The following is a 57,671-nucleotide window of genomic DNA, read 5'->3' as shown; positions in this document are numbered from 1 at the left end:
GGGACGGCCGGATCCTCGTGCCGAGGCTGGCCAGGACGGCACCGGAACCGGCGCTCGCCACCCCGGAGGACGGCTCCACCTGGCGCCTGGAGACCCCCGGCGGGTCGCCCGACGACCTGCACGCGGCCCCGTACCCGGCGGCCGGGGCCCCGCTCGGCGCCGGGGAGGTCCGGATCGCGGTCCGCGCGGCCGGGCTCAACTTCCGGGACGTGCTCACCTCGCTCGGCGTGGTCCCGGTCGGCGCACCGCTCGGCACCGAGGCCGCCGGGACGGTGCTGGCGGTCGGCCCCGGCGTCACCGGGCTGGCCGTCGGGGACCGGGTGTTCGGCCTGGTGCCGGGTGCGGTGGGACCGGTGGCCGTCGCCGACCGGCGGCTAGTCGCCCGGATGCCGGCCGACTGGTCCTTCGCCGCCGCCGCGGGCGTGCCCGCCGTCTTCACCACCGCCTACTACGGGCTCGTGGAACTGGCCCGGGTGCGGCCCGGCGAGCGGGTGCTGATCCACTCCGGAGCGGGCGGCGTCGGCCTGGCCGCCCTCCAGGTCGCCCGGCACCTCGGTGCCGAGGTGTTCGCCACGGCGAGCCCGGGCAAGTGGGGCGCACTGCGCGCCCTCGGCCTGGACGACGAGCACCTGGCGTCCTCCCGGAGCACCGCGTTCGAGCAGCGGGTGCTCACGACGACCGGCGGCCACGGTGTCGACGTCGTCCTCAACTCGCTGACCGGGGAGTTCATCGACGCCTCGCTGCGGCTGCTCGGCCCCGGCGGCCGGTTCGTCGAGATGGGCATCGCCGACCTGCGCGACCGGGCGGCCGTCACGGCGGCCCGGCCGGGGGTCGAGTACCAGCCCTTCGAACTGCTCGGCATGGACCCCGAGCGGGTCGGCGAGGTGCTGGCCCGCGTGCTCGACCTGTTCGAACAGGGGGCGCTGACGCCGCTGCCCGTCACCACGTGGGACGTTCGCCACGCACCTGCCGCGTTCCGCTACTTCGGGCAGGCCCGGCAGGTCGGGAAGGTCGTGCTCACACTGCCCGCGACCCCCGTCGGCGGGGGCACCGTCCTGGTCACCGGCGGCACCGGCACCCTGGGGGCGGCCCTGGCCCGTCACCTGGTGACCGAGCACGGTGTGCGGCACCTCCTGCTGACCGGCCGCCGCGGCCCCGACGCCCCCGGTGCCGACCGACTCGTCGCCGAACTCACCGCGCTGGGCGCACACGTGCGGATCGCCGCCTGCGACGCGGCCGACCGGGAGGCGCTCGCCCGGCTGCTCGACGGCATCGCCCCCGAACACCCGCTCACCGGTGTCGTCCACGCCGCCGGCATCCTGGACGACGGCGTCCTCGCGTCCCTGACCGACGAGAAGGTGGACGCGGTGCTGCGGCCCAAGGTGGACGCGGCCTGGAACCTGCACGAGCTGACCCGCCGTCTCGACCTGTCCTGGTTCGTGCTGTTCTCCTCCGCCTCCGGCCTGCTGGGCGGCGCCGGGCAGGCCAACTACGCGGCCGCGAACGTCTTCCTGGACGCCCTCGCCCGCGAGCGGCGCGCCGAGGGCCTGCCCGCGGTGTCCCTCGCCTGGGGCATGTGGGAGGACGCGAGCGGGATGACCGGGCACCTGGCCGCGGCGGACCTGGCCCGCATCGCCCGCGGCGGCCTGGTCCCGATGCCGCTGCCCGTCGGCCTGGCACTGTTCGACGCGGCGCTCGCGGACGGCCGGCCGTTCCTGGTCCCGGCGCCGCTGGACACCGCAGGGCTGCGCGCACGGGCCGGCAGCGGCGAACTCCCGGCGGTGCTGCGCTCGCTGGTGCGCGGCCAGGTCGTGCGACGGGCCGCCCAGGGCACCGCCGCGTCCGCCGCCACCCTCGCGGACCGACTGGCCGCGCTGCGCGGTCCCGAACGGGCGCAGGTGCTCCTGCGTCTCGTCCGCGAGCAGGTCGCGGCCGTGCTCGGCCACCTGAACCCGGACGACGTCGACGTCGACCGGGCCTTCAAGGAGGCCGGCTTCGACTCGCTGACCGCGGTCGAGCTGCGCAACCGGATCGGCACCGCCACCGGGCTGCGGCTGCCGACCACGCTGGTGTTCGACCACCCGACCCCGGCGGCGCTCGCCGGCCACCTGCTCGTGCTGCTCGCGCCGGACGACACCGCGGCCGAACTGGACCGGCTCCTGGCCTCGGTGAGCGTCGACAGCGGGGAGTTCCCGCGGCTGCGGGAGCGGCTGCGCGCCGCCCTGTGGCGGTGGGACGAACTGGCCGCCGGGCCCTCCGAGGAGCCGGAGGTCGACCTCGAAACGGCGACCGACGAGGAACTGTTCCGCGCGCTCGACGAGGAACTGGATGCGTCCTGACCCCGAGCGCGCCCCGACCAAGCCGACGCCAGGAGAAGAGAGAGCGACAGTGGTGAGCAACGAGGACCGGCTCCGCGACTACCTGAAGAGGGCCACGGCCGACCTGCGCCAGGCCAACAAGCGGATCCGGGAGCTGGAGGACCGGGAGCACGAGCCGATCGCCGTGGTGGGCATGGCCTGCCGCCTCCCCGGCGGCGCCGACTCCCCGGAGGCCCTGTGGCGGCTGGTCACGGAGGAGCGCGACGTCGTCTCCGGCTTCCCCGAGGACCGCGGCTGGGACCTGGCGTCGCTCTACGACCCGGACCCCGACCGGGCCGGCACGACGTACACCCGCGAGGGCGGGTTCCTCGACCGGGCCGGCGGGTTCGACGCCGCGTTCTTCGGCATGGGGCCGCGCGAGGCGGTGGCCGCGGACCCCCAGCACCGGCTGCTTCTGGAGGTGGCCTGGGAGACGTTCGAGCGGGCCGGCATCGCACCGGACTCGCTGCGCGGCAGCCGGACCGGCGTCTTCGCGGGTCTGGTCTCCCAGGCGTACGTCCCGCCGCCGGACCGGGTGCCCGCGGGGTACGAGGGCCACCTGATGACCGGCAACGCGACCAGCGTCGCCTCCGGCCGGGTCGCCTACCACCTGGGGCTCGAAGGACCCGCCGTCACCCTCGACACGGCCTGTTCGTCCTCGCTCGTCGCGATGCACCTCGCGGCGCAGTCGCTGCGGCGCGGCGAGAGCGACCTGGCGCTGGCCGGCGGCGTCACGGTGATGGCGACCCCGATGCTGCTGGTGGAGTTCAGCCGGCAGCGCGGCCTGTCCCCGGACGCCCGCTGCAAGGCGTTCGCCGCGGCGGCCGACGGCACCGGGTTCGCCGAGGGCGCCGGCCTGGTGCTGCTGGAGCGCCTCTCCGACGCCCGCCGCAACGGCCGCCGGATCCTGGCCCTGCTGCGCGGTTCCGCGGTCAACCAGGACGGCGCGAGCAACGGCCTGACCGCTCCCAACGGCCCCACCCAGGAGCGGGTGATCCACCAGGCGCTGGCCGACGCCCGACTGGCTCCCCAGCAGGTGGACGCCGTGGAGGCGCACGGCACCGGCACCCGCCTGGGGGACCCGATCGAGGCGCAGGCCCTGCTCGCCGCGTACGGGCAGGGCCGGCCGGAGGGCGAGCCGCTGCTGACGGGTTCACTCAAGTCGAACATCGGTCACACCCAGGCCGCCGCGGGCGTCGCGGGCGTCATCAAGATGGTGGAGGCCATGCGGCACGGTGTGCTGCCGCGCACCCTGCACGTCGACGAGCCGACCCCGCACGTCGACTGGTCGGCCGGCGCCGTCGAACTGCTCACCGAGGCCCTGCCGTGGCCCGACCGGGGCCGGCCGCGCCGCGCCGGGGTGTCCTCCTTCGGCATCAGCGGGACCAACGCGCACGTGATCCTCGAACAGGCTCCGGCAGACGCTGACCCGGACCAGGACCCGACGGCCGAGGACGCCCGCCCGGACGGCCCGGCCCCGCTCGCGCCCTGGACGCTGTCGGGGCGCACCGAATCGGCGCTGCGCGCCCAGGCCGCCCGGCTGCACGACCACCTGGCCGGGGCACCGGACACCGCCCCCGCTGAGGTGGGCCGCACCCTCGCGCTCGGCCGGACGGCGTTCAAGCACCGCGCGGTCGTCCTGCCCGGCTCCCCCGCGGAGCGGCTCGCCGCGCTGGCCGCGCTCGCGGCCGGCCGGCCGGCCCCCCACGCGGTGCGGGGAACGGCGGCCGAGCGCCTGCCCACCGCCTACGTGTTCACCGGCCAGGGAAGCCAACGGATCGGCATGGGCCGGGAACTGTACGAGAGCAGGCCGGTCTTCCGGGTGGCGCTCGACGAGGTGTGCGAGGCCTTTGGACCGCTGCTCGACCGTCCGGTGAAGTCGCTGCTCTTCGCGGCACCGGACAGTCCGGAGGCCGCGCTGCTCGACCGCACCGAGTACGCCCAGCCCGCCCTCTTCGCCCTGGAGACCGCCCTCTTCCGTCTCCTCGGCGACCTGCTGCCCGAGCCGGACCGGGTGGCCGGACACTCGCTCGGCGGTCTCACCGCGGTTCACGCGGCCGGGGCGCTGTCGACGGCCGACGCCGCCGCCCTGGTCGCCGCGCGCGGGCGGTTGATGCAGGAACTGCCGGCCGGTGGGCTGATGGCCGCCTGCGAGGCGTCCGAGGAGGAGGTGCTCGCCGTCCTCGCCGAGTACGACGGACGGGCCGACCTCGCGGCCGTCAACGGGCCAAGCTCGGCCGTGGTCTCCGGCGACGCGGACGCGGTGCGCGAGATCGTGGCCCGGTTCGGCGCCCAGGGCCGCAGGACCCGTCCGCTACGCGTCAGCCATGCCTTCCACTCGCACCACATGGACGGGGCGCTCGACCGGCTGCGCACGGTGGTGACGGGGCTCGACTTCCGCCCGCCCGCGATCCCGGTCGTCTCCGACCTGACGGGGCGGCCGGTCACCGTCGACGAACTGCGGCAGCCGGAGTACTGGGCCCGCCAGCTCCGCTCGCCGGTGCGTTTCGGCGCCGTGGTCGCCACGCTGCACGAGGCCGGGACCAGGGCGTTCGTGGAAGTCGGCCCGGACGCCGTGCTCACCCCCATGGTGGGGGCCTGCCTGCCGGACGCGGCTCCGGTGGTCACACCGGTCCTGCTGCCCGACCGGCCGGAGGAGGAGTCCCTGGTCTCCGCGGTGTCGCGGCTGCACGCCGCGGGCGGGTCGGTCCGCTGGGAGGCCTGGTACGGCGACCACCGCCCGGTGCCCGCCGAGTTGCCGACCTACCCGTTCGAGCACCGGAACTACTGGTGGACGGACGTCACCGTCCCGGCCGGTCCCACCGCGGCCTCCGGAGCGGTCTCGACGACGGCCGGGACGGCTATCTCCGGGGCAGCGGCCGAGCCGCGGCAGGAGGCCGGGGCAGCGGCCGACCGGTCCGACGGGACCGGCCAGACCGGCCAGACCGGCCAGACCGGCCAGACCGACGAGCTGTCGCTGCTGGACCTCGTCCGCGTCCACGCGGCCGAGGTGCTCGGCCACTCCGCCCCCGGAGAGATCGCGGCCGACGACAACTTCCTCGACATCGGCTTCTCGTCCTTCTCCGCCCTGGAGGTGCGCAACCGCCTCTGCGAGGCCACCGGACTGCTGCTGCCGGCGGTCCTGCTGTACGACCACCCGACACCCGCCGCCGTGGTCACCTTCCTGGAGGAGCAGCTCGCGTCGGCCTGACGCCAAGAGTGGTGGGGCCGGGCGCAGCGCCCGGCCCCACCACGGCCTTTCCGGTACCGCCCTCGACTACCAGGCGACGGGCAGCCGGTAGACCCCCTGCACGGAGCCGCCCGGCTTGACGGCCAGCGCCTCGACCGGCTCCGTCGGCCTCAGGCCCGGTATCCGGACCGCCAGTTCGTACAGCGCGATCTCCAGCTCGGCACGTGCCAGGTTCTGCCCGATGCACTGGTGGACGCCGTAGCCGAACGCCAGGTGGCGCCGGTCGGCCCGGCGGATGTCGAGGCGGTCGGGGTCAGGGAAGACCTCCGCGGACCGGTTGGCCGCCGCGTTCGGCAGGTAGACCCCCTCGCCCTCGCGGATGACGACGCCGCCGATCTCGATGTCCGCAGCCGCCACCCGCTGCAGCTCGTCCGCGACGGAGAGGAACCTGAGCAGTTCCTCGACCGCCCCCGCGGCGGCGCCCTCGTCGGCCCGGAGCAGGGCCAGCTGCTCCGGGTGCACCAGCAGCGTCAGGACACTGAGCGCGAGCATGTTCGCGGTCGTCTCGTGCCCGGCGACGAGCATGAACATCGCGATCGAGGTCAGTTCGGTCCGCCCCAGCTCACCGGTGGCGAGGCGGTCCGCGATCAGTTCGTCGAGCAGCCCCTCCCCCGGTCGCGCCTGCTTCACCGAGATCAGCTCGTCGAAGTAGGCCATCAGTGCGGCGCTCGCCGCGGCCGCCTCCTCCGCCGTGCTGCTGGCCAGCACCATGCGGCGGGTCTGCTCCTCGAAGAACTCGTGGTCGGCGTACGGGACACCGAGCAGCTCGCAGATGACGGTGGACGGCACCGGCAGCGCGAACTCCTGCACGAGGTCCGCCTGCGGCCGCTCCTTCGCCAGCATGGCGTCGATCCGCTCCCCGACGATCCGCCGGATCGCCGGGCGCAGGCCGTTCACCCGCTTCACGGTGAAACTGGGGATCAGCATGCGCCGCTGCACGTCGTGCTCCGGCGGGTCCATGCCCACCAGCGCCGTGAGCTTCGCCGCCGCCATCCTCGGTACGAGCACCGGGAAATCCGGGCGCGCCCGGTCGGAGGAGAGCCGCGGATCGATCAGCAGCCGCCGCGCCTCCTCGTACCCGGTGACCACCCAGGCCGTCCGCCCGTCGAACAGCCGGACCCGGGCCACCGGCCCGGCCTCCCTCAGCCGCCCGTAGCCGGCCGGCGGGTGGTACGGGCAGCCGCGCGTCATCGGGAAGTCCGGCAGCGTCTCCACGCCCGTCGCTGCGCCCGTCGTCTCACTGGTCATCTCGACCCCCAGAACCCTCGGGTCACGGCCGGCTCTCGGCCGAAGCCCCCGGATTCTCCGCCGCCGGGGTAAGGCGGTTCTGAAGCCGGAGGCCCGACGGTCTCAGCGGGTGCGGCGCCCGGCGGCCGCCGGCGGGGTGAGGCGGACGGGCCGGTCCGCCGGGGCGTTCTCCAGGTCGTCGAGCTGGGCGAGGACCGTGGTGCGCAGGTCGGCGTAGTCCTCGAAGTCGTGGTCGTGGAAGAGGGTGTGGCCCGTCCACATCAGGTTGGCGCACACCCGGGCGGGGACGCGGCCGGTCTGCGCGCCCATGCCGACCAGGGCCACGGAGCGGATGCTGCCCGGGGCCTTGCGGTTCTGCTGGTGGACCGCCTGGAACGCGGCGGCGCACGCGAGGGCGACGTTGAGCGTCTCGCTCACGTTCTGCGAGGACTCCTCCATCGTCGGGGCGGAGATCAGGAACTTCGGGTTGTCCGCCCCGGACGGCACGCACACCGCGGCGCCCACCGGGAGGTGACCGGCGAAGCCGGTGCGGATCGCGCGCTGGACGCGCAGTTGGATGCCGGCGCCGAGGTGGCGCTTGACGGCGGCGTCGGTGCCACCGTCCATCCGGCCGCGGGAGTTGGTGGGGCTGACCCAGGCGTCGACCCTCTCCTCCAGGATCGAGCCGGTGCGGATCTCGATCCCCGGGGTGTCGGCGAAGGCGGCCTGCCACGCGCGCACCACGGTCGTGTTGAGGTCGGTCAGTACCACCCTGAGCGGCGGCTGCGTGCGGTCCATGGGCGTGCTCCGATCGGGATCGCGTTCGTCATCGCGTTCTTGGTCGCGTTCTTCCAACGGTCACGAAGCTAGCGCGCCGCACCGACAACGCCGGCCGGCGCCGTTGTCGGTGGGTCCTCGTACTGTCGGCAGCGTCTTCCCGACGTCAGCACCGCGTGAGAACCAAGGAGTTGTGCCGCCATGAGCGAAGCCACCGCCCAGCCCGACCCGAACGACCCGCTCCTCCTCGCCGACCTGTTCAAGGGCGGCGGCGAGCCCTGGTTGCCACTGCTCAAGCCGGTCATCGAGGCGCAGCCGGACGCGGCCTCCTTCATCGGCCCGCACCGCGCCCCCGAGGTCGTGCCGGTCCGCGAGTTGACCTTCCAGGCGCTCAAGCCCAACGCGCCGCACAAGTGGAAGGTGGTGGTCTTCGGCCAGAACCCGTACCCGCGGCCGGAGAGCGCCACCGGCATCGCGATGTTCGACAACACCTTCCACGACTGGAAGGACAGCCAGTTCGGCCGGGTCGTCAGCATCCGCTGCATCATCAAGGCCGCGGCGATGTGGAAGTACGGCATTCCCAAGAAGACGCCGATCGCCGACGTGCGCGCCCTGCTGAAGGAGCGGGACACCGTCCAGCCGCCGGAGTGGTTCCAGGCGATGCTCACCCAGGGCGTGCTGCTGCTCAACGCGGCGCTGACCGCGAGCAGCGACGGCGTGACGGGCCCGGAGCGGCACACCGCTTTCTGGCGGCCGGTGGCGGAGCGGATCGTCGAGGAGATCCTCAGCGCGAAGCAGGACGCCGCCGAGGAGGACCGCGCCGTCGTCTTCGCGTGGTGGGGCGCGCACGCGCGCAGCCTGAAGCGGGTCGTGCAGCGGCTGGAGAAGAAGTACCCCGGTGTCGAGGTCCGGCACATCGACCACGCGAACCCGGCCGCGCAGGGCGACATCTTCTGCGACGGCGAGCACTTCGGCACGGTGAACGCCGCCCTCGCAGCGCTCGGCCTCGACGAGGTCGACTGGCTGCCGAGCAGGGGCTGGAACCAGCAGACGGCCGGCGGCGGCCAGGCGGACGACGGCGTCGCCGAGCGCATGGGCGCGTTCATCGCGTCGACGATGGAGCTGCACCAGCTGTACCTCGAACGCCTCGCGAGCGTGAAGGACGAGGGCCTCGAACTCCCGGCGATCACCGGGGTGTTCGACACCCCGCTGATGGACTTCCGGGACGCCGTCGGCCCGGTGGCCGAGCTGCTGCGCGGCCTGGGCGGGCACGTCGAGCGCTCGCACGAGTTCGGCAAGCGGCGGGCGGACGCCGACGCGGGCCGGGGGCTCTCCGCCGACGCGATCGCCGCGCTGTACCTCTACACGTGCGAGTCGGCGTTCTACCGCGAGATCAACGCCGTCCTGCGCTCCCCCGACCGGACGAGGATCGTGCCGTACCTCCCCTACCTGCGCCTGCTGTTCGCGGCGGTGTCCGGGCTGCCGGCGCGCACCGCGCCGCTGTGGCGCGGGGTGCCGCTGGACCTCCGCGCCCAGTACCCGCTCGGGCGGACGGTGACGTGGTGGGGCGTCTCCTCGTGCACGTCCGAACTGAGCGTGGCGCGGTCGTTCCTCGGCGGCCGCGGGAAGCGGACGCTCTTCGAGGTGGTTCCGGCCCGGGCGGTGGGCATCCGCGACTTCTCGTCCTTCACCGGTGAGGAGGAGTTCATCCTCCTGCCGGGCACGCAGCTCAAGGTGACGGAGGTGAAGGCCGAGCGCGGCGGCCTGTGCACGGTGCGGCTGACGGAGGTGGCGGAGGAGCCGCTGGTGTCCTGAGACGGAGCGAGCGCATCGCGGCCATGGGCGCGTCGCCGTGCGGCGGGGCGGTCGGCGCGGTTGTCTGTCCGGATGCGGATCACGAACCAGGGGCGACGGGTGGCCGGCCGGTGGGTGCTGCTGCTCGCCGTCGGCGGCGGGCTGGCGGCGTGCGGGCCCGCGACGGAAGCCACCGTGCGGGCCCCGGCGGCCGCGGACCGGACCGCCCCCGAGGGGCTCGGCCCGGCCGTGCCGACGCGGATCCGGATCCCCCGGATCGGCGTGGACGCGCCGGTCGCGGGGGTCGGGCTCGACGGCCGGGGGCGGCTTGAGCCGCCGTCCGGGACCGACCGGAACCTCGCCGGCTGGTACCACGGCGGCGTCTCCCCCGGTCAGATCGGCACGGCCGTCGTGCTCGGGCACGTCGACACCCGTCAGGGCCCCGCGGTGTTCCGGCGGCTGGGCGCGCTGCACCGGGGCGACCTGATCGACATCACCCGCGCGGACCGGCACACCGTCCGGTTCGCGGTCGACGCCGTCGAGGCCGACACGAAGGCCGGCTTCCCGGACGACCGCGCCCACGCCGCGGCGGCCGACGCGCGACTACGGCTGATCACGTGCGACGGCGACTCCGCCGATGCCCGCGGCGACGTCGGCGACGTCGGCAACGTCGTGGTCTACGCACACCTGGCGCAGACGGACTGACACCGCCGGGCGACGCCCCCCACCGGCCCGGCTCGCCCGGCTGGTCGACGAGGGCGCGCTCGTCCGCGAGCGCTACCGGGACACCCGCCGCGCGAGCACTGCCGCGCCACCGAGAAGAGCGCCGACCTGCACGCCGTCCTGCTCGCCCTGATGAACCCGGGCGACCGCTGGTACCCGGACGCGGCGGGACCGCCGGCCCACGTCCGCCGCGGGGACTGCGGCCACGCCGCCACCCCCGTCATGGCCTGCGGGAACTGCGGCGGACCGGTCACCGCCACCCGCACCACCGCACTCCCCGGCCCCGGCGGCCGGACCGGTCAGGGCGCCCGCGCCCTCGGTCCGCTGCTCGCCGCCCGCGGCCGGGACGACGAGGCTCACCCGATCGTCACCACCCGCGCCCAGGCCGGAGGCCCGGGCGGGGGCTCGTAGTCCGGGTTCTCCTCGGCCCACCTCGGGGTGCCCCGGGGGAACAGTCCGACGACCGTCCGGCACGGCGGCTTGGCCGACGGCCACGGCGTCTGGCCGTCCGTCAGCGCCACGATGACGTCGGGCCGCGTGCGGAGCGCCGCCGTGAAACCCTCCCGCATGTCCGTGCCGCCGCCGCCGATCAGCGGGATGCCCTCGGCCTTGCACAGCGGGTGCACCGTCCCCACGGCCGCGTCGCAGGAGAGCACCGTCACCAGGTCCCGCCGCCCGCCGACCGCGCGGGCGATCGCCGCGACCTCCAGCAGGGCGCTGCCCAGTTCGGCGTCGCTGACCGAGGCCGAGGTGTCCACCACCACCGCCACCCGGGGCGGGCGGCGGCGCAGGCTCGGCAGCACGGTCCCGGGCAGGCTCACCGAGCGCCGGGCCGGGCGGCCGTACGAGTAGTCCTGGCCCACACCGCCGCCCGAGGCCGCGGAGCGGACCGCCGCACCGAGCAGCTCCCGCCACGGCTGCGGCGGGTGGAACGCCTCCTTGGCCCAGCGCCGCCAGCCGTCCGGGGTGTTCCCCGGCCGGCCCGCGATGCCCTCGGCCACCCGGAAGCGCACCGCGTCCCGCTCCTGCCGGCTGAGCCCGTGGGCGCCGTCCGGGCCCAGGTCCCACGGGCGCGGACGGCCGTCGGCACCGCTGCCGCAGTCGAGCCAGGCCAGGTGCTCCGTGAGCTGCCCGAGCCGGAACCGGCCGAGGTAGTCCTCCATCAGCTCGCCCGCCGGCAGCTCCAGGTCGGCCGGGACGACGGCCCCCTCGGGGCACACGAGGCCGTCGCCGTAGACGTCGTCGTTGATCTCGCAGTCGGCGGCGATGTTCATCCGCAGCTGCTCCGCCGGGCCGGTCAGTCCGTGCCGCTTCGCATAGCGCTCGCTGCGCCCGTGGTGGTCGCGCAGCAGGTGCGACACCTCGTGCACCCACACCCCGGCGAGGTCCTCGACCGGCGTCCGGGCGACGAAGCCCGGGGAGACGTAGCAGCGCCAGTGGGCGTCGACGGCCATCGTCGGCACGGCCCGCGACTGCGCCACGTGCAGGGCGAACAGCGCCGTCGCCAGGTAGGGGCGGGCCCGGACGGCCAGCAGGCGGGCGGCGAAGAGCTTGTCGACGTCGAGGCCGAGGGCGGCCGCGGTCACCGGCCGCCCTTGCCCGCGAGCGCCGCCACCCGGTCCGCCACCCGGCCCGCCGCCGCGTCCGCGCGCCGGGACAGCGCCACCGCCCCGGCGAGCCGGTCGATCGCGGCCGGCACGTCCCAGTCGTCGCGGCGCAGCGAGGCGAGCGTGGTGGCGGGGACGACCACGACGTCCGGGGCACCGGTCTCCAGCGCGCGGACGAGCAACGCCCAGGCGGCGTCCCAGCGTTCGCGCGTCGGCCGGTTGCGGACGGCGGCCACGGCGCCGTCGAGGACGGCCTGGCGCAGGTCGCCGCGCTCGGGCAGGACGGCGGCGGCCGGGTCGGCGAGGAGGTCCTCCGGGTCCGGCAGGTCCATCCGGTCGATGCTCGCGAGGAGTTCGAGCCCGGGACCGTCCCCGACAGTGCCGCGCACGAGCAGCGACAGGACCTCCCGCGTGGAGCCGGCGGCCGTGGCGAAGGCGATCAGGCGCAGCGCCATGTCCCAGCTGCGCGGGGACGGCCAGGCGCCGCCGCGGCGGGCCTCGCTGCTCGGCAGCTGGTGGACGAGCTTGGGACGGGCGGCGAGCAGCCCGCAGACGGCGCGCCGGGCGAAGGCCACCGCCTCGGGAAGGGCGGCCGGGTCGAGGCTCGGCAGGGTGGCGCGCGGCCAGGTGCCGCCGAGGCCGCGGACGACGACCTCGTGGTCGTGGACCCACTGGAGGTGGACGAAGCGGTTGGCGAGCGGCGGGCTCAGCTCCCAGCCGTCGGCGGCCGAGGAGCGCGGGTTGGCGGCGGCCACGATCCGGACACCGGGCGGGAGCCGGAGCGCGCCGATGCGGCGTTCCAGGACCAGCCGGAGCAGCGCGGCCTGGACGGCGGGCGGCGCGGTGGACAGCTCGTCGAGGAACAGCAGCCCGCGCCCTGCCCGGACGAGGCGCACGGCCCAGTCCGGCGGGGCCAGCGGGACGCCCTGCTCGGCGGGGTCGTCGCCGACGATCGGCAGTCCGGAGAAGTCGGAGGGCTCGTGGACGCTGGCGATCACGGTGGTGAGCGGGAGGTCGAGGGAGGTGGCCAGCTGGGTGAGGGCGGCGGTCTTGCCGATGCCGGGCTCGCCCCAGAGGAGCACGGGGAGGTCGGCGGCCACGGCGAGGGTCAGGGCCTCCAGCTGGTCGTCCGGGCGGGGTTCGGTGGCGGTGTCGGAGAGGAGCGCCAACAGGTCGGCCGCGACGGCGAGTTCGGAGTTTTCGGGCAGGACGGAAAGAGCCATGGAGATCACCTTTTTGAAAGCGGGTCAGCGTCAGTGGGTGTGCCGCGGGTGCGGGCGGTGGCCGCGGGGACGAGGCTTGCCCGACGGGCAGTGGCCGGGCGGGCAGTGACCGCCGGCCAGGCCGGCGCGGTAGAGGCCGTACGCGATCCGGCGCTGTGCCGCGGCATCCAGTTCGTCCCGCAGCGGGCCGTCACGCAGCACGGCGGCCGGGCCGAGCAGTTCCTCGACGACGGCGAGGGCCCCGGCCGTGTCGCCGTGGTCCAGGAGTTCACGGACGCCGTCGAGCCCGGCCGGACTCTTGTGGGTGAGGTCGATCGCCCGCAGGCACGGCAGGGGTGGGCCACCGAGGCCGACGAGCAGCTCCTCCCGGCGGAGTTCCTCGGGATCGTGGTCGAGCGCGGCCAACACCCCGTCCACCAGGCCGATCTGGTGCCGGGAGCCGCGGCAGTCGACGAACCGCGGCCCGTCCGGGCGCCGCACCCGGGCCGCCGGGACGTGACCGGGCGCCAGGGCGGCGGCCACCAGCGGGTGCAGCCGGTCGGCCTCGATGAGCCCGGTGCGGAGCAGTTCCACGTCCGGCGGGGTCCACGTCGCCGCGTCGGGCAGCACCGGCAGCCCGTCCGTAGGGCCCGGCGCGGGTGTGCCGTCGGAGTCGAGGACGAGCCGGTGGCGGCCCCCGAGCCGGACGGCGACGGGGCCCGCGGGCAGCCCGTCGGCCGCCAGCAGGATGCGCGCCTCCGCCGCCCAGCGGTCGACGGCGCACGGCAGGCCCGGCGGCAACGCCGGATGCACCGGCTGCGCCGCGTCGTCGCCGCCGCGCGCGCCCAACTCGCCTGCGCGGTCGGCGTCCCAGAGGTGCCGGTGCAGGTCGAGCCGGTAGCGGCGGCTCGGCCGCGGATGCGGGTGAGGGCCCGCGTCCGTGTCGTCGGACCACAGCGCGAGGCTGATCCGCTGGCCGCCGTCCGCCCACGCGGGCGGGGTGCGGACCACCAGGTGCACGGGGCTCCGCCCGTCGCGCCCGGTGCCGGCGTAGCGGGCGAGCGGGATGGTCAGGCCGGCCCGCAGCAGCCCGTTCGGGGCGGTCCTGGGCAGGTGCCAGCGCAGCAGGTCGGGCGCCAACCTCCTGAGGTCGGCGCGGAGTTGCTCGACGAGGGCACGGCCGTGGGTACGGGCGGCGGCCTTGAGGTCGAGGTCGACGTCGAGCCGCGCGGCGGCGCACGCCCCGGCCCAGTCGCCGGTGCGGCGGCGGACGGTCGCGGACTCGATCATGGTGGGCGGCACGGCGAACTCGCGCACGCGCTGCCAGCGGAGGAGACGGGGATCCCGGTTCGCGGAGTGAGTGGCCATCAGCACTCACCTTGCGCGGACGGGACCTCCAACCTGAGAGAGGAGTGATTCGTCATCGCCGGGGAGCATAACCGCACGGCCGCTGATCCGCCAACGCCTCCCCCGGGAAATCCCGTTCTCATTCGGCGGACCGGGTGGCAGAATCCCGCCCATGACGAACGACCAGCCGGTGATCCGGCGTGCCGACGCCGCCGATGCCGAGGCGGTGGCCGAGGTCTGGCTGCGCTCGTACGACGCCGCGCTGCCCACCGTCCGCCGCCCCCGTCCCGACGACCAGGTCCGCACCTGGTTCGTCGAGAAGATCGTCCCCACCCGCGAGACGTGGGTCGCCGTGGCCGACGGCGCCGTCGTCGGCATGATGGTGCTCCACGACGGTGACCTCGACCAGCTCTACCTCGCCCCCGAGTGGCGCGGCCGCGGCATCGGGGACCGGCTGGTCGAGGTCGCCAAGGAGCGCTGCCCCGAGGGCCTGGAACTGTGGACGTTCCAGGTCAACACCCCGGCGCAGCGCTTCTACGAGCGCCACGGCTTCGTCGAGAGCCGCCGCACCGACGGCAGCGCGAACGAGGAGCGCGAGCCCGACGTCCGGTACGTCTGGAAGCCGTAGCCCCGGCTCAGAGCTCGACGAGTACCTTGCCCCGGCTGGCCGCCCGGTCGGTGTACAGGCTCCGGTAGGCGGCGGGGATGCTGTCGAAGCCACGGTGCACGGTCTGCTCGTAGGCGATCTCGCCGCGCCGCACCAGGCCGCCCACCTCCTCCCGCAGACCCGCCCAGTTCTCGTCGGTGAACCACTCCGGCGCGAAGATCCCGCGGATCGTCGTCCGCGGGAACATGATCATCGGCAGCAGCCGCGGGCCGGTCCAGTCCCCGCCGACCTGGCTGGCCCACTGCCAGCACACCGCGACCCGGCTGTCGATGTTCAGCATCGTGAACACGACGTCGGTCAGCGTCCCGCCGAGGTTGTCGAAGTACCGGTCGACGCCGGCCGGCGCCGCCTTCGCCAGGTCCTCGCGCAGCCGCTCGGGGTCGTCCCCGTCGCGGTACAGCACGACCGCGTCGAAGCCGAGCTCGCTCAGCCGCGCCACCTTGGCGGGCGAGCCGGTCGTGCCGACCACCCGGGCGCCGCGCAGCCGCGCCAGCTGGCCGACCAGCGAACCGACCGAGCCGGAGGCGCCGCCCACCACGACGGTGTCCCCGGGCCGGACGTCCAGGAACTTCGTCACCGTCGCCCACGCCGTCATGCCCGAGCCGCCCAGGACTCCGAGCACCGTCGACAGCGGCAGCGCCTCGTCGTAGTCCGCGGGGTCGAGCAGGCGGTACTCGGGGAAGACCATCGGGAACGTCCCGGTCTGCCACGGCGTCGCGGCGCCGGTCCCGATGACGTGGCTGCGCCAGCCGCCGAAGCCGTGCACGAGGTCACCGACCGCGAACCGCGCCTGCGGCCCCGCCTCGATCACCTCCATGACGGAGTCACCGCCCGCGTGGTCGCCGATGGGCGTGTCCAGGGTGATCCCCTGGAGGTACGGGTCCACCGAGACGTACCGGGTGCGGAACAGCATCTCGTCCGGGGCCAGCCGGACCTCGACGTCCTCGACCACCTTCTCGTACATCCGCTCGACGTCCGGCACGCCCTCGACGTGCTCGCGGACGATCCACTTCTCGATCCGAACCACAGGTGCTCCTCAGAACCGGCCTACACGGTCAACGAGATGGGTGGGCGGTGGCGCGCTGTCGTCCACGGTCGCGGTGAACGGGCGGCCCTCGTCGTGGCAGATGAACTGCATGACGTGCCGGCCGGAGGCGGCGGCCCGGATCAGGCCGCCGGTGGTGGCCCACACCCCGGAGAGGTAGAAGTCGCGCAGGCCGGGCAGCACCGGGCCGTTGCGCTTGATCTCCTCCTCCATGGTCTCGCCGCTCTCCACGAAGGGCTGCCAGCCGAGCACCGAGCCGTCGTAGTTGCCGGTGTAGCGCAGCTGGGTCAGCGGGGTCGACACGTCCTTGACGGTGATCGCGGACCGGATGCCGGGGTGGTGGCGTTCGAGCAGCTCGATGACGGCGTCGCGCACCCGCCGCTTCTCCCGCTGGTACTCCCGGCCGCGCCCGACCGGCAGGGTGTGCAGCTCCTCGCCGCGGCGGATCCGGGCGGCCTGCTCGGGGCCGGTGCTCAGCGCCCGCCAGGGGGCGATGTCGCTGAAGTAGCTCGCGAACACGACGCCGGTGCCGGCCGGGGAGAGCTCCGGGTAGTGGCGGCTGCGGAACTGGATGTTGATGCTCGGGTGCCGGATCCCGGTGAGCCGCCCGGCGAGCTCCTCGTCGAGCAGGTACGTCGTGCACGGGTCGCCGACCGGGAACGGCTCGCGCAGGCCGAGGAAGACGGCGACGTAGCCGGGGAAGACCTGGTCCCGCTGGTCGATGCACTCGGTGTAGAGGCGGCGGTACGTGTCGTTCAGGTACCGGCCCTTGAGCAGGTCCATCACCGTCGCCCGGCCGTCACAGGCCGAGACCACGACGTCCGCCGGGATCTCGGTGCCGTCGCTCAGCCGCACCCCCACCGCGCGGTCGTCCTCGACGAGGATCTCCACCACCTTGGTGTTGCACAGGAGTTCGCCGCCGAGCCGCCTGTACCGGTCCTCGATCGAGCGGGCCAGCCCGAGCGAACCGCCCTCCGGCACCCCGGCCGACAGGCCCTCGTGGGCGGCCAGCTGGAAGTAGAACGGCAGCACCGGGAAGTTGGGGTGCTTCTCGTAGAGGATGAAGTTGAACGCCTCGCGCAGCAAGGGGTCCTGGAAGCGCTGCGAGTAGTCCGTCATGAGGATGCCGAGCGAGCGGCGGATGAGGTTGAAGTACGGGATGAACGACGCCAGCATCCGGTACCGCGCCCAGCGGCTCATCAGCCCGACCGGGCTGAGGAACGGGTAGAGCGTGAGGCAGCGGCGGAACCGGCGCAGGTCGCCGCAGAACTGCCTGATCGGGCGGGCGTCGGCCGGCGAGAGCCCGAGCAGGTGTGCCTCCAGCCGGTCCGGGTCGGAGTAGAAGTAGACCGCCCGGCCGTCCCGCCCGCGCACGACGTTGAAGGCGTCGAAGTTGCGCATCTGCTTGCCCTGGAGGGCTCCCAGCTCCAGCCAGATCTGGTGCATCTCGTTACCGGGGCCGCTGCCGAGCAGCCAGCTGACGGTGGGGTCGAACGTGAAGTCACCACGCTCCCAGCCGGTGCAGCAGCCGCCGGGGATCTCGTGCATCTCCAGCACCTTGGTGCGGTAGCCGTTCATCTGGCCGTAGCAACCGGTCGACAGGCCGCTGAGGCCGCCGCCCACGATCACCATGTTCGGCCTGGTCGTGTCGCTCATACCCCCGCCTCGCATCGCTCGGCGGGCGACTCGCGCACCAGCCGCCCTTCGATGGTTCTCCCCCAGCCTTCGGCCGGGGGGACCCCCATGCTCCGCTCGCTCATTCCGTCGCTCCCACGGTCGTCTCCACGGCCCCGAGGTCCGCCCGGTCGAGCCGCGGCACCCGGCCCCACTTGCCGGTGTGCCAGGGCTCCCGGTTGTCGCTGGGCCAGGCCCGGAACTCCAGGCCGAGTTCCCGGCAGAGGTACTGCACGGCGAACCGCCCGCTGGTGGCCGCCCGGATCAGGCCGCCCATGCCGACCCACTGGCCCGCCATCGAGAAGCCGCTCAGCCCCGGCAGCCGCATGCGGTCCTTGGTGACCAGCCGTTTGGCGGCGTCCTCGGCGTCGGAGAACGCCTGCCAGGCGAGGATGCTGCCGTAGGTGTTGCCGGTGAACCGCTCGGTCGTGACGGGCGAGGCCACGGTGAGCAGGTCGATCCGGCCCGCGAGCCCCGGATGCGTCCGCTCCAGGAACTCCCGTACGAAGTCGGCGACTTCCTGCTTCCGGGCGCGGTACGCCCGGCGGTCGGCGGCGCGCAGGGCCTTCCACGAGGCGTGGTCGCTGAAGTACATGCAGTGCAGGATCGACTTGCCCGGCGGCGCGAACCCCTCGCCGTACTGCGAACGCAACTGCACCACGAGGCTGTCCTGCAGCGCGCCGGGCAGCCGGGCGCCCTGCTCGGGGGTGAGCAGGTACGTCGTGCTGTGCGACTCGCCGGGCGGGAGCGGGCCGTCGACACCGACGAAGACCGAGACCGCCGCCGGGTACAAGTTGCCCGGACTGTCGAGGAGTTCGTGGTAGAGACGGTCCGCCGTCGGGCTCGTCCAGCGGCCCTCCAGCAGGCGGTCGACGGTCGTCGGGCCGTCGCACGCGGACACCACGTGGTCGGCGTAGTGCGTGCTGCCGTCCCGCAGCCGCACCCCGACCGCCCGGCCGTCCTCGACCAGGATCCGCTCGACCCGGCGGCGGTAGCCGACCACCCCGCCGAGCGAGGTGTAGCGCTCCTCCACCGAACGGGCCAGCCCGAGCGAACCACCCTGCGGGAAGCCGGCGTTGCCGTTGTGCGCGGCGGCCAGCGTGTACAGGTACGGCAGCAGCGGGAAGCCGGCCGGCTCCTGGAGGAACATGTTGGGCAGGGCCCGCCGGAGCAGCGGGTCCTGGAAGCGGTCGGCGAAGCCCCGCATCGGGGTGGTCGCGGTGCGCCAGAACAGCCGGAACGCGGGCAGGACGGCACGCGCGGTGCGCAGGCGCTGGGCCGCCGTCCGCAGCGGCGGGGGCGTGGTCTCCCAGGGCAGGTCGAGCGCGGCGAAGCGGCGGAAGTCCTTGCAGAAGGAGCGGATCAGCGGCGCGTCGGCCGGGGAGGTCTCCAGCAGGTGCCGTTCGAGCCGATCGGGGTCGTTGTAGAAGGTGACGGCCCGGCCGTGCTCGTCGACGACGCGGTTGAAGACGTCGAACTCGGTGACCGACTTGCCGTCCAGCGCGCCGAGTTCGCGCCACACCTGGTGGCCGCCGTCGCCCGGCGCGGTGCCGATCAGCCAGTCGATGCAGTAGTCGAACACGTAGCCGTCGCGCGCCCACGCGGTGCAGCAGCCGCCGGGCAGCACGTGCTTCTCGAAGATGCGCGTCTCCATGCCGCTCATCTGCGCGTAGCAGCCGGTGGCGAGGCCCGCGATGCCCGCGCCGATGACGATCACCCGGGGCCGGCCGCCGGGAGGACGCTCCCGGGCGGTCCAGTCCGGGCCGCGGTCAGGCGTGGCCATCGGCGCCGCCTCCGGACAGGATCGCGCCCGCCAACTCGGCGTTCCGGGCGGCGAATTCGCCGTCCATCATCTCGGCGTGGGTGCCGTGCCCGCCGAACACCGCGGTGCCGGCGGTGGAGGCGCCCTGCCAGGAGCCGCCCGAGCCGCCCGTGTGGAGGACGACCTGCTCGCGGTCGCAGACCACGGTGAGCGGGGCGTCGACGGTGCCGGCGTTGGGCGTGCGGCTGCAGAACTCCAGGTAGTCCCGGGCCTGTTCGAGAGTCTCCTGGGCGACGATCGTCGACCCGGTGTGCCGGTGCAGGTGCTCGCGGAGCTCGCGCTCGAACGCGGCGAGGTGCTCCTCGCCGAGCGCGTAGGCCTCCGTGATCCGGTAGGAGTCCAGGACGACGACGGCGCTCACCGCACGGCCGCGCCGCTCGAGCTCCTTGGCCACCTCGAAGGCGAGGTTGCCGCCGAGCGAGTAGCCGAGCAGGGCGTACGGGCCGTCCTCGTGCAGCGCCTCGACGAGGTCCGCGTACCGGGCCGCCTTGTCGTCCCCGGCGAGGTAGTTGAAGGCGGCGATCCGGTGGCCGGGCAGGTGCGCGGCGAGCTGGCGGTAGACCAGGCCGTGCCCGCCGGCGGGCGGGAAGCAGAACACCGTCCGCTCGGGCGGCGCGTCCCGGTTGAACCACAGGTGGGGCTCGCCACCCTCCACCTCGCCGGTGATGATCTGCTCGACGGCGCGCGCCATGCCGTGCAGCGTGGTGACCGCGAAGAGCCGGCCGACCGGGATGCCGATGTTGAACTCGGCCCGCAGGTGGTGGATGAGCTCGATCAACCGGATGGAGCTGCCGCCGAGTTCGAAGAAGTCGTCCTGCAGGCCGACGCCGTCCACCCCGAGCAGCGCCTCCCAGTGGACGGCCATCCGGATCTCGTAGAGCGTGACCGGGGGCTCGTGCCGATCGCCGCCCGCCTCGACGCGCGGTTCCGGCAGCGCGGCGAGGTCGACCTTTCCGCTCGACGTCAGCGGCAGGGCGGGCAGTTCGGTGAACCAGGACGGGATCATGAAGGTGGGCAGCCGCTCGGACAGGTGGCGCCGAAGCTCACCCCGGTCCACTCCGGCGCCCGCCACCGGGACGCAGTACGCGCACAGGACGGCCTCGCCGCCAGCGTCCTGACGGATCGCCACACACACATGCGCGAGCTCCGGCCGATCGGCCAACTGGGCCTCGACCTCTCCGAGTTCGATCCGGTGGCCGCGCACCTTCACCTGGTTGTCGATCCGGCCGAGCAGGTGCGCGGTGCCCCCGGCGTCCCAGTGGCCGAGGTCGCCGGTGCGGTAGAGCCGGACGGGGCCGTCCAGGTCGAGGGTGGTGAAGCGTTCGGCGGTCTGTCCGGGGTCGTTCGGGTACCCGTCGGCCACGCCCGCGCCGCCGATCCACAGCTCGCCGGGGACGCCCGGTGGCACCGGCTCGCCGTGACGGTCGAGGATGTAGAGCGCACTGTTGGGGAACGGCCGCCCGATGGGCACCATCCGGCCCGGCTCCAGGGCGTCCACCGGCCCCTCGAAGTAGGTGCTGTCGACGGTGGCCTCGGTCAGGCCGTAGGAGTTGACCACCCGGGTCCGTGGGCCGCACAGGGCGCGAAGCCGGGCGTGCTCGCCGGCCCTCCAGAGGTCGGAGCCGACGACCAGCAGCCGCAGGAAGTCCAGCCGCAGGCCCTCGCACTCGCAGTGGACGAGCAGGGCGCGGGCCACCGCCGGGACGAACTCGCCGCCGTCGACGTCCTCTTCGCGCATCGTGCGGTACAGCCGGGCGGGGTCGAAGAGCAGCTCGCGGTCGACCAGGACGAGCGCGCCGCCCGAGCCGAGCGCCCGGGCGAGGTCGCCGGTGAAGACGTCGAAGGAGACGCCGGCCATCTGCAGGTGCACCCGGACGTCGATGTCCAGCCGGTACTCGGCCCGCCAGCCCGCGGCCACCGCGGCGAGGCTGCGGTGGGCCACCCGGACGGCCTTCGGACGGCCGGTCGAGCCGGAGGTGTGGATCACGTAGGCGGGCCGGTCCGGGTCGGTGCCGGGCAGCGGGGCGCCCTCGGCCGCGGGCACCCCGAGGTCCTCCAGGGTCACCAGCGGGACGGGCAGCCCGGCCGGGGCCGGGAGCCCCTGGTCGACGACGACGAGGACGGCGCCGGCGTCCGCGACCTGGTAGGCGAGGCGGTCGGCCGGGTGCCCGGGGTCGAGCGGCAGGTAGGCGGCGCCCGCCCGCCAGACCGCGAGCAACGTGCCGATCAGCTCGGGCGACTTGGCCAGGCAGACCGCCACCACCGAGCCCTCCCGCACGCCGAGTTCGCGCAGCCGCAGGGCCGCCCGCTGGGAGCGGTGGTCCAGCTCCGCGTAGGTCAGCCGCCGCGCCTCGGCGGGCCCCGTGCGGCCGGGTGCCACCACGGCGACGGCCTCGGGGTGCTCGGCGGCGGCCTTGGCGAACAGGTCGGGCACGGGCACGTCGTGGTCGAGGAGGCGTCCGGCGCCGCTGAACTCGGTGAGCACGAGCCGCCGTTCGTCCGCGCCGAGCATCGGCAGCCGGCCGGTGGGCCGCTCGGCTGCGGCGCGCGTCATGGCGTCCACGAGGTTGCGGTAGTGCCCGGCCATCCGCTCGACCGTCGAGGCGTCGAAGAGGTCGGAGTTGTACTTGAACACGCAGTGGAAGCAGCCGTCCGCCGCCTCCTCGTAGGCGGAGAGCGTCAGGTCGAACTGTCCCTCCTCCTCGGGCAGTTCGATGTAGTCGAGGCGGTAGCCGGCACGCTCGACGGCGACCTTGTGGGTGAGCAGGATGAACATCGCCTGGAACACCGCCGAGCGGCTGGGGTCGTGCTGGAGCCCCAACTGCTCGACCAGCAGCACGAACGGGTACTCCTGGTTGTCCAGTCCACCGAGCACCGTCTCCCGGACCCGCCCCAGCAACTCGGTGACCGTCGGCTCCCCGGCGAGACTCACGTGCAGCGGCAGCGGGTTGACGAAGTATCCGTAGACGGACGCGAACTCCTCCTGCGTGCGCCCGGTCACCGGGCTGCCGACGATGATGTCCTCCTGCCCGGACCAGCGGTTCAGCAGCAGGTAGTACGCGCTCAGCAGCACCATGAACGGCGTGGCGTTGTGCGCGCGGGCCAGCTCGTGCACACGGGCGCTGAGCTCGGCGTCGAGCTGGAAGAAGACCGACGCGCCGTTGTGCGTCTGCACGGCCGGCCGGGGCCTGTCGGTGGGCAGGCTGAGGATCGGCACCTCGGCGGGCAGGTGGCCGCGCCAGTAGTCGAGCATCCGGCGGGCCTCGGGGCCGGCCAGGAAGCGGTTCTGGTGGTTGAGGAAGTCGAGGTAGCGGGCGGGCACCGGCGGCAGGTCGGGCGTGCGGCCCGCCGTCAGCGCCTCGTAGACCTCGAACAGCTCCTCGATGAAGGTGAACGTCGAGATCGCGTCCGACACGATGTGGTGGACGGCCTTCATCAGCACCCAGTGCTCCGGCCCGCGCCGGAACATCCGCAGCCGCACCAGCGGGTCGCGCTCCAGGTCGTACGGCTTGCGGTACTCCGCGACGATCAGGTCCTGGACCTCCGACCACGGCCGGCCCTCGACGTCGACCAGCGCCGCGTCGACGACGGCCTCGTCCCGGATCCGCTGCACCGGGCGGCCCTCCTCCGCGGTGAACGCGGCGCGCAGCGCGGGGTGGCGGGCGACGACCGCGCGGAAGGCCTCGGCGAACAGCCCGGGGTCGATCGCGGTGCGGACCTCGACGGCGCCGCCGATGTTGTAGGCGAATCCGTCGGGGTGGAGCTGCTTGAGGAACCAGAGCGCCTTCTGGTTGTGGGTGAGCGGGTAGCACCGCTCGTCGGTGTGCAGGTCGACGGCCGCGCGCGCGGCCGTGCCGTCATCGGCGGCCAGGCCGGCGAGGCCGTCGTGCAGGAGGTCCAGCAGGTCGCCGACCGGGCCGTTGCTCAGCAGGGCCACCACCGGCAGCGCGACGCCGAGTTCACCGAGGACGCGGGCGCGCAGCTCCATGGCGAGCAGCGAGTCCAGGCCGTGCGCGCCGAGCCGGGTGTCCTCGTCGATCCGATCGGCGCCGATCCGCAGCACCGCGGCGACGGCGGCGGCGAAACGCTCGGCGACCAGCGCGCGCCGGCCGGCCGGGTCGGCGGCGCGAAAGGCGGCCAGGAGGCCGCCGGTCTCGGCCTGGGCGGGTTCGGCGGCGCCGGCCGCGAGATCGGCGACGAGCGGCGGCGGCGCGGGGTACCAGGCGAGGAAGACCGGCCAGTCGACGACGGTCGCGACGAGCAGCTGGGCCCGGTCCTGCCCGATCACCCGTTCCAGGACGGCGGTGCCGGCCTCGGGCGGGAGCGAGCTCATGCCGCGGGCGTCGCGGTAGTGGGCGACGAGGCCGAGCTCCTCGATCATGCCGGTGGCCCACGGCCCCCAGTCGAGGCTGATCGCGGGCAGGCCGTCGGCGCGGCGATGGTGGGCGAGCGCGTCGAGGAAGGCGTTGCCCGCCGCGTAGTTGGTCTGCCCGGCGGTGGTGAGCAGGGAGGCGACGGAGGCGAACAGCACGAAGTGGTCGAGCGGTTCGTCGCGGAGCAGCCGGTGCAGGAGGTGGCCGCCGACCACCTTGGGCAGGTACCCGGCGTCGAAGGCCGCGCGGTCCATCTGCGGGAGCAGGGTGTCGCGGACCTGTCCGGCGAGGTGGAACGCGCCCCGGACGGGCGGGAGCTGTCGGTTCCGGTAGTCGGCGAGCCAGGCGGCGAGGGCGGCCTCGTCGGTGACGTCCACCGGCGCCGCGAGGACCTCGGCGCCGAGCGCCTCCAGCTCGCGCAGGAAGGCGATGCGGGCACCGGCCGGGCTGTCCGGGTCGGTGTGCCGCCACCGGTCGCGCTCGGGCAGGGCGGTGCGGCCGAGCAGGATCAGCCGCCGGGCGCCGCGCCGCACGAGGGTGCGGCACAGCAGCCGCCCGAGGGCGCCGAACGCGCCGGTGACGAGGTAGCTGCCGTCGGGCCGCAGGCTCAGCGGCAGCGGCTTGGTGAGCCCCTCGGCGGGGCGCAGCCGGCTGGTGAGGCGGCGCCCGCCGCGCAGGGCGATCTCCTGCTCGCCGTGCGCGGCCGACGCGGTGAGCTCGCGCAGCAGCGCGTCGACCTCATCGAGCAGGTCCGTGGAGGCGTCGAGGCCGATCGGCCCTGCGTGCCCGGTGGAACCGTCCAGGTCGATCAACGTGCCGCGCTGGGCGACGAGTTCCTGCTGCCAGAGCACCCGGCCGAGGCCCCAGGCGGGGGCGCCGAGCGGTTCGACGCGGTCGTCGGGGCCGGCGGCCTGGGTGCCGCGGGTGACGATGTGCAGCCGTCCGTCCGGTCGCGCGTCGGGCAGGGCCTGGGCGAGGGCGACGAGCGAGTAGGCGCCGAGGCCGGCCAGGCGGTCGAGGTCGGTGTGGAGGGAGTCGTCCAGGCGGGGCTGGTCGAGGTTCCAGAGGTGGGCGACGGTGCGGAAGTCGGGATCGAGGTCGGCGAGGAGACGGGTGAAGTCCTCGGCCGCGTCGGGGCGGACGGTGGAGCCGTCGGGGGTGTGCCGGTAGCCGTCGCCGGGGCGCACGAGGTGGCAGCGGATGCCGCGCTCCCCCGCCCGGACGGCCAGGCGTTGGGCGAGGCCGCCCGCGTCGGCGAGCAGGACGAGGCCTGCGGGGTCGGCCTCCTCGGGCTCCCCGGTCTCCTCGGGCTCCTGTGCCTCCTCCCAGGCGAGTTCGGTGAGCCAGCCGTCGATGGTGGCGAGGCCGACGGAGGAGGCGGCGCGGGCGACGTCGGCGACGCGGAAGCCGGTGATGCGGCCGAGCGGGGCCCCGTCCTCGGCGTACAGGGCGAGATCGCCGAGGAGTTCGTCCCCGGTGTCACGGGTGACGGTCGCGTGGGCCCAGACCGGCTGGTCGCCGACCGGGCCGAGGCGTACCTCGCCGATCGACACCGGCAGCCGCACGCCGTCGCCGTCGCCTCGGAGCAGCTGGGCGGCGAGGAGCGTCTGGAAGCACGCGTCGAGCAGCACCGGGTGCACGTGGTGCCCGGCGGCGTCCTCGACCGTGGGCCTGATCCGGGCGAGCGCCTCGCCGGGCGCCGTCCACACCTCGTCGACGGCCTGGAAAGCGGGGCCGTAGTGGTAGCCCCGGTCGGCCAACTGCCGGTAGCAGTAGGCCTTCTCGTGACGGGTGCCGCGCGCACGGACGGCATCGGCATCGAGCGCGGGCCCGTGGGCGCGGCGCTGGCCGGTGCGGATCCGGCCGCTCGTGTGCACCACCGGGTCGCCGCCGGCGGGCAGCGAGGCGACGCTGAACCGGCCGTCGTCCGGGGCGAAGGAGAACTGCGTCCTGGTGGGCTCCGCGTCGGAGAGCACCAGCGCGCGGGCGAGGTCGACGTCGGCGAGCACCACGTCCGTCCCGCCGGTCAGCGTCCGGACGGCCTGGGCGGCCATCTCCAGGTAGCCCGCCGCCGGGAACACCGCGCTGCCCTCGATGCGGTGGTCGGACAGGTACGGCAGCCTCTCGACGTCGAGCGCGTTCTCCCAGGTGGGCTGCGCGGCGGCGGTCCGGCGGCCGAGCAGCGGGTGGTCCGACTCGCCGCGCCGGACCTGCTCGACCGGCTTCGGCTCGGCCCAGTACCGGTCGCGCCGCCACGGGTAGCAGGGCAGCGGCACCGGGCGACCGGACGGGTGGAGGGCCGCCCAGGACGGCTCGACCCCGAGGGTGTGCAGCTCGGCGAGGGTGCGGGCGACCCGCTCGGGCTCGTCCTCGCGGCGGCGGACGGACGGGAGGGCGCGCGCGTCCGGGTCGCGGTCCGCCAGGCACTCGCGGATCGCGTGGCCGAGCACCGGGTGCGGGCCGACCTCCAGGAACAGCCCGTACCCGTCCTCCGCCATCCGCTCGACGGCGGCCTTGAAGCGCACCGGGTGGCGGACGTTGCGCCACCAGTACGCGGCGTCCAGCTCGGGCCCGAGGGCTCGGCCCTCGTCGGCGGTCAGGTACAGCGGCACCTGCGCCTCGCGCGGCTTGATGCCCGCGAGCGCCGTCAGCAGCTCCTCGCGGATCGGGTCCATCCGCACGCTGTGGTAGGGGACTTCGACGTCCAGGAACTTCGCGAACACCCGCTCCTGCCGCAGTTCCCCGGCGAGGGCGCCGAGCGCGTCTGCGTCGCCCGCGAGGGTGACCGCGCTCGGCCCGTTCACGGCCGCCAGCGACACCCGCCCGCGGTGCGGGCGGATCCGGCGCTCCGCGTCGGCCTCCGGCAGGCCGACGGCGAGCATCGTGCCCGTCCCGGCGAGGCGGTGCTGGAGGCTGCTGCGGTGCAGCACCACCGTGACGGCGTCGGCCAGGTCGTACACCCCGGCCTCGTGGAACGCGGCGATCTCGCCGGTGCTGTGCCCGACGACCGCGTCCGGCCGCAGGCCGCGGTTCCGCCACAGGGCCGAAAGACCCACCTGGAGAGCGAAGTTGGCGGTCTGCGCGAGCCAGGTCTCGGCCATCCTCGACTCGTCCTCGCCGCGGGCGAGTTCGTCGAGCAGCGACCACCCGGCCTGCGCGCGGATCTCCCGGTCGCACGCGTCGACGGCCTCGCGGTAGACCGGCTCGTCCGCGTACAGCCCGCGGCCCATCGCCCACCACTGCGGTCCCATGCCGGTGAACACCCAGGCGAGCCGCCGCTGTCGGCGCTCGCGGGCGCGCCCCTGGGCCACCCGGGGGTGCGGTTCGCCGCGCTCGTACGCGGCCAGCGCCTCGTCCAGGGACTCCCGTGAGGCGTAGGCGACGGCGAGGCGCTCGGACAGGTGCTCGCGCCGGTGCGCGAGGGTGTGCGCGAGGTCCACGAGGTCCGCGCCGTCGGCGAGTTCGCGGCGGATGCCGGCGGCCAGCTCGGGCAGCGCGGCCGCGTCGCGGGCGCTCAGCGGCAGCACCGTGCACGGCGGCGCGGGCGGCGCAGCGGACTCCGGGGCGACGGGCTCGCGCGGCGGGGGCTCCTCCAGCAGGACGTGCGCGTTCGTGCCGCCGAAGCCGAAGGAGTTGACGCCCGCCCGCGCCGGCCCCTCGTGCTCGGGCCAGTCGACGCCGGTGCGCGGGATCTCGAACGGCAGCGCGTCGAGGTCGATGTCGGGGTTCGGCCGCTCCAGGTTGATGTGCGGCGGGATCCGCCGGTGCTTGAGCGCCAGCGCCGTCTTGATCAGCCCGGCCACACCGGCGGCGGACTCGGTGTGCCCGATGTTGGTCTTGACCGAGCCGACGTAGCAGCGCTCCCCCGGCCGCCGCCCGACCGCGAGCACCCGGCCGAGCGCGCCCGCCTCGATCGGATCGCCGACCGGGGTCGAGGTGCCGTGCGCCTCGACGTACTGCAGGCCGCCGGGCCGCACCCCGGCCTCGGCGCACACCCGCTCGATCAGCCTGACCTGGGCGTCCGCCCGCGGCACGGTGATGCCGTTGGTGCGGCCGTCCTGGTTGACGCCGCTGCCGATGATCACCGCGTGCACCGGGTCGCCGTCGCGCAGGGCGTCCGACAGCCGCCGGAGCACCACCACGCCGACGCCCTCGGCCCGCACGTACCCGTCGGCGGCGGCGTCGAAGGCCCGCGAGCGGCCGTTCGCCGAGAGGAACCCGCCCTTCGTCTCACCGATCGTGTACTGCGGCGCCATGTGCAGCAACGTGCCGCCGGCCAGGGCGAGTTCGGTCTCGCCGCGGAGCAGGCTCTGGCAGGCCAGGTGGACCGCGACCAGAGAGGAGCTGCACGCGGTGTCGATCGAGACGCTCGGGCCGCGGAAGTCGAAGCAGTGCGAGATCCGGTTCGACACCATCGTCATCATGGTGCCGGTGGCGGTGTGCGCGGCGAGCGTCTCGAAGCCGAGGTCGGCGAACTGGAGGATCTTGTAGTCCAGGGTGAACGCGCCGACGTACACCCCGACGTCCCGGCCCGCGAGTTCCGACGGCCGCTGCCCGCCGTCCTCCAGCGCCTCCCACGTGACCTCCAGCAGCTTGCGCTGCTGGGGGTCCATGTACGCGGCCTCGCGCGGGCTGATGCCGAAGAACTCCGGGTCGAAGGTGTCGAAGCCGTCGATGTACCCGCCCCGGCCGCCGATCAGCCGCCCCGGTTTGGCCCGGTCCCGGCTGCCCAGCGACGCGACGTCGTAGCGGTCGGCCGGCGTCGGGACGAGACAGTCCCGACCCGCCAGCAGGTTGCGCCAGTAGGACCGGTGGTCGTTGGCGTGGCCGGGCAGGCGGCAGCCGATCCCGGTGATCGCGATCCGTTCGCTGGGCACGTCGAGGGGCGAGGAGGTCATGGTCCAATCCGGGGGTTCTGTTCGCGTTCACGAATTCCCTGGACGGAGAAACTCGTTTCGACTACGAACATGTGGTCCTATGGAAATCCGATTCCTGAGAAAATCCGATCACTACTGCCAGCGAGCACGGCGCGATTGCTCACACCTCGAATAAGCCGACGGAGAGGGGCGGGAGCGGACATCCGACCCGATGGGCGATGGCGGACAGCACGCGCTCCCAGGCTTTTCGATGGCGGACGAACGGAAACGCCAGTGATGCTAGCCGGAGGCGCCCACTACGAAGCTCATTCGACGTGCGGATTACACGTATGGCGGAATATTGCGAGCATCATTGACGGCCTTCTGGATCGATCGTGCACACTCGGGCAAAGCTGCTGGCAGACCCATTGGCCACGAACCCCGCGCGCACCGGGGCCGCTGGAGGAACCATGTCCGTCGAGGATCTCGCGCTGGCACCCCTGCACCTGTCGGAACCCGCCGCGTTCGGACCGCCCCGGCTCGTCGAGCTGCCCAACGGCACGCCCGCCTGGCTGATCACCCGCTACCCCGACGTCCGGCACGTCCTCACCGACCCCGCGTTCGGCCGGGCCGCGCTCTTCGCCCCGGACGCGCCGCCGCTCGGCGCGGTCTCCAACCTGGAGGGTGACCCCGGCTTCATCACCAACATCGACGGTCCCGAGCACCGGCAGCTCCGCGCCCTCATGCAGCAGGCCTTCACCCGCAAGGCCATGGCCGATTGGCTCCCCTGGCTGACGTCGACGGTGGACCGGCTCGTCGGCGACATCGTCGAACAGGGCCCGCCGGCCGACCTCGTGACCGCACTCACCATGCCGCTGCCGGTCGACGTGATCAGCCGGCTGATGGGTGTCGAGGACGTCGACCGGCAACGGCTGCGCCACTGGACCGACCACCTGTTCGCCGACCACACCCGCCCGGCCGACGAGATCCGCGCCGTCCTGGCCGAGTTCTGCGCCTTCGCGGCCGGGCTCCTCGACGTGCGGCGCCGGAACCCCGGGGGCGACCTGGTCAGCCGGATGGTGACGGCCGCCGACGAGCAGGGCGGCGTCTCCGAGGAGCGCATGGTCAAACTGATCTGCGGACTGATCGCCGGCGGCCACGAGACGGCCGTCGCGACCATGGGCAACGCCCTGGTGTACCTGCTGAGCGAGCGGACGGACGACTGGTCGCGCCTCAGCGACGAGGAGGCCGCCCAGGCGGCCGTCGACCGGATCGTGCACACGGTCCCGCTCGGCGAGGGGCTGGGCACCTTGCGCCGCTCCGTCCGGGACGCGGTGGTCGGGGGCGTGTCCATCGCGGCCGGAGCCGTGGTGGTCGTGGACCGCGCGAGCGCCGCCCGGGATCCCGAGGTCTTCACCACCGGGCTGTCCGACGGGCTCTTCGAGCCGCTGGAGGCGCCGACCCTCGCCTTCAGCGCCGGCCCGCACCACTGCCTCGGGGCCTGGCTGGCCCGCACCGAGATGCGGCTGGCCCTCAACCGGCTCGCCACCCGCCTGCCGGGCCTGCGGCTCGCCGAACCGGTCGGGGCGATCGAGTGGCGACGGGTGTTCGGCACCCGCAGCCCGCGCCGGCTCGCGGTGACGTGGTGACTCCGTGACACCGGGTGCTCAACCGGCCCTCAACAGGCGCAGGAGATGCCCGAGCGCGGGGCCGTCAGGTCGTCGACCGGACGCTGCTCGGTGCCGTTGTCCGTGTCGTACGCGAAGCCCTCGCGGGCCCAGTACTCGAACCCGCCGAGCATCTCCTTCACCCGGTAGCCGAGCCGGGCGAAGGCCAGGGCGGCCCGGGTGGCGCCGTTGCAGCCGGGGCCCCAGCAGTAGGTGACGACGGTGGCCCCGCGGTCGACCAGCCGCGGGGCCAGCTCCGGGATGCGGGCGGCGGGCAGGTGCAGGGCGCCGGGGATGCGGCCCTGGGACCACGCCACCGCGCTGCGCGAGTCGACGACGACCAGGCCCGGGACGCCGGCCAGCAGGTCGGCGCGCACGTCCGAGACGTCCGCCTCGAAGGTGAGGCGGGAGAGGAAGTGGGCGGCGGCGAGGGCCGGGTCGGCGGCGGGGACGGAGAGGACGGCGCTCGTCATCGGGGTGCTCCTGGGTGGTGGTTCGGACCGGTGGTCCGGGGTGATGCACCGATCCTGGCCCGCGGCGGGGCACGTCCACGAGTGTCGTGATCGCCCGTCTCCGTCAAGATCCCGCCAGCGCCCGGCGGGCCGCCTCAGGGCTCCGTCAGAACCCCGTCAGCTCCGCGAGCCGGTGGGCCTCCACCGGCCGGTGCGCCGCCAGGCGCTCCCGCAGGCCCCGCAGTTCGTGTCCGACCAGCGCCGGCAGGGCCGCCTCCGGCGCCGTCTCCAACGTGCGGCCGAGCAGCGCGACGGCGGTCTGCGGGTCGTGCGCGCACGCGTGACAGTCGGCGACCCGTACCGTGAACAGCAGCCGCGTGGACGGTAGCTGGGCAGGCCCGAGGAGCCGCAACGCGCTCTCCGCGGCGGCCAGCGCGTGCCGGGCGAGCACCGGGTCGCCGACGGCCGCGGCGACGTCCCGCAGGGCCGCCGCCGCACCGGACTCGACCCGCATCCGCATGGAGGCGATGGAGAGCCACGGCGCGTCGGTCTCGTCGCGCGGCCCGATGTGGTCGAGGTGGAGCCGGGCGCGGCCGATGCGCCGGACGGTCTCCCGGACGTCGCCGGTCAGCGCGTGCGCCCTGGCCCGGCCGATCTGGCCCATCGCCGCCGCCCAGTGCCGCCCGGGCGCGACCCGGGCGGTCTCGCGGGCGTAGCCGAGGGCGGCCACCGGGTCGCCGTCGAGCCGGGCCAGGGTGCTCATGTCGCTGAGCGCGGCGACCTGGGTGGCCGTGTCGCCGACGAGTTCGGCCCAGGTGAGCGCGCGGTCGAAGCAGGCCATGGCGGTGGCGTTGCGGCCGCCCTGCATCCGCAGCGCGCCGGCCGCGTGCGCGTACTCGGCGGCGAGGCGGGCCAGCGGACGCCGCTGCTCGGCGGAGGCGGACGCGGAGGCGAGACGGGCGAGGACGGCGCGCAGCGTCCGCTCGACGGCGGCGGCGAGGCCGGGGTGGGTGGCGGTCTCGCCGGAGCGCAGCCGGGCGGCGAGGAGTCCGGTGAGGGCGTGTGCGGTGTCGGCGTCCAGGGGCGGCGGGGCGGCGGGGTCGGCGGCGCAGAACCCGGTGTGCAGGGCGACGAGTTCGGTGGGTGCGGGCACCGCGCAGCCGTCGGCGCCGTGAAGGGGGCAGAGCAGTCCGTAGTCGGGCAGGCGGCGGGGCGGCGCGCACCACGGGGCTTGCGGGCCGCGCTCGTCCGGGTCGCCGGGCAGCGGCGGGCGGGTGAGGCCGGGGGCGAACGGCAGGACGGCGGCGTTGAGTTCGGCTTCCTCGGCCCGCGCGAGGGCGCCGCGCAGTTCGCCCCCGGCGGCGAGGAGGTCGTCGAGCCGGTCGGCCACGCGCGGGGTGACCCGGCGGATGCCGTGCTCGATCTTGCTGACGGCGGTGTGGTCGTAGCCGATGCCGGCGCCGAGCTGGGCCTGGGTGAGTCCGGCCCGCCGCCGCCAGTGGCGCAGCCGGGCGCCGAACTCGCGCCAGGGACCGTCCGGTTGGGGTGCGGACGGCTCCGGCGCGGCCACCCGGTTCCGGTGCACGACTGCCTCCCGCGGTAGCGCTCCAACCCCGGCCCCCGGGACTTTCACGGACCGTCCGACGATGAGGACGGTACTCGACGGCACGCGATCCGTACATGACGTGGTCTCAACCAATTCGGGCTTCCGGACGGCCTCGGCGGACCCCCGGCGCCTTGACGGAATTTGCCAACCCTTGGCCGCCTCCGCACCGCCCATTGACCAGGCCATGACGACATGTGAGGGTTCCGGCACCCGAGCGCGGACGGCCCGCAGCGAACGGCCGTCCCCCAGATGCGGCCCGCGGAACGCACCACCACGCACCACCACGCAGGACCACGCCGTCCGCGGTCGAGGACCCCCACGTTCGAGGAGCCTCGATGCAACGCAGACTGACCACGGGCCGGTTGCTCACCACGGCGACCACCCTGACCGTGCTGGCCGGCCTGATCGCCGCCACCGGCGCCGGGCCGGCCGCCGCCGCGGACCCAGGTCCCTCCGCCGCCCCGCCCAGCGCCCTGGCCGCCGCCGTCGACGCCGCCGACGCCGCGGCGGCGGCCGGCCTGGACGCCCTCGCCAAGGGCCCCGGCGAGACGTACGAACGGCGGGCCGTCACCCCCTGGCTGAACGGCCTCTACTCCGTCGCCTACGAGCGCAGTTACCGCGGCCTGCCCGTGGTCGGCGGCGACGCGGTCGTCATAGCCGACGGCCGGGGACGCGTCCAGGGCCTCCAGTCCGCGGCGACCGGCCCGGTCGGCGGCTCGACCACCCCGCAGGTGAGCGCCGCGCACGCGGAGAAGACGGCCCGCACCCGGCTCGCCGCCGTCGACTCGGTGGACGCGCGCCGGCTCGTCGTCCGGGTCAAGGACGGCGCAGGACGGCTCGCCTGGGAGACCGTCCTGACCGGCCGCACCGACGTCGCGCCCAGCAAGCTGCACGTCTTCGTCGACGCCGCCACCGGCGAGGTGATCGACAGCTACGACGACGTCCGGGCGGGCACCGTCAACAGCAAGTGGAACGGCCCCGGACCGCTCACCATCAACACCACCAACTCCGGCGGCTCGTACAGCCTGCGCGACCCCAACCGGCCCGGCCTCAGCTGTTCCGACTACGACACCGGGCAGGTGCTCACCAAGTCCTCCGACTCCTGGGGCACCGGTGACCCGTCCAGCAAGGAGACCGGCTGCGGCGACGCCATGTGGGCCGCCCAGACCGAGTGGAACATGCTCCGCGACTGGCTCGGGCGCAACGGCCACGACGGCAACGGCGGCAGCTGGCCGATCAAGATGGGCCTGAACGACGTCAACGCCTACTGGGACGGCAGCTCCGTCTCCATCGGCCACAACCAGGGCGGCGAGTGGATCGCCGCACAGGACGTCGTCGGCCACGAGTTCGGCCACGGCATCGACCAGTACACCCCCGGCGGCGCCAACAACGAGAACGGCCTCGGCGAGGGCACCGGCGACATCTTCGGCGCGCTCACCAAGGAGTACGCCAACCAGCCCGCGCCCTACGACTACCCCGACTACCAGGTCGGCCGGGAGGCCAACCTGCTCGGCCAGGGCCCGATCCGCAGCCTCTACCAGCCCTCGCTCGTCAACAACGACCCCGACTGCTACTCCTCCTCGATCCCGAGCACCGAGGTCCACGCGGCGGCCGGCCCGCTCAACCACTGGTTCTACCTGCTGAGCCTCGGCTCCAACCCCGGTGGCGGCAAGCCCACGAGCCCCACCTGCAACGGCTCCTCGGTCACCGGCATCGGCGTCAAGCAGGCCGGGCAGGTCTTCTACGGCGGCATGCTGCTCAAGACCAGCGGCATGACGTACAAGCGCTACCGCACCACCACCCTGACCGCCGCCAGGAACCTCGACCCCACCTGCGGCTTCTACAACCGCACCAAGGCGGCCTGGGACGCGGTCAGCGTGCCCGCGCAGAGCGGCGACCCGAGCTGCACGCCGTCCGGCAACAACGACTTCTCGCTCGCCCTCGGCCCGGCGTCCGGCTCCGTCCAGCCCGGCTCCTCGACCACGGCGACGGTCAGCACCGCCGTCACCTCGGGCACCGCGCAGAACGTCGGCCTGAGCGCCTCCGGCGCGCCGACCGGCGTCACCGCCACCGTCTCGCCGTCCTCCGTGCAGACCGGCTCCTCCGCGACCCTGACCCTGTCCGCCTCCTCGGGCGCCCCGGCCGGGACGTACGTCATCACCGTCACCGGCACCGCCGGCGCGGCCACCCACACCGCCCAGTACACCCTGACGGTCGGCGGCGGCACGCCCGGCGGCCCCGCGCCCGACATCGACGTCGCGAAGATCCAGGCCGACCTCACCCAGCTCAACACCATCGCCGACCAGAACGGCGGCAACCGCCGGGCCGGCAGCGCCGGCCACAGCCAGTCCGTCGCCTACCTCAAGGGCAAGCTCCAGGCCGCCGGCTACACCGTCGCCGAACAGACCTGCAACTCCTGCGACTACCCGTCCAGCAACCTGATCGCCGACTGGCCCGGCGGCCCCGCCGACCAGGTCACCATGCTCGGCGCCCACCTCGACAGCGTCCAGGCCGGCCCCGGCATCAACGACAACGGCTCCGGCTCGGCCACCCTGCTGGAGAACGCCCTCGCGCTCGCCCAGCAGAACCCGGCCATGAGCAGGCACGTCCGCTTCGCCTGGTGGACCGGCGAGGAACAGGGCCTCCAGGGCTCCCAGTACTACGTCGGCCAGCTGGGCTCCGCCCAGCGCGCCGCGATCAAGGCCTACTACAACTTCGACATGGTCGGCTCGCCCAACGCCGGCTACTTCATCAACAACATCACCACCGCGCCCGCCGCGCCCATGAAGGCGTACTGGGACTCGCTCAACCTCCAGCCCGAGGAGAACGTCGAGGGCCAGGGCCGCTCCGACGACTACTCCTTCCAGCAGGCCGGCATCGCCACCTCCGGCTACGCGGCCGGCGCGGACGCCGTCAAGACCTCGGCCCAGGCGGCCAAGTGGGGCGGCACCGCGAACCGCGCGTACGACTCCTGCTACCACCGGTCCTGCGACACCAGCAGCAACATCGACCCCGTTGCCCTGAAGCGCAGCGCCAACGGCGTCGCGTACACGATCTGGAAGACCTCGGTCGGCGGCACCGCCCCGTCCAACGACTTCTCGGTGTCCGTCAACCCGGCCAACGGCTCGGTGACGCCCGGCGGTTCGGCCACCGCGACGATCTCCACCGCCACCACGTCCGGCTCCGCGCAGAAGGTCAACCTGTCGGCGAGCGGCACCCCGGCGGGCGTGACGGTCTCCTTCAGCCCCGCCTCCGTGCAATCCGGCGGCTCGTCGACCATGACGGTCGCGGCCTCCTCCTCGGCCGCCTCCGGCACCTACACCGTCACGGTGACCGGCACCGGCACCGCCACCCACACCACCACCTACTCCCTGACCGTCGGAAGCAGCAACCCCGGCGGAACCTGGACCCCCGGCACCACCTACCAGGCCGGCGACGTCGTCACGTACAACGGCGCCGGCTACCGCTGCATCCAGGGCCACACGGCCCAGGTCGGCTGGGAGCCGCCCATCGTCCCGGCCCTCTGGCAGCGCATCTGACGTCTCTGACGCACAGAGGGGAAAGGAGCTGCGCCGCGGCCCGTCGAGGGGGACGGACCGCGGCGCAGCCGCGTGCGGTGATGGCGAGAGCTGGAGGCCGGATCCCGTCATCATTCCGTGACCACCACCGCCTGCCATAGAGTTCCGTTCGGATCCGACGGACCGACAGCCGCCGCACCGAGGAGCAGCCCGTGGCCACCGAAGCGCCTTCCGTTCCCGAGCTTCCTGTCGCGGCCGTCGAGCAGTGGCGGGCCTCCGGAGCCGACCTCGTCGAGTTGCTCGCGCGGGCGCGGCGGGAGGTCGGGGGGATCGCCGCGGTGCCGCTCGGGGGCGAGCGGGCGACCGTGCTGGTGACGGATCCGGCGGGCGTGCAGCACGTGCTCGGGCGGCATCCGGACCGGTACGTGAAGCGCTCGCACCGGGCGCGGATGCTCGTCGGGGACGGCGTGCTGTCCGCCACCGGCGACGCGTGGAAGCGTCAACGACGGCTGTTGCAGTCGCAGTTCACCGGGACGGGCATGCGCCGGCACGAGCAGCGGATCGCCGAGGCGGCGCGGCGGACGGCCGACCGGTGGGCGCGGTACGCCCGCACCGGCGAGACCTTCGACGTCGGCGAGGAGATGCGGCGCTTCGCCCTCGACACGGTGTGGCGGGCCCTCACCGGGCACGAGATGGATGACGCGACCGGCCACGAACTCCGCTCGGTGGAACGCGTGGTGGCCGCGATGCCGACCCTTCCCACCGACGCGGCCGACGCCCGCGACACGGTGGCCGAGGACCTCGCCCGGATCGACGCGATCGCGCAGGCCGCCATCGACGCGGCGCGCACGACCCACGACTCCCCCGGCGTCCTGCGTGATCTCCTCGAAGCGTCGTCCCAACACCACGAGTACACCGATCAGTTGATCCGCGACGAACTCGTCACCCTCATCGTCGCCGGTCACGAGACCACCGCCACCACCCTCACCTGGCTGTACCTCCTCCTCGACCGCCACCCCGAGGCCCGCACGGCCGCCCCCCAGGCACTCGTCAGCGAGACCCTGCGCCTCTACCCGTCCGCCTGGATGCTCCCCCGGCACGCCATCGAGGACGACGTCCTCGCCGGCCACCACATCGCGGCGGGAACGGACGTCCTCGTCTGCCCGTACCTCACCCACCGGGATCCTTCGCTCTGGCCCGACCCGGAGCGCTTCGACCCCAGCCGCTTCACCACCACCGGGACCCGACCCGCCCACCTCGCCGCCTACTACCCCTTCGGCCTCGGCGCCCGCGCCTGCCTCGGCACCCAGTTCGCCCTCCGCGAGACCACCGCCCTGCTCGAACTCCTGCTCCCTGCACACGACTTGTCGTTCCACTCCACCCCCACCCGCGCCGCCTACAGCATCACCGTCCGCCCGGACGGCCCCACGCCCGCGGTGCTGCTCAAGTGACCTGGGACGCCTCAGGGGTGCGCACCCGCCTCGCCGCCATGGCCGACGCCGACCCCGAACGCCGCCGCTTCGGCTCCGGCCACCACCAGTACCGGCTGCGTCCCCCGCTGGCACCGGATGCAGTCCAGGCATTCGAAGGGCAACACGGCGTACACCTCCCCTCCTCCTATCGCCGGTTCCTTCTGGACGTCGCCGACGGCGGAGCCGGCCCGGACTACGGCGTCGTGGGCCTGACGGAGGACATCGACGAGGAGGACGCCATCCACGACGTCCGCGAGGACGACCTGCGTCCCGGCGTCCTGGCCACACCGTTCACCGGACACGGCCCGCACGCGGTCGCGGGAAGCCTGGTCATCGCGGAGGGCGGCTGCGGCATGTGGTCCCGCCTCGTCGTCACCGGCCCGGACGCGGGCCAGGTGTGGCACGACGACCCCGACTGGGGCGGCCTCACCCCGGGCCCGGACTTCCACGACTGGTACGAGGCCTGGCTCGCCCCCGCAAAATCCCCTGGCGACGCGTGCCCGCACCAACCACGATGACCGCATGACCAAGATCCGCACCGCCACCGCCGACGACGCCGCCCTCCTCGCGCGGCTCAACGACCACGTCCACGCCCTGCACGTCGAACACCGCCCCGACCTCTTCACCCCGTCCCCCGACGCGGCGGCCCACTTCGAGGAACAGATCGCCGCTCCCGCCGTCACCGTCTTCATCGCCGAGTCGGCGGACGGCACGGCCGTCGGCTACGCGGTCGCCCGCATCGTCCACTGGCCGGGCAACACCTTCGCCGTCCCCGACGACGTCGTCTACCTCGACCAGCTCGCCGTCTCCCCCGACGCCGCCCGCACCGGCATCGGCTCGGCCCTCCTCGACGCGGTCCGCGCCCACGGCCGCACCGCAGGCTGCCGCCGCCTGACCACCGCCGTCTGGCACTTCAACACCCCTGCCCGAGCCTTCTACGAGTCCGCCGGCCTCGCCCCGATGAACCAGCAGATGGACCAGCTGCTGTAGGGCCGGCCGGCCCGCCGAGCCCGCCAGTCGGGGCTCTCGGCCAGGCTCGACGGGAACTGTGCTGCTTTAGGTGGATGAACCGACGCCGTTGGGGAGTTGACTGTCCCGTCAGGCGGTTCCGAAGCCGTCCTGCCACTTCCGGACCGCCACCGAAAGGCTTCGCCTCATGTCTCTGCTGCGCCTCGGAGTCTCCCTTCAGCCGCGCTGGCCCATCGAGGACGGAACCTCCGTGCTCCGGGCCGCCGCGCATGCCGAGCAACTGGGCTTCGACCACGTGGCGGTCGGTAACCGCCTCTTGGACAGCGGATCCGGCCTCGACACCGATCCTCTCGTCCTGCTCTCCGCGATCGCCGGTGCAACGACACGCCTGCGGTTGCTGACCTCCGTGCTCGTCGCGCCGTACTACCCGGCGCTCGTGCTCGCGAACCAGGCCGCCACCCTGGACGTCGTATCCGGCGGCCGCCTGGTCCTGGGAATCGGTACTGGTTGGAACCCTGACGAGTTCGAAGCCGTCGGCGTACCCTCCCGGGAACGAGGCGCCCGCACCGATGACCATCTCGCCGCCGCCAAGGCCCTGTGGACGACCCGGCCCGCTGACTTCGACGGGCCGTTCACGAAGCTGCGCGCCGCCCACCTCGGAGTGCCGCCGGTCACGCGTGGTGGCCCGCCGGTATGGGTCGGCGGCCACAGCGACGCCGCCTTGCGCCGCGCGCTGCGCTTCGGCGACGGCTGGTACGGCACTGGCGCCGATGCCGCGGAACTCACCGACGTGAAGAACCGCTTGCGCGGACTCGCCAGCACCGAAGAGCAGGCCGAACGTCTGACGCTCGCTTCGGCCGCCTTCCTCACGCCACCCGGAATCCCCGCGGCCGTCCCGGCTCCAGGACAGCCACTCGGCGGCAGTTCGCCCACCGCAGCGAGTGTCGCTGAAGCCCTCGGAAAGCTCACTGAGGCCGGACTCACGGTCTCCACCCTGTGGGTGCCCGTTGCAGCCGAGCACATGGAGAAGGCGATGGACTGGATCGCGTCCGAGGTCATGCCACAGCTCGCCTGACACCGGACCTCGCCCGGTTCGACCGGACTGCCGCGACGAAAGGGCCTCCGCCCCAGCGGAGGCCTCCCACCGAACGTGAGCACCCGCTCCGGGAAACGCTCCGGGTCGACACGCAGGGCGGTCGCACCGGGTCTCGCTCGCCGCGCTCGGCGCGACGCTGATCGATCCGATCCACACGCTGACCGAGTGGGCGAGGGCGAACGGCGACGCGGTACTCGATGCGCTGGACGCCGGGTCCCGAGCCTGACGCCCCTGGCAACTGACGCTCCCGCCAGGAGATTGATCGCCCTGAGCCGGATGGCGGTCGGCGTTCTCGTGGAAAATCCGTGGTCGGACGCCGCCTTACCTTGGGTTATGGTTCCGGCTGCCAGGTCTCAACGAGCGCTCAGAACAGGGATCCCCATGGTGGACGGCCGAAGCACTGCGACCCGCGCCCTGGCGATAGCCGGTGCCCTGCTGCTGAGCGGCTGCGCCTCCTCCGGCGGTCACCACCCCAAGGCCTCCGCCGCCTCCGCACCCGCCGCGCCGGGCGTCTGCGTGACGGCTGTGCCCGCGCCGGCTGCCACGGCGGCGGTCGCACCGGCGGTCGCACCGGTGGACCTGAGCGCCTGGACGCTGGTGCTGCCCACCGCCAAGCCCGGCGATCCGTCCGTGGCCGAGCAGCTCACCCCGGCCCGGCTCACCGACCCGTACCTCACCCAAGGACCGGGCGGCAGACTGGACTTCTGGGCCCCCGCGGGCGGCGCCACCACCGCCCACTCGCTGCACTCCCGCACGGAGCTGTCCGCGCCCCGGAGGTTCGCCCCGGGTACCGCCTGCCACCACCTGACCGAGAGCCTGGCGATCACCCGACTGCCGGACGTCTCGCACAAGATCACCGTCGGCCAGCTGCACGGTGCCGGTGCCGACGAGGCCGCACCCTTCGTCATGCTGGCCGTCCAGGGGGACAGCGTCGACGTGGCCATGGAGACCGTGCCCAAACCGCAGGGCTCGGTCGGGTCGGCGCCGGCGGGCGAGAAGATCCTGAAGTACCACCTGCTCAGCGGGGTGCGGCTGGGGACGCCGTTCGGCTACACCATCGCCGACAACGGCAATGGCTCGCTGACCTTCGCCGGCGACTGCGCCGGCACTCCCGGCTGCCAGGCCTCCCCGCCGGTCACCGCCCCCGTCCCGCCCGCCTGGACAGGGCGCAGCGTGCACTTCATGGCGGGCGACTACGAGCAGGACGACGCCGCGACCTCGCACACCGGCGGCGGCCGGCTCACCTGCTACGCGCTCACCACCGACTGACGATTCATCTGAGCACTGTGCCAACTGCGGCACCACGCCGGCGAGTAGCTGCCCACCACCGCCCGGGTGTCCCAACGAGCCGGTGTCCTCTGCCCGCCACGCTCGGAGGCGAGCACGGCGGGCCGGGCCGGTCCCTCGGGAGGGAGTCCGCCGCTCAGCGCGCGGCCGCACGCACCTGTGGGCTGATGGAACGCTCGGCCTGCTCGGCGTCCTTGAGGTAGGTGTCGACCTTCGCGTTGTCCGCCTCGTTCAGCGCGAGGCCGCCTTCACCCTGCCAGCCGCCCGGTCCGGGGGCGCCGGCCGGCTCGGCGCCGGCGGTGGCAGCGCCGCCCAGGCTCAGCGTGGCGACGAGCGCGGTCGTGGCGGCGACGCGTGAGAGCGTATTGATCAGGTGCATCCGGAGTCTCCCGACGGGGAACGGCCGACAGAACTGAGTCGCCTGGCCCAACGAGCCACCGACTGCGCGGCAACGGGCCGGTCAGTGACGGTGGTGGTTGTCGGGCTGGGCCGGATCGCCGGGGTGTTCCAGGCCTTCTACGAGGGTGAGGCGGGCTGCCCGTTCTCCGTCCAGCCAGCGGGTGAAGGCGACGCGGCGGGCGGCGTCGTGGACGGTGGCGGTGGTGTCGGGGCCGGGAGCGCTGGGTTCTTCGGAGAGCAGGGTGGCAGTCCAGGTTCCGACGGTGACCCACTCGCCCCTCCGGGACTTCCGCAGGGCTTCGGCGAGGGCCCGCGGGAGCGTTTCCGGGGCCGCCTCGCACTCGCCGTCCGGGAGGGTCAGGTGCCACACCACGGACGGCGGGCGGGTCGTCATCTCACGGTAGTGGGCCAGTTCGTGCTCCGTCGGCTCGACGCCCGCCGTGACGGCCTCGTAGACCGCCCGCACGGCGGCGCTGCCTTCGTAGGCGGCCGCCGTGATCGAGCCGAACTCGACGGCCGCCTGCTGGTCCAGGTGCACGGGGGCATCCGCTTCGACGGCGAGGTTGCGTTCGGCGGCCACCGCCTCGCACAGAGCCTCGGTCAGCATCACCTGGGCTACCCACCTCGTGAGCTGACGGTCCTCTGGGCTTCCAGGCCGTGGGAGAGCCGTCGAGCGGGGGCCCTTGCGCAGGGCGGCGAGGCGGCGGTCGAGGCCCGTGCGGGGGATCGGGCGGCCGTCGAGCAAGCCAAGCGTCACCGGCGGACCTCCAGGGCGACGGTCGGGCTGTACTGGCAGCGGCCGAACCACATCACCTTGGCCAGCGCCCAGTAGGCGCCGGGGTCGGCGTCCTCGGGGGTGGCGACGGCGAACGGGACCGTGGAGCACTCGCCGGCCGCGACCGTGAATCCCCGGACGGGCGCCGCGATCGCTTCCCAGGTGCCCCACGGTGAGACCACTTGCAGCTCGCCCCGGATCTCGCTCCGGGTGCGGTTCGTCAGCGTCAGGGTGAAGTTCGTCCGGCCGCCGGGGGTGAGAACGAGGGCCGCGGAGGAGACGGCGACGTCCAGGCCCGTGGCCCGGCCGCTCGTCGCCTTCGTGCCCTGGGCGGCCACCCACTCCTCGGGGGTGTCCCCCGGGACGGGCAGCAGGTCGGGCAGGTCACCGACGGCGATCGTCACCACGTCCTCGACCTGCTGGCCGCCGTGCTCCAGCCGCACGGCGGCGAAGTACAGGCCCGGCGGGACGTCCGCAGGCGGGGTGAGCGTCACCGGGAACCGCAGGTGGCCGCCCGCCTCCAGGCGGTACGGGCGGCTGCCGACGCTCGTCCGCCAACCCTCCGGCGGCAGGACCACGGCCGTGCCCTCGACCGCAGCGTCGCGGAGGTGGGAGGAGAGGACCGCAGAGACCGGCACCGGCTCCCCCGCCGTCCGCAGCAGGCCGGGCGAGACCCCCACCGACACCGGCAGGTAGCCGAGTGGTGCCGGGCCCCGGTTGTGCAGCCAGTAGCGGGCGTGCACGGGCTGGGCGGCTTCCGCCTCCGGGCCGAGGGCGGGACCCTCCGGGGGCGACGAGACGGTGGGGGCCGCCAGCAGTGTCACGATCCGCGAGCCGGAGAGGCCGAGGTCGGCCGGGCCGACCGGGCGTTCCAGCAGGTCCGCCTGCCGCAGCCGGCCGAGGCCCAGCGCGCCGCCGAGCGTCACCGTCCGTCCGAAGCCCGTCGACTCCACCAGACGGACGGTGAGTTCCGAACCCGACGGCAGCGCCGAGCCGTGCGCGATCGGGTTGCCCGCCGGCTTCAGCGCGCTCAGCAGCACCTCCCGCTGCGGCTCGACGCGCAGCCACGACAGGGTGGACGGCAGCGGGCCTTCCTGCGCGGGCACAACGCGGCCGTACAGCGGGTGGTTGAACTCCTGCCCCTGTGCGGGCAGCGCCTGCGCGCGCCAGTCGCCGGCTCCCCCGACCAGCGCGTAGCCGAACTCATGGGTCCAGTGCTGGAGTTGGAACGAAGCACCATCGGGAAGCGCGCGCCGGGGCGGATCGATCCAGACGCCGGACGGCCAGCCGGTGCAGGAGCGCATCAGGGAGAGGTGCAGCGCGCCGGTCGTGTCCACCGCGAAGCCCGGCAGGCCGTAGCTCAGCAACGCGACCGTGTGGTCCGCCAGTTGGGCGTCAGGATCACGAACGGGGCAGACGACCTCGATCCGCGCGTCCGCCAGGTCCTCCGTCAGTCCGGCCGGGTCCGTGACGACGAGCGCCGGGAGCGCCCGCAGGTCCCGCAGGTCCGCTCCGGGCTGCCACACCTCCGCAAGCGGCGAGGCCGCCGGCACCCACACCGCGCCGTGCGCCTTGAGCGCGCTCGCGTACTCCTCGCCCGCCCGTTGGATCAGATCCCTTGCCACGGTGTTGACTTCCGGACCACCCACGACGATCCGGAAGTCCGGCAGGTTGGAGTCCACGTCCAGCCAGCCGTACCGGGCCCAGTCGGCGCCCGAGGTGGTGGCCGTGACGCCGACCCGGGCGAGCGCCACGACGAGATCGCGGACGCCGGCGGCCGCGTCCAGCGCCGGCACGACGACCTCCGCCACGCCCAACGCCCGCTCGCCCAGGACCGACCCCGCCGGGTCGCGGAGCACCGCGCGTGCCGTGGCGCCGAGGCCGAACCAGGTGTTGGCCGGGTTGTCGAGCGTCCACGGCGCCTCCGCGGAGTCGACGTCGGGCATCGCGAAGCCCCGCCCGACGACCGCGCCCGCGACCTCGCTGACCGGCAGCGCGCCGAGGAGGTCGACGGGGAAGCGCAGTCGCAGCAAGCGGTCGGCACCGGAGTGGTCGACCACCCGGGTCCGGCAGTCGACCCGGTCGAGCCCGTGCCACAGCGTGACCGTCTGCTCGTAGCGGACGGCGTCCGCGGAGCCCGCGATCACCAGCCGCTCCCCGAGCGGTCCGACCTCCCGCCGGACGACGGCCGCCCCCGCGCCCGACCCGACCACCGGCCCCTTGGGCAGGAGGTGCCAGGGGCCTTCGCCGAAGTCGGGGTGCTGCGGGTACTCCTCGTAGACGCGCAGCTCGTTCCCGATCGCGCCGTCGCGGATCAACTCCCTTTCGTGCAGCAGGTCGTAGACCGAGGCGAGACCGCCACCGCGCGCAGGATCGGCCCGGACCCGGTACCGCCCGTTGGCGATCGTCCACCCGTCCTCGGCCGTCCAGGCCGCGCCCGGCTCGCTCGACGGCACCAGTCGCCACGTGCGCCATCCCAGCGCGGGAACGTCCGCCGCCAGGAACCGCAGCGTCCCCCGGTCGACGACGCTCGGCACCTCCGCACCGAGCGGGTCGAGCACCCGTACCGCGCGAACGTCAGGAGGCAGCCGAACGGCGACCAGATCCGTGCGGTCGAACGAGAGCGTGTTCGTGACGACCACCCCGAAACCGGTCCCCCCAAGGGAGATCCGGGACGTCAGCGCGTCCAGCGCCGCGTCCCGCACCTCCGCCGCGAGGTCGTGCGCCTCCCGCCAGCCGCCGAGCAGGTCGAGGTAGACCTGGTCGGACTCGGAGCCGGTGATCGCGTCGTGGTGGGCGCCGTAGGCGAGGTGGCGCCACACCTTGTCCATCGCCGCCGACGGGTAGCGGCCGAGCCCGTGGACGGATGCCAGCGTGGCCAGCTTCTCCGCGTCCACGGCCGCGACCTCGCCCGCGCGCTGGGCCTGCTTGGTGTCGATGTACGAGACGTCCTTGCCGGTGTAGACCGGGTTCATGTCCCGCGACTGCGGGCCCACCCGCCGCCCCTCGAGATCCAGCTCCGCCCGGACGGCGTCGAGGAAGTCCCTCGGCGTCCCGCACACGAAGCGCGGCCACAGGTACTTGGCGGCCCAGGAGCGGTGGATCGCGGTGACCCACTTGTTGGGCGGGGTGTAGTCCGTGCCGACGGGCAGCAGCAGGTTCCGCGTCGCGCCGACGGGCTTGAGCTTGCGGTACAGGTCGTACACGGCCCCTTCGGCGGTGGCGAGGTCCGGGGAGGAGTCCATCCACCAGCCGGCCGAGTAGTGGTGGGGCATGTAGTGGGTGAGGACGCCGTCGCCGCTCGGGGAGATCCACTCGAACTCGCTCGGGAACTGCATCACCCGGGCGTCATCCTTGCCCTCGCGGAAGTTCTTCTGGATCGGGCCCCACTGGTGGAACGGCCCGCGCGCCCAGGCGCTGCCGGTGAGGCCGGCCGCGGCCAGGTGCCCGGGGAACTGCGGGTCGTGCCCGAACACGTCCAGCTGCCACGCGGTCCGCGGATCGCCGCCGAGGATGTCGCGCTGGTAGCCGATGCCGTACACGATGTTGCGGATGGTCGTCTCGGCGCCGGTGAGGTTGGTGTTCGGCTCGTTGTAGGTGCCGCCGACCAGCTCGACCTGGCCGCGCGCCAGCAGCGCCCGGAGCTCCGCCCGTCGCTCGGGGTGCTGGTCGAAGTACGGCTTCAGGTAGTCGACTTCGGCGAGGACGAACTTGTAGACCGGGTCGCGCAGCGCGAGGTCCAGGTGCGCGTCGACGAGGGCGAAGCCGTTGCGCTCCCACAGCGGGCGGGTGGTCGCGTCGGCGGAGAGCAGTTCCCAGGGGGAGGTGTAGGCGGCCTGGGTGTTCCACCAGACCGGGTCGTAGTGGAAGTGCGGGACGAGGAACATCGTCCAGCCGGGCTCGGCGACCTCGACGACGGCTTCGGCCTCGCAGTCCCCGGCCGTCACGGTGACCGGCAGCCGGGCCCCGACGGCGGCGCCGGTGATCTCCAGCGGGACTTCGACCTCCCCCGTACCGGCCGCCTCGCCGCGCACGCCGGGACCGCTGACGGCGATCCGGGCGGTGGCGCCCTCGACGGTGACGCGCAGCAACTGGCGCGGGGCGTCCTCGGGGCCCACGAACAGGTCGGTGCTCTCGACGGCGGTGATGGTGACCGGCACGGGGAGGGTCCTTTCGACGGCGAGCAAGGAGGGCTACTTGCCCCAGGCCTCGAACTCGTAGATGCGGGCGGCCGGATCGGAGTCCTGGGTCGGCTTGGTGACGACCAGCCGGACGTAGCGGGCGGTGGTGTTCACCGTGTGGGTGGTCGTGCCCGCCGTGTTGCCGGTGACGTTCGCGACCGTCGTCCACGGGTCGGTGGTGGTGGAGCGCACCTGGATCGAGAAGTCCCGGGTGTTGTAGGACGCGCTCTCACCACCCGCCGACGCGTGCTCGACCACGAACTTCGACAGCTGCTTCGCCGAACCGAGGTCCACCTGGAGCCACTTGGCGGAGGTCAGGGTGCACCACTTGTCGCTCGTGCCACCGTTCACGCTGCCGTTGACGGCCTTCGCCGGCCCCTCGTTGGCGTTGCACTGGCCGGACGCGGTGGCGGGCCGGTGGAGCGCCAGGTCGCTGCCGGAGGGCGCGGCCGTCCAGGCCACCGTGGTGGACGCGGCCGTCGAGCGGCCGTACGTCGTCGAGACGGCCTCGACGTCGAGGACCGTACCGTCCTCGCTGCCCGACCGGTCCAATTTGCCGACGAAATAGGCGTCGTTGGGCGTGGCACCGAGGAACGTCCGGGTGCCGTCGGCGTTGCGCCGGTACACCTCGTAGTGGTGGACGTTGCCGCCGGGCGCCGCCGTCCACGAGAGCCGCAGGGACTGGCTGGCGCCGACCACGACGTCGCTCGCGCCGAGGACGGTGAGTCGCGAGGGCGCGGCCGGAGACTCCACCGAGCCGTCGTACACCGCGAGTTGGCCGATCCGGACGTCGTACGCGGGGTCGGATCCTTCAGCCCGGAGTCCGATCTGGGCGATCGTGCGGCCCGCGTACGGAGAGAGGTCGAGGGTGTGCCTTTCCCAGCCCGTACCGGTGTTGGCGCCCAGGTCGAGCGCGGTGAAGCTGTCGGGCGCGTCGGTGAAGGAGACCACGGCCCTGAGCTTGGTCGGCCCGGCGGCCGGGGTCTTCACGACCGCCGACAGCCGCGTGTTCGCCGCGACGGGCAGGCTGGTCTGGTACAGCCGCACGGTGTTGACGGAGTCGAGGGTGCCGGTGAGGCGCAGCGAGGAGCCGCCCTGGTAGGCGTCGGTGAAGTCGACGGACGGGGTGAGCCTGCTGCCGTCGGAGTCGACGACCCAGCGGTAGGTGGGCGGGACGTCCTGGAGGGAGAGGTTGTTCCAGCCGCCGGTGGCCACGCGGATGCCGCCGGCGTTGTAGAAGTCCCCCTGCCCGGTGTCGAAGTTGGTGACGAACGGCTTGGCCGTGACGGGTGAGGACTCGGCGACGTAACCGGCGAGGCCGGGCCAGCCGTCGGAGGGGTTGGTGTTGGAGGGGTCGGCGTTGGCGCCGACCCAGTAGCGGGAGTCCTTGGCGTAGAAGTCGTTGCGGTCGGTGGCGGACTTCCAGGTCCACTCGGGGCGGTAGAGGCCGAGCGAGGTGGTGTGCGGCCTGTCGGCGGGGAAGAGCGTGTTCCAGTCGACACTCGTGTTGTAGCCGTTGGCCTCGGTGTCGATGCCGGAGTAGAGCTCGTACTCGCTGCGGCCGAGCTGCCGGGCCAGCGTGCGGGAGGAGTCCAGACCCGACGGCGTCCAGCCGAAGTTGAGGAACATCGAGTCCGAGGTGCGCTTGGAACCGTCCTGCAGGAAGGGCGAGTTCGCGGACGTGAGCGCGTTCTGCCAGTCGACGGCGCCGGAGGTGGTCATGGCGTCGTACCACATGAAGTCGGTGCCGCTGTTCCGCGCCTCGGTGTACTGCATCAGGTCGCGCAACTGACCGGCGAGGGCCGGATCACCGCCTCCGGTCTCCTGGTTGACGAACCAGCCGTCGAAGCCGTAGTACTGGGCGGCCTGGACGAGCTTGTCGGCGACGGGGTAGCGGTCGCCGGACTTCTGGACGAAGTCGCGCACCCACTGGAGCCGGCCGCCGTAGGCCGCGGGCGGGAAGAAGACGGTGCCGTAGACCTTGACGCCGTTGCGGTGGGCCGCGTCGATGACGGTCGGGTTGGGGGCGAGGATGAGGCCCTCACCCGCCGAGCCGCCCCAGAAGACGAGCTTGTCGACGTACTGCCAGTAGCCGAAGGCGTAGTAGTTGGGGTCGGCGGAGCCCTGGGAGGGGTTGTTCGAGGTCGGGGCGAAGGAGACCAGGGAGGCGATCTTCCCTTGTCCCGCACGGGCGTTGGGGTTGGCGGCGAGGGACGGGTCGCTGGTGCGCGGCTGGAGGGGGACGCGGGAGCGGTTGAAGCGGGCGTCGGGGTCGGTGGACGGGTCCCAGTTGAGGATGGTGCCGGGATACCAGTACGACGCGTAGGGCTGGTTGCCGGCCGCGGCGGCCCTCACGGGCTGGGGTGCGGCGGGCGAGGCGTGGGCGGCGGGCACGACGCCCAGCGCGGCGGCGGCGAGCGCGGCGCTGAGCAGCAGGGGGAGACGTCTGGACATGCGGACTCCGATCGAGCGGAGGAGGGTGGGGGCGGGCCCACCGGCGCGGCGGGCCCGGTGCATGCGGGTGTGACGATGCGCATCGGAGGAGGTGCCGGCGATCGGCTGACGGTACGCAATCAACCGGCAGTGCCGGAGCCCCTCGGCGCAGCGAGGCTAAACCGGTTCAGAACCGCTGTCAACGACTCGCGCAACAACCGCCCCCGCGGGTGAACTGCCCGGCCCCTGGTGCGGAGCCGGCGGCGCCGTCGACTCCCGGACGGTCAGCCGCGGCGTCGGCATCTGGAGGTCCCGCCCGGGCCCGGCCTCGTCCAGGGCCTCCAGCAGACTGCGCGCCACCTGCTCCCCGAGGGCGAAGGTGTCCCGACTGAGCGCGGTGAGCGGCGGGTGGACGATCCGGGCGAGCACCGAGTCGTCGAAGGAGACGATGGACAGCTCGCCCGGCACCGCGACCCCCATCTCCCCCGCGACGCCCAGCCCGGCCACCGCCATCACGTCGCTGTCGTAGACGATCGCGCTGGGCCGTCGGGCGCGCGAGAGCAGCGTGCGGGTGGCCGCGGCGCCCTCGGCGTCGCTGAAGTCGGTCGGCACCGAGACCGCCTCCTCCAGCCCGAGCCGGCGCGAGGCGTCGCGCAGGGCGCGGATCCGCCGCTGGGTGTGCTGGAAGTGCGGGAGCCCGGCGAGGTGGGCGATCCTGCGGTGCCCGATGGCGGCCAGGTAGTCGACGATGGAGAGCATCGCCTCCCGGTCGTCGGCCCAGATCCGCAGCTGGCCGCCGCCCTTGCCGGGCCCGCCCAGGACGACGGCGGGCAGCCCGAGCTCGTCCAGCACGGGCAGCCGCGGGTCGCGGGTCTGCAGGTCGACGACGATGAAGCCGTCGACGCGGTGCTCGGAGGCCCAGCGCCGGTAGACCCCGATCTCGGCGGCGGTGTCCTCGACGACCATCAGGTGCAGCGCGACCGAGCTGGCCGAGAGCACCGCCTGGAGCCCGGAGAGCAGCTGGCTGAAGAACGGCTCGACCCCGATGGTGCGGGCGGGCCGGGCGATCACCAGGCCGACGGCGTCGGCCCGGGCGCCGCCGAGGGCGCGGGCGGCGCTGTGCGGCCGCCAGTTCATCTCCTCGGCGACCCGCAGGATCCGGGCCCTGGTCGCCTCGCTCACGCCGGGTCGCCCGTTGAGCGCGAAGGACACCGCGCCCTTGGAGACACCGGCCTGCCGGGCGATGTCGGCGATCGTCGGTCTGCCCACGGGACCCGACTCCTCTCTTGACATCCAAGTTTAGGCGGGAGCATAGTCCCTGGCATAGCTAGACCGGTTTAGTAAGTCAGGTTCTGAATTCCCGCGCAATCCCCCTGCGTACGCACAACTGAGCAGCATCCCCCACCCACCCCCCTGGACCGGGAGACCCTCAATGCGAAGAATCTGGGCGGCACTGACGACAACGGCGGTCACCGCCGCCGCACTCACCGGCTGCGGACTCGGCTCCGGCGACAGCAAGAACGGCGACAGCGTGGCCAGTGCGGCCGCGACCGGCGAGGTCAAGGGCAAGGTCTCGCTGCAGACCTGGGCGCTCAAGCCGAAGTTCACCGACTACATGCAGGGCGTGATCGACGGCTTCAAGAAGAAGTACCCGGGCGTCGAGGTCGACTGGCTCGACCAGCCCGGCGACGGCTACTCCAACAAGGTGCTCAGCCAGGCCGCCGCGGGCGACCTCCCCGACGTGGTCAACCTCCCCCCGGACTTCGCCCTCCCGCTGGCGAAGAAGGACCTCCTCCTCGACGTCTCCAAGGCCGACCCGAAGCTCGCCGACGAGTACGTCAGCGGCGGCGTCGACGCCTACCGCTTCGCCGGCCAGGATGGCGTCTACGGCTACCCGTGGTACCTCAACACCGATGTGAACTACTGGAGTTCCGACCTCCTCACGCAGAACGGCCTGGACCCGAAGAAGCTCCCCGCCAACCTGGACGAACTCATCGCCCAGGCCCGCGTCATGAAGGACAGGTCCGGCGGCAAGGCCTACCTGATGAGCCGCAAGCCGGGCATCGGCGACCTCTACAACGCCGGTGTGAAGATCATGGCCGACGACGGCAAGTCCTTCACCTTCAACACCCCCGAGGCCGCCGCACTGCTCGACAAGTACCGCGACGCCTTCAAGGAGGGCCTGCTGCCCAACGACGTCCTCACCAACACCTACGCGGGCAACAGCAAGCTCTTCAACTCCGGCACCGCGGCCTGGACCACCGCCGGCGCCAACTACATCACCTCGCTCGCCACCGACAACCCGACGCTCGCCCCCAAGGTCGTCCCGTCCGCCGCGTTCAACACGCCGCCGCTGTACGTCCAGGGCGTGTCCATCCCGAAGAGCACCAAGAACCCGGCCGCCGCGGTGGCCCTGGCCCGCTGGCTCACCAGCCCCGAGAACCAGGCCGGACTGGCCCACCTGACCAGCGTCTTCCCGTCCACCAAGGCCTCCGCGAACGACCCGTTCTTCAGCAAGGGCGACGGCACCAACGCGGGCGACGCCAAGGTGATCGCCTTCGCCTCGCTCGCCAAGGCGAAGCTCATCCAGCCCGTCGTGATCGACGACGCGATGAGCACGGTCATCAACCAGCAGATCGCCCTGGCGATCAGCGGGCAGGCGAGCTCCAAGCAGGCGCTCGACTCCGCGGTCCAGCAGTGCGACAAGCTGCTCAAGGGCTGATCCCGCGGCCCCGGACGGCGGGCGCCCCCACCCCGCCGCCCCCCGGGAACGACCGCACCGCCCCCAGGCCCCAGGAAGGCATCCGCATGACCCACCGGCGCTGGTTCACCCCCTGGCTGCTCGCCGGGCCCGCGATACTCTGGCTGGCCGTCTTCAACCTGTGGCCGGCCGTCAACACGGTGATCCTGTCCTTCACCAACGCCAAGCCCCTGGGCGGCGGCCAGTTCACCGGCCTGGAGAACTACGGACGCCTCCTCGACGACGAGCAGCTCGCCGACGCCCTGCTCAACAGCATCGTCTTCATGCTGGTCTGCCTCCCCCTCCTGACGGTCCTGCCGCTGCTGCTCGCCCTCCTCGTCCAGCGGAAGGTCCCCGGCATCACCTTCTTCCGCACCGCCTTCTACACGCCCGTCATCGCCTCCGCCGTCGTCGTCGCGCTGATCTGGGGCTGGGTGCTGGACGACCGCGGGCTCGTCAACGGCGTCCTCCAGCAGAGCGGACTCACCGACACCCCCGTCACCTTCCTCACCGACCGCTGGCTCCTCCTCTTCAGCGCCATCGCCCTGACCACGTGGAAGGGCCTCGGCTACTACATGGTCATCTACCTGTCCGCCCTCGCCAACGTGCCGCGCGAGCTGCACGAGGCCGCCGCCGTCGACGGCGCGAGCCCGCTGCGCCGGCTGTGGCACGTCACGCTCCCCGGCGTGCGGCCGACGGTCATGCTCGTCTCCGTGCTCATCTCGGTCAGCTCCCTGCGCGTCTTCTCCGAGCTGTACGTGCTCTCCAACGGCCAGGGCGGCCCCGGCGGCCGGGACATGTCCGTGGTGATGCTCATCCAGATGTACAGCCGCGGCTTCACCGGCCACCTCGGCTACGCCTCCGCGCTCAGCCTGCTGCTGTTCGTCATCACGCTCGGCCCGATGCTGCTCCTGACGCGCCTGAACCGGAAGGCGGACTGAACCGCGATGACGCCACGCCGATCCCGGGGTTTCAACACTCCGTCCCCCGCGCAGACCGCCGCACGCTACGCGCTCCTCGTCCTCGTGCTGCTCCTCGTCATCGGCCCGTTCCTGTGGCAGCTGTCCACGTCCCTCAAGGGCCCGGGCGAGGACGTCTACACGCGCACGCCGGACTTCCTGCCCGAGGACCTCACCTTCGGCAACTACGGGAAGGTCGCCGACACCATCCCGGTGTGGACCTACGCCCTCAACTCCGTGATCGTGGCCGCGATCTGCATCGCGGGCAACGTCGTCGGCTGCACCCTCGCCGGCTACGCGCTCGCCCGGCTGCGGTTCCGCGGCGCCAAGCTGGTGTTCGGCCTGTTCCTCGCCACGCTCGTGCTGCCCGGCGAGGTGACGATCGTCTCCCAGTACGTGCTCGTGCGCAGCCTCGGCCTCGCCGACAGCCTGGTCGGCGTCGCGTTGCCCGGCGCGCTCGCGATGCTCAACGTGCTGCTGATGCGGACGGCGTTCGCCGCCGTGCCCGCCGAACTCGACCAGGCCGCCCTGGTCGACGGCGCCACCGTGTGGCAGCGGCTGTGGCACGTCGGCCTGCCGAACGTGCGCGGCATGCTCAGCGTGATCGTCATCTTCACGTTCATCGGCGCCTGGGACGACTTCCTGTGGCCGCTGATCGTGCTCAACGACCCGCAGAAGTACACGCTCACCGTCGGCCTCCAGTACCTCAACGGCACGTTCTCCGCGAACCCCCGGCTGATCGCGGCCGGCACGATGATCGCCTTCCTGCCGATCGTCGCGGTGTTCGCCGTCTGCCAGCGCTTCTTCTTCAAGGGCGTCGAGGAGGGTGCCGTCAAGGGCTAGGGCTGGCCCCACCGTCCCGTCTACTCGTCGAGGATCCATGACCACCGCTCCGAACGTCCCCCGCTTCGGCGTCAACTACACCCCCACCACGGGGTGGTTCCACCACTGGCTCGACTTCGACCTCGACGCCGTCCGCGCCGACCTCGACTCGGTCGCCGCGCTCGGCCTCGACCACGTCCGCGTGTTCCCGCTCTGGCCGCTCTTCCAGCCCAACCGCACGCTCATCCGCCCGCGCGCCGTCGAGCAGCTCGCCGCGCTCGTGGACGCCGCCGGGGAGCGCGGGCTGGACGTCGCCGTGGACGGCCTCCAGGGCCACCTCTCCAGCTTCGACTTCCTGCCGTCCTGGACCCAGACCTGGCACCGGCGGAACGTCTTCACCGACCCCGACGTCCTCGACGGCCAGGCCGCCTACCTGCGCACCCTCGCCGAGGCGCTGCGCGAGAAGCCCAACTTCCTCGGCCTGACGCTCGGCAACGAGATCAACCAGTTCTCCGGCGACCCGCACCCCGACCCCGACCGGATCACCCCCGAGCAGGCCGGCGCGTGGCTGCGCCGCATGCTCGCCGCGTGCGAGGAGGGCGCGCCCGGCCGGCTCCACCTGCACGCCTCCTACGACGCCGCCTACTACCTCGACGGGCACCCCTTCACGCCGTGGCACTCGGCACGGATCGGCGCGGCCACGGCCGTGCACTCGTGGGTGTTCAACGGCACCGCCCAGCGCTACGGCGCCGGGTCCACCGCGACCGCGCAGCACGCCGCCTACCTGGTCGAGCTCGCCAAGGCCTGGGCGGACGACCCGGCGCGCCCGGTCTGGCTCCAGGAGGTCGGCGCCCCCGCCCCGCACATCGCCCCGGAGGACGCCGCCCGCTTCACCGGCGCGACCGTCGAGGCCGTCCTGGACTGCCCGGACCTGTGGGGCGTCACCTGGTGGTGCTCGCACGACGTCGACCGCTCGCTCGCCGACTTCCCCGAGCTGGAGTACGGCCTCGGCCTGTTGACCACGGACCGGACGGTCAAGCCGGCCGGCGCCCGGCTCGCCGAGGCCGCCGCCGAGGCGCGCCGCGCGTGGCAGCCGCCCAAGCCGCGGACGACGGCGGTGGTGATCGCCGCCGGCGACGAGGTCACGGCGCCGGGGCGCTCGGTCTGCGCCCCCGGCGGCTCCGCCTTCGAGGCGTTCATGCACCTCACCGAGGCGGGCGCCCGCCCGACCACCGTCCTCGCCGAGCACGCCGAGGACCACGCGCACCTGGCCGCCCGCGGAATCACCGAGGTGGTACACCCCGACGACGTACGTTCTCTCTGAGCCGTCCTCACCAGCAACGCAACGGAGCCTGCCGACATGCACGATGACCGCACCCTGGTCGAGTCCCGCCTCAAGCGCGTCCTCGACGAGCGCATCCGTCCCGCCGTGTATCCCGAGTCCGTCCCGCTGACCGTCACCATCTGGACGGCGCCCGGCGAGCCCGTCCCGGTCGCCGAGGGCCTGGCCGCGCCGCGCTCCCCGATCGCGGTCGGCGACGCCTGGGGCGCGCCGTGGGGCACCAGCTGGCTCACCGTGACCGGCACGGTGCCGCAGGCGTGGGCCGGACGGACGGTCGAGGCGCTGATCGACCTCGGCTTCGACGCCAACATGCCCGGATTCCAGTGCGAGGGCCTCGTCTACCGCCCGGACGGCACGCCGGTGAAGGGCCTCAACCCGCAGAACCAGTGGGTTCGCGTGGCCTCCCCGGCAGCCGGCGGCGAGCCGGTCCTCCTGCACGTGGAAGCGGCGTCCAACCCGGTCATCCTCGACTACCACCCTTTCCTGCCGACCGAGTTGGGCGACAAGGAGACGGCCGGCGACCGGCCGCAGTACAAGCTCGCCCGGATGGACCTCGCCGTCTTCGACGAGACGGTGTGGCAACTGGTGATCGACCTGGAGGTCCTCGGCGAGCTGATGGCCGAACTGCCGGTCGAGGGCGCCCGCCGCTGGGAGATCCTGCGCGCCGTGGAACGAGCACTGGACGCACTCGACCTCCAGGACATCAACGCCACCGCAACACAGGCCCGTTCGGAACTGGAAGGCGTCCTTTCCGCCCCCGCCGCCCCGTCCGCCCACCGGATCAGCGCGATCGGCCACGCCCACATCGACTCCGCCTGGCTGTGGCCGCTGCGCGAGACGGTCCGGAAGGTGGCCCGCACCACCGCCAACATGACCGCGCTGCTGGAGGACGAGCCCGACTTCCTCTACACCATGTCCCAGGCGCAGCAGTTCGCGTGGATCAAGGAGCACCGCCCCGAGGTGTACGCACGCGTGCGCAAGGCCGTGGCCGACGGGCGGTTCGTGCCGGCCGGCGGCATGTGGGTCGAGTCCGACACCAACATGCCGAGCTCGGAGGCGATGGCTCGCCAGTTCGTCCACGGAAAACGCTTCTTCCTGGACGAGTTCGGGGTGGAGAACCACGAGGCCTGGCTGCCCGACACGTTCGGCTTCACCGGCGGCCTGCCGCAGATCATCCGCAACGCGGGCTCCACGTGGCTGCTGACGCAGAAGATCTCGTGGAGCCAGGTCAACAAGTTCCCGCACCACACCTTCCTGTGGGAGGGGATCGACGGGACGAGGATCTTCACCCACTTCCCGCCCGTGGACACCTACAACTGCTCGATGAAGGGCAGCGAAATCGCCCACGCCGCACGCAACTTCAAGGACAAGGGGGTGGCCAGGCACTCGCTCGCGCCGACCGGCTGGGGTGACGGCGGTGGCGGCACGACGCGCGAGATGGTCGCCAAGGCCGCACGGCTGAAGGACCTGGAGGGCTCGGCGACGGTCCGCTGGGAACGGCCGGCCGAGTTCTTCGCGAGGGCCGAGGCCGAGTACCCGAGCCCGCCGGTATGGGTCGGCGAGCTGTACCTGGAACTGCACCGGGCCACGCTCACCAGCCAGGCGAGGACCAAGCAGGGCAACCGGCGCAGCGAGAACCTCCTGCGCGAGGCCGAACTCTGGTGCACCACGGCGACGTTGCGGACCGGCGCCGCGTACCCGTACGAGGAGCTGGACCGGATCTGGAAGACGGTGCTGCTGCACCAGTTCCACGACATCCTGCCCGGCTCGTCCATCGCCTGGGTGCACCGCGAGGCCGAGGCGACGTACGCGGCGCTGGCCACCGAACTGGAAGCACTCGTCGGCCGCGCCCAGCAGGCGCTCGCCGGTGACGCCGCCGGCGGACACGAACTGGTCTTCAACGCGGCACCACACGAACGCTCCTCGGTGCCCGCAGGCGGAGCGGCACCGGCACCGGCCGCACCCGGCACCTGCACCGCAACCGAACGCCCCGGAGGAGGATTCACGCTCCACAACGGCCTGTTGGACGTCGTCATCGACGCCGAAGGCCTGATCGCCTCCGTCACCGAGGTGGCGAGCGGCCGCGAGACCGTCGCCCCCGGCACGAGGGCCAACCTGCTCCAGCTGCACCCCGACTTCCCCAACATGTGGGACGCATGGGACGTCGACCAGTTCTACCGCAACACGGGAACGGACCTCACCGGCGTCGACGCGCTCACCGCCACCACCCACCCGGACCGGGCGACCGTCCGGATCGAGCGCTCCTTCGGCTCGTCCCGCGTCGTCCAGACGCTCACCCTGCGGGCCGGCGCGCAACGCCTCGACATCGACACCGAGGTCGACTGGCACGAGACCGAGAAGTTCCTCAAGGCCGCGTTCCCGCTCGACCTCCACACCGAGCGCTACGCGGCCGAGACCCAGTTCGGCCACCTCTACCGCCCCACCCACACCAACACCAGCTGGGAGGCGGCGAAGTTCGAGGCCTGCAACCACCGTTTCGTCCACCTCGACGAACCCGGATGGGGCGTCGCCCTGGTCACCGCGTCGACCTACGGCCACGACGTCACCCGGACCGTGCGCGACACCGACGGCGGGACGACCACCACCGTCCGCTTCTCGCTGCTGCGCGCCCCTCGCTTCCCCGACCCCAAGACCGACCAGGGCCTGCACCGCTTCCACCACGCCCTCGTCCCCGGCGCGACGATCGCCGACGCGGTCCGCGAGGGCTACCGCATCGGCCTCCCCGAGCGGCGGGTCACCGGCAGCACCACGGAGGTGGCACCACTGGTCGCGCTGGACAACGACGCCATCGTCGTGAGCGCCGTCAAACTCGCCGACGACCGCAGCGGCGACCTGATCGTCCGCGTCTACGAGGCGAACGGAGGCCGCGCGAGGGGCCGCCTGACCACGTCCTTCCCCCTGGCCGGAGCCCAGCCGTGCGACCTGCTGGAACGCCCGTGGGAGGGCACCCGGGGAGACGTGACACTGACCGAGGGCACGGTGGAACTCGCCCTCCGCCCCTTCGAACTGGTCACCCTGCGCCTGAGCACACAAGGCTGACCAGCCACCTCAACCACCCCCTCCCCCGCACCCTCCCAGCCACCTCAACCACCCCCTCCCCCGCACCCTCCCCCCGGCCCCTCCCCCCAGCGAGAGGGTGCGCTGCGGGAGGGGGTGGCGGAGGGGGTGGCCGCGGAGAGGGGCGTGACGGGTGATTTTCAGACTGCCAACG

Annotated in this window: 34 protein-coding genes and 1 pseudogene (1 of these 35 running past the window's edge); 19 read left to right on the top strand and 16 right to left on the bottom strand. The window is 73.5% G+C overall.

What is annotated here, in order from left to right:
* Together AB0C76_RS31355 and AB0C76_RS31350 are read left to right on the top strand one after the other, a co-directional pair.
* Positions 1–2,339 carry part of the coding region annotated (locus AB0C76_RS31355; RefSeq protein ID WP_359972072.1) for a type I polyketide synthase on the top strand (this coding region is incomplete at its 5' end). The annotated region extends 2,786 nt beyond the left edge of the window, so 2,339 of the 5,125 annotated nt are shown.
* Positions 2,340–2,391: 52 nt separating this feature from the next.
* A complete protein-coding gene (locus AB0C76_RS31350; protein ID WP_359972070.1) occupies positions 2,392–5,568 on the top strand; it encodes a beta-ketoacyl synthase N-terminal-like domain-containing protein in 3,177 nt (1,058 codons plus the stop codon).
* A 66-nt stretch (positions 5,569–5,634) separates the two neighbouring features.
* Here AB0C76_RS31350 and AB0C76_RS31345 read toward each other — a convergent pair whose 3' ends face one another.
* Together AB0C76_RS31345 and AB0C76_RS31340 are read right to left on the bottom strand one after the other, a co-directional pair.
* Entirely contained in the window at positions 5,635–6,855 is a 1,221-nt protein-coding gene (locus tag AB0C76_RS31345) for a cytochrome P450 (protein WP_359972068.1), read from the bottom strand.
* Positions 6,856–6,957: 102 nt separating this feature from the next.
* On the bottom strand, positions 6,958–7,632 hold the full coding sequence (locus AB0C76_RS31340; protein ID WP_359972066.1) for a macro domain-containing protein: 675 nt from the start codon (positions 7,630–7,632) through the stop codon (positions 6,958–6,960).
* Between the two features lie 180 nt (positions 7,633–7,812).
* On the opposite strand from AB0C76_RS31340, the gene AB0C76_RS31335 reads away from it, so the two are divergent.
* The 3 genes from AB0C76_RS31335 to AB0C76_RS31325 all read left to right on the top strand — a co-directional run bounded on the left by AB0C76_RS31335 (position 7,813) and on the right by AB0C76_RS31325 (position 10,539).
* The gene (locus AB0C76_RS31335) at positions 7,813–9,426 is read left to right on the top strand and encodes an ADP-ribosyltransferase domain-containing protein (RefSeq protein ID WP_359972065.1); all 1,614 of its coding nucleotides are present in this window, start codon (positions 7,813–7,815) and stop codon (positions 9,424–9,426) included.
* A 72-nt stretch (positions 9,427–9,498) separates the two neighbouring features.
* Entirely contained in the window at positions 9,499–10,110 is a 612-nt protein-coding gene (locus tag AB0C76_RS31330) for a class F sortase (RefSeq protein ID WP_359972063.1), read from the top strand.
* A 150-nt stretch (positions 10,111–10,260) separates the two neighbouring features.
* Positions 10,261–10,539 carry a hypothetical protein gene (locus tag AB0C76_RS31325; protein ID WP_359972061.1) on the top strand — a complete coding sequence of 93 codons (279 nt, stop codon included), beginning with the start codon at positions 10,261–10,263 and terminating at the stop codon, positions 10,537–10,539.
* Here the strand turns inward: AB0C76_RS31325 and AB0C76_RS31320 are convergent.
* Genes AB0C76_RS31320 through AB0C76_RS31310 form a run of 3 tightly spaced genes read right to left on the bottom strand, consistent with a single transcriptional unit; the run spans position 10,485 to position 14,305 of the window.
* Positions 10,485–11,714 (bottom strand): VWA-like domain-containing protein, encoded by a 1,230-nt coding sequence (locus AB0C76_RS31320; protein WP_359972059.1) that lies wholly within the window; start codon positions 11,712–11,714, stop codon positions 10,485–10,487. The two genes, AB0C76_RS31325 and AB0C76_RS31320, sit on opposite strands and share 55 nt — an antisense overlap.
* Positions 11,711–12,958, bottom strand: a complete 1,248-nt coding sequence (locus AB0C76_RS31315) for a MoxR family ATPase (protein WP_359972057.1) — start codon at positions 12,956–12,958, stop codon at positions 11,711–11,713. The genes AB0C76_RS31320 and AB0C76_RS31315 overlap by 4 nt, the downstream gene beginning before the upstream one ends.
* Before the next feature lie 30 nt (positions 12,959–12,988).
* Entirely contained in the window at positions 12,989–14,305 is a 1,317-nt protein-coding gene (locus AB0C76_RS31310) for a hypothetical protein (RefSeq protein ID WP_359972055.1), read from the bottom strand.
* 151 nt (positions 14,306–14,456) lie between these two features.
* On the opposite strand from AB0C76_RS31310, the gene AB0C76_RS31305 reads away from it, so the two are divergent.
* Positions 14,457–14,912: a GNAT family N-acetyltransferase gene (locus AB0C76_RS31305; protein WP_359972054.1), complete on the top strand. Its 456-nt coding sequence runs from the start codon at positions 14,457–14,459 to the stop codon at positions 14,910–14,912.
* 7 nt (positions 14,913–14,919) lie between these two features.
* Here AB0C76_RS31305 and AB0C76_RS31300 read toward each other — a convergent pair whose 3' ends face one another.
* The 4 genes from AB0C76_RS31300 to AB0C76_RS31285 all read right to left on the bottom strand — a co-directional run bounded on the left by AB0C76_RS31300 (position 14,920) and on the right by AB0C76_RS31285 (position 28,763).
* Positions 14,920–15,978: an NADP-dependent oxidoreductase gene (locus AB0C76_RS31300; protein ID WP_359972052.1), complete on the bottom strand. Its 1,059-nt coding sequence runs from the start codon at positions 15,976–15,978 to the stop codon at positions 14,920–14,922.
* 9 nt (positions 15,979–15,987) lie between these two features.
* Positions 15,988–17,628: an NAD(P)/FAD-dependent oxidoreductase gene (locus AB0C76_RS31295; protein ID WP_359972073.1), complete on the bottom strand. Its 1,641-nt coding sequence runs from the start codon at positions 17,626–17,628 to the stop codon at positions 15,988–15,990.
* Between the two features lie 124 nt (positions 17,629–17,752).
* Positions 17,753–19,453, bottom strand: coding sequence for an NAD(P)/FAD-dependent oxidoreductase (locus AB0C76_RS31290; protein WP_359972050.1), 1,701 nt, complete (start codon positions 19,451–19,453; stop codon positions 17,753–17,755).
* A complete protein-coding gene (locus AB0C76_RS31285) occupies positions 19,440–28,763 on the bottom strand; it encodes an amino acid adenylation domain-containing protein (protein ID WP_359972049.1) in 9,324 nt (3,107 codons plus the stop codon). Before AB0C76_RS31285 ends, AB0C76_RS31290 begins: the two co-directional genes overlap by 14 nt.
* A gap of 428 nt (positions 28,764–29,191) precedes the next feature.
* Here AB0C76_RS31285 and AB0C76_RS31280 point away from each other — a divergent pair, with 428 nt between their 5' ends.
* On the top strand, positions 29,192–30,370 hold the full coding sequence (locus AB0C76_RS31280) for a cytochrome P450 (RefSeq protein ID WP_359972047.1): 1,179 nt from the start codon (positions 29,192–29,194) through the stop codon (positions 30,368–30,370).
* Between the two features lie 29 nt (positions 30,371–30,399).
* Here the strand turns inward: AB0C76_RS31280 and AB0C76_RS31275 are convergent, their stop codons facing one another.
* Positions 30,400–30,861 carry a rhodanese-like domain-containing protein gene (locus AB0C76_RS31275; RefSeq protein ID WP_359972045.1) on the bottom strand — a complete coding sequence of 154 codons (462 nt, stop codon included), beginning with the start codon at positions 30,859–30,861 and terminating at the stop codon, positions 30,400–30,402.
* Between the two features lie 145 nt (positions 30,862–31,006).
* Positions 31,007–32,425: a helix-turn-helix transcriptional regulator gene (locus AB0C76_RS31270; RefSeq protein ID WP_359972043.1), complete on the bottom strand. Its 1,419-nt coding sequence runs from the start codon at positions 32,423–32,425 to the stop codon at positions 31,007–31,009.
* Between the two features lie 356 nt (positions 32,426–32,781).
* Here AB0C76_RS31270 and AB0C76_RS31265 point away from each other — a divergent pair, with 356 nt between their 5' ends.
* From AB0C76_RS31265 to AB0C76_RS31235, 7 genes and pseudogenes are all read left to right on the top strand, one after another.
* Complete coding sequence (locus tag AB0C76_RS31265; protein ID WP_359972041.1) at positions 32,782–35,985, top strand: M28 family peptidase; 3,204 nt, start codon at positions 32,782–32,784, stop codon at positions 35,983–35,985.
* Positions 35,986–36,176: 191 nt separating this feature from the next.
* Entirely contained in the window at positions 36,177–37,415 is a 1,239-nt protein-coding gene (locus tag AB0C76_RS31260) for a cytochrome P450 (RefSeq protein WP_359972039.1), read from the top strand.
* Entirely contained in the window at positions 37,412–37,954 is a 543-nt protein-coding gene (locus tag AB0C76_RS31255) for an SMI1/KNR4 family protein (RefSeq protein ID WP_359972037.1), read from the top strand. The genes AB0C76_RS31260 and AB0C76_RS31255 overlap by 4 nt, the downstream gene beginning before the upstream one ends.
* 4 nt (positions 37,955–37,958) lie before the next feature.
* Positions 37,959–38,426 carry a GNAT family N-acetyltransferase gene (locus tag AB0C76_RS31250; RefSeq protein WP_359972035.1) on the top strand — a complete coding sequence of 156 codons (468 nt, stop codon included), beginning with the start codon at positions 37,959–37,961 and terminating at the stop codon, positions 38,424–38,426.
* 166 nt (positions 38,427–38,592) lie between these two features.
* Positions 38,593–39,480 (top strand): TIGR03619 family F420-dependent LLM class oxidoreductase, encoded by an 888-nt coding sequence (locus tag AB0C76_RS31245; RefSeq protein WP_359972033.1) that lies wholly within the window; start codon positions 38,593–38,595, stop codon positions 39,478–39,480.
* 145 nt (positions 39,481–39,625) lie between these two features.
* Positions 39,626–39,743 (top strand): annotated as a pseudogene (locus AB0C76_RS31240) (transcriptional regulator); the annotation flags it as partial.
* 139 nt (positions 39,744–39,882) lie between these two features.
* Entirely contained in the window at positions 39,883–40,770 is an 888-nt protein-coding gene (locus AB0C76_RS31235; RefSeq protein WP_359972032.1) for a polysaccharide lyase family 7 protein, read from the top strand.
* A 154-nt stretch (positions 40,771–40,924) separates the two neighbouring features.
* Here AB0C76_RS31235 and AB0C76_RS31230 read toward each other — a convergent pair whose 3' ends face one another.
* The 5 genes from AB0C76_RS31230 to AB0C76_RS31210 form a co-directional block, all read right to left on the bottom strand.
* On the bottom strand, positions 40,925–41,167 hold the full coding sequence (locus AB0C76_RS31230) for a hypothetical protein (protein ID WP_359972030.1): 243 nt from the start codon (positions 41,165–41,167) through the stop codon (positions 40,925–40,927).
* Between the two features lie 81 nt (positions 41,168–41,248).
* On the bottom strand, positions 41,249–41,794 hold the full coding sequence (locus tag AB0C76_RS31225; RefSeq protein ID WP_359972028.1) for a hypothetical protein: 546 nt from the start codon (positions 41,792–41,794) through the stop codon (positions 41,249–41,251).
* Positions 41,795–41,940: 146 nt separating this feature from the next.
* A complete protein-coding gene (locus AB0C76_RS31220; protein ID WP_359972026.1) occupies positions 41,941–46,122 on the bottom strand; it encodes an NEW3 domain-containing protein in 4,182 nt (1,393 codons plus the stop codon).
* Between the two features lie 33 nt (positions 46,123–46,155).
* The gene (locus AB0C76_RS31215; RefSeq protein ID WP_359972024.1) at positions 46,156–48,597 is read right to left on the bottom strand and encodes a discoidin domain-containing protein; all 2,442 of its coding nucleotides are present in this window, start codon (positions 48,595–48,597) and stop codon (positions 46,156–46,158) included.
* 156 nt (positions 48,598–48,753) lie between these two features.
* Positions 48,754–49,845: a LacI family DNA-binding transcriptional regulator gene (locus AB0C76_RS31210; protein ID WP_359972022.1), complete on the bottom strand. Its 1,092-nt coding sequence runs from the start codon at positions 49,843–49,845 to the stop codon at positions 48,754–48,756.
* A 163-nt stretch (positions 49,846–50,008) separates the two neighbouring features.
* Between AB0C76_RS31210 and AB0C76_RS31205 the strand changes: the two genes are divergently transcribed.
* From AB0C76_RS31205 to AB0C76_RS31185, 5 genes are all read left to right on the top strand, one after another.
* Positions 50,009–51,298: a sugar ABC transporter substrate-binding protein gene (locus AB0C76_RS31205; protein ID WP_359972020.1), complete on the top strand. Its 1,290-nt coding sequence runs from the start codon at positions 50,009–50,011 to the stop codon at positions 51,296–51,298.
* An 86-nt stretch (positions 51,299–51,384) separates the two neighbouring features.
* Positions 51,385–52,257: a sugar ABC transporter permease gene (locus AB0C76_RS31200; RefSeq protein WP_359972018.1), complete on the top strand. Its 873-nt coding sequence runs from the start codon at positions 51,385–51,387 to the stop codon at positions 52,255–52,257.
* 6 nt (positions 52,258–52,263) lie between these two features.
* The gene (locus tag AB0C76_RS31195) at positions 52,264–53,118 is read left to right on the top strand and encodes a carbohydrate ABC transporter permease (protein WP_359972016.1); all 855 of its coding nucleotides are present in this window, start codon (positions 52,264–52,266) and stop codon (positions 53,116–53,118) included.
* Positions 53,119–53,155: 37 nt separating this feature from the next.
* Complete coding sequence (locus tag AB0C76_RS31190) at positions 53,156–54,421, top strand: glycosyl hydrolase (protein WP_359972014.1); 1,266 nt, start codon at positions 53,156–53,158, stop codon at positions 54,419–54,421.
* Positions 54,422–54,457: 36 nt separating this feature from the next.
* On the top strand, positions 54,458–57,499 hold the full coding sequence (locus tag AB0C76_RS31185; protein ID WP_359972012.1) for a glycoside hydrolase family 38 C-terminal domain-containing protein: 3,042 nt from the start codon (positions 54,458–54,460) through the stop codon (positions 57,497–57,499).
* The last annotated feature ends 172 nt before the right edge of the window (positions 57,500–57,671 follow it).

Origin of the sequence: Kitasatospora sp. NPDC048722 (assembly GCF_040650235.1) — a bacterium.
GTDB lineage: Bacteria > Actinomycetota > Actinomycetes > Streptomycetales > Streptomycetaceae > Kitasatospora.
The sequence above is the reverse complement of the archived record's forward strand: the minus strand, read 5'-3'. Positions and strand labels throughout refer to the sequence as shown.

Excerpts from the sequence above, each read along its gene's own strand:
- AB0C76_RS31345 (WP_359972068.1), bottom strand. The coding sequence starts at position 6,855 with ATGACCAGTGAGACGACGGGCGCAGCGACGGGCGTGGAGACGCTGCCG.
- AB0C76_RS31340 (WP_359972066.1), bottom strand. The coding sequence starts at position 7,632 with ATGGACCGCACGCAGCCGCCGCTCAGGGTGGTACTGACCGACCTCAAC.
- AB0C76_RS31335 (WP_359972065.1), top strand. The coding sequence starts at position 7,813 with ATGAGCGAAGCCACCGCCCAGCCCGACCCGAACGACCCGCTCCTCCTC.
- AB0C76_RS31330 (WP_359972063.1), top strand. The coding sequence starts at position 9,499 with ATGCGGATCACGAACCAGGGGCGACGGGTGGCCGGCCGGTGGGTGCTG.
- AB0C76_RS31325 (WP_359972061.1), top strand. The coding sequence starts at position 10,261 with ATGAACCCGGGCGACCGCTGGTACCCGGACGCGGCGGGACCGCCGGCC.
- AB0C76_RS31315 (WP_359972057.1), bottom strand. The coding sequence starts at position 12,958 with ATGGCTCTTTCCGTCCTGCCCGAAAACTCCGAACTCGCCGTCGCGGCC.
- AB0C76_RS31310 (WP_359972055.1), bottom strand. The coding sequence starts at position 14,305 with ATGGCCACTCACTCCGCGAACCGGGATCCCCGTCTCCTCCGCTGGCAG.
- AB0C76_RS31305 (WP_359972054.1), top strand. The coding sequence starts at position 14,457 with ATGACGAACGACCAGCCGGTGATCCGGCGTGCCGACGCCGCCGATGCC.
- AB0C76_RS31295 (WP_359972073.1), bottom strand. The coding sequence starts at position 17,628 with ATGGTGATCGTGGGCGGCGGCCTCAGCGGCCTGTCGACCGGTTGCTAC.
- AB0C76_RS31290 (WP_359972050.1), bottom strand. The coding sequence starts at position 19,453 with ATGGCCACGCCTGACCGCGGCCCGGACTGGACCGCCCGGGAGCGTCCT.
- AB0C76_RS31285 (WP_359972049.1), bottom strand. The coding sequence starts at position 28,763 with ATGACCTCCTCGCCCCTCGACGTGCCCAGCGAACGGATCGCGATCACC.
- AB0C76_RS31280 (WP_359972047.1), top strand. The coding sequence starts at position 29,192 with ATGTCCGTCGAGGATCTCGCGCTGGCACCCCTGCACCTGTCGGAACCC.
- AB0C76_RS31275 (WP_359972045.1), bottom strand. The coding sequence starts at position 30,861 with ATGACGAGCGCCGTCCTCTCCGTCCCCGCCGCCGACCCGGCCCTCGCC.
- AB0C76_RS31265 (WP_359972041.1), top strand. The coding sequence starts at position 32,782 with ATGCAACGCAGACTGACCACGGGCCGGTTGCTCACCACGGCGACCACC.
- AB0C76_RS31250 (WP_359972035.1), top strand. The coding sequence starts at position 37,959 with ATGACCAAGATCCGCACCGCCACCGCCGACGACGCCGCCCTCCTCGCG.
- AB0C76_RS31245 (WP_359972033.1), top strand. The coding sequence starts at position 38,593 with ATGTCTCTGCTGCGCCTCGGAGTCTCCCTTCAGCCGCGCTGGCCCATC.
- AB0C76_RS31235 (WP_359972032.1), top strand. The coding sequence starts at position 39,883 with ATGGTGGACGGCCGAAGCACTGCGACCCGCGCCCTGGCGATAGCCGGT.
- AB0C76_RS31230 (WP_359972030.1), bottom strand. The coding sequence starts at position 41,167 with ATGCACCTGATCAATACGCTCTCACGCGTCGCCGCCACGACCGCGCTC.
- AB0C76_RS31225 (WP_359972028.1), bottom strand. The coding sequence starts at position 41,794 with ATGCTGACCGAGGCTCTGTGCGAGGCGGTGGCCGCCGAACGCAACCTC.
- AB0C76_RS31215 (WP_359972024.1), bottom strand. The coding sequence starts at position 48,597 with ATGTCCAGACGTCTCCCCCTGCTGCTCAGCGCCGCGCTCGCCGCCGCC.
- AB0C76_RS31205 (WP_359972020.1), top strand. The coding sequence starts at position 50,009 with ATGCGAAGAATCTGGGCGGCACTGACGACAACGGCGGTCACCGCCGCC.
- AB0C76_RS31200 (WP_359972018.1), top strand. The coding sequence starts at position 51,385 with ATGACCCACCGGCGCTGGTTCACCCCCTGGCTGCTCGCCGGGCCCGCG.
- AB0C76_RS31195 (WP_359972016.1), top strand. The coding sequence starts at position 52,264 with ATGACGCCACGCCGATCCCGGGGTTTCAACACTCCGTCCCCCGCGCAG.
- AB0C76_RS31190 (WP_359972014.1), top strand. The coding sequence starts at position 53,156 with ATGACCACCGCTCCGAACGTCCCCCGCTTCGGCGTCAACTACACCCCC.
- AB0C76_RS31185 (WP_359972012.1), top strand. The coding sequence starts at position 54,458 with ATGCACGATGACCGCACCCTGGTCGAGTCCCGCCTCAAGCGCGTCCTC.